Annotated in this window: 57 protein-coding genes and 1 riboswitch (2 of these 58 cut by a window edge); of the genes, 9 read left to right on the forward strand and 48 right to left on the reverse strand. The window is 44.5% G+C overall.

Annotated features, from left to right (window positions below):
• The 4 genes from E2R51_RS09855 to E2R51_RS09870 all read right to left on the reverse strand — a co-directional run.
• A protein-coding gene (locus E2R51_RS09855; RefSeq protein ID WP_133376873.1) for a UDP-N-acetylglucosamine 1-carboxyvinyltransferase crosses the window boundary here: on the reverse strand, nt 1-1,113 show its 5' portion. Its footprint begins 174 nt before the window's first position; only the first 1,113 of its 1,287 coding nucleotides appear in the window; its start codon is at nt 1,111-1,113; its stop codon lies off the left edge, out of view.
• 161 nt (nt 1,114-1,274) lie between these two features.
• Entirely contained in the window at nt 1,275-1,916 is a 642-nt protein-coding gene (fsa, locus tag E2R51_RS09860; RefSeq protein ID WP_133376874.1) for a fructose-6-phosphate aldolase, read from the reverse strand.
• A gap of 214 nt (nt 1,917-2,130) precedes the next feature.
• On the reverse strand, nt 2,131-2,988 hold the full coding sequence (locus tag E2R51_RS09865; RefSeq protein WP_133376875.1) for a class II fructose-bisphosphate aldolase: 858 nt from the start codon (nt 2,986-2,988) through the stop codon (nt 2,131-2,133).
• Nucleotides 2,989-3,171: 183 nt separating this feature from the next.
• Nucleotides 3,172-3,534, reverse strand: coding sequence for a response regulator (locus E2R51_RS09870; protein WP_133376876.1), 363 nt, complete (start codon nt 3,532-3,534; stop codon nt 3,172-3,174).
• 194 nt (nt 3,535-3,728) lie between these two features.
• On the opposite strand from E2R51_RS09870, the gene E2R51_RS09875 reads away from it, so the two are divergent.
• Complete coding sequence (locus E2R51_RS09875; protein ID WP_133376877.1) at nt 3,729-4,247, forward strand: DUF2529 domain-containing protein; 519 nt, start codon at nt 3,729-3,731, stop codon at nt 4,245-4,247.
• Nucleotides 4,248-4,446: 199 nt separating this feature from the next.
• Here the strand turns inward: E2R51_RS09875 and E2R51_RS09880 are convergent, their stop codons facing one another.
• The 10 genes from E2R51_RS09880 to E2R51_RS09925 all read right to left on the reverse strand — a co-directional run bounded on the left by E2R51_RS09880 (nt 4,447) and on the right by E2R51_RS09925 (nt 18,568).
• A complete protein-coding gene (locus tag E2R51_RS09880; RefSeq protein WP_133376878.1) occupies nt 4,447-6,039 on the reverse strand; it encodes a CTP synthase in 1,593 nt (530 codons plus the stop codon).
• Nucleotides 6,040-6,384: 345 nt separating this feature from the next.
• Entirely contained in the window at nt 6,385-6,912 is a 528-nt protein-coding gene (gene rpoE / locus E2R51_RS09885; protein ID WP_133376879.1) for a DNA-directed RNA polymerase subunit delta, read from the reverse strand.
• Between the two features lie 124 nt (nt 6,913-7,036).
• Entirely contained in the window at nt 7,037-7,225 is a 189-nt protein-coding gene (locus tag E2R51_RS09890) for a hypothetical protein (RefSeq protein ID WP_133376880.1), read from the reverse strand.
• Nucleotides 7,226-7,330: 105 nt separating this feature from the next.
• Complete coding sequence (gene icmF / locus E2R51_RS09895; protein ID WP_240733031.1) at nt 7,331-10,600, reverse strand: fused isobutyryl-CoA mutase/GTPase IcmF; 3,270 nt, start codon at nt 10,598-10,600, stop codon at nt 7,331-7,333.
• 14 nt (nt 10,601-10,614) lie between these two features.
• On the reverse strand, nt 10,615-11,250 hold the full coding sequence (locus tag E2R51_RS09900) for a TetR/AcrR family transcriptional regulator (RefSeq protein WP_240733032.1): 636 nt from the start codon (nt 11,248-11,250) through the stop codon (nt 10,615-10,617).
• A gap of 385 nt (nt 11,251-11,635) precedes the next feature.
• Nucleotides 11,636-12,775: an acyl-CoA dehydrogenase gene (locus tag E2R51_RS09905; RefSeq protein WP_133376882.1), complete on the reverse strand. Its 1,140-nt coding sequence runs from the start codon at nt 12,773-12,775 to the stop codon at nt 11,636-11,638.
• A gap of 28 nt (nt 12,776-12,803) precedes the next feature.
• Nucleotides 12,804-13,940 (reverse strand): acyl-CoA dehydrogenase, encoded by a 1,137-nt coding sequence (locus E2R51_RS09910; protein ID WP_133376883.1) that lies wholly within the window; start codon nt 13,938-13,940, stop codon nt 12,804-12,806.
• Nucleotides 13,941-13,958: 18 nt separating this feature from the next.
• Nucleotides 13,959-14,810 (reverse strand): 3-hydroxybutyryl-CoA dehydrogenase, encoded by an 852-nt coding sequence (locus E2R51_RS09915; RefSeq protein WP_133376884.1) that lies wholly within the window; start codon nt 14,808-14,810, stop codon nt 13,959-13,961.
• Between the two features lie 46 nt (nt 14,811-14,856).
• A complete protein-coding gene (locus E2R51_RS09920) occupies nt 14,857-16,041 on the reverse strand; it encodes an acetyl-CoA C-acetyltransferase (protein ID WP_133376885.1) in 1,185 nt (394 codons plus the stop codon).
• A gap of 415 nt (nt 16,042-16,456) precedes the next feature.
• A complete protein-coding gene (locus E2R51_RS09925) occupies nt 16,457-18,568 on the reverse strand; it encodes a heterodisulfide reductase-related iron-sulfur binding cluster (protein ID WP_133376886.1) in 2,112 nt (703 codons plus the stop codon).
• Between the two features lie 166 nt (nt 18,569-18,734).
• Here E2R51_RS09925 and E2R51_RS09930 point away from each other — a divergent pair, with 166 nt between their 5' ends.
• Nucleotides 18,735-19,934 (forward strand): phospholipase D-like domain-containing protein, encoded by a 1,200-nt coding sequence (locus tag E2R51_RS09930; protein ID WP_133376887.1) that lies wholly within the window; start codon nt 18,735-18,737, stop codon nt 19,932-19,934.
• On the opposite strand, the gene E2R51_RS09935 is transcribed toward E2R51_RS09930, so the two are convergent.
• From E2R51_RS09935 to E2R51_RS09995, 13 genes are all read right to left on the reverse strand, one after another.
• Nucleotides 19,931-20,602 carry an ATP-binding protein gene (locus E2R51_RS09935; protein WP_133376888.1) on the reverse strand — a complete coding sequence of 224 codons (672 nt, stop codon included), beginning with the start codon at nt 20,600-20,602 and terminating at the stop codon, nt 19,931-19,933. The two genes, E2R51_RS09930 and E2R51_RS09935, sit on opposite strands and share 4 nt — an antisense overlap.
• The gene (locus tag E2R51_RS09940) at nt 20,599-21,189 is read right to left on the reverse strand and encodes a cob(I)yrinic acid a,c-diamide adenosyltransferase (protein ID WP_133376889.1); all 591 of its coding nucleotides are present in this window, start codon (nt 21,187-21,189) and stop codon (nt 20,599-20,601) included. The genes E2R51_RS09935 and E2R51_RS09940 overlap by 4 nt, the downstream gene beginning before the upstream one ends.
• Nucleotides 21,186-21,638 (reverse strand): bifunctional adenosylcobinamide kinase/adenosylcobinamide-phosphate guanylyltransferase, encoded by a 453-nt coding sequence (locus E2R51_RS09945; RefSeq protein WP_133376890.1) that lies wholly within the window; start codon nt 21,636-21,638, stop codon nt 21,186-21,188. Before E2R51_RS09945 ends, E2R51_RS09940 begins: the two co-directional genes overlap by 4 nt.
• Nucleotides 21,590-22,225 (reverse strand): histidine phosphatase family protein, encoded by a 636-nt coding sequence (locus tag E2R51_RS09950; RefSeq protein ID WP_133376891.1) that lies wholly within the window; start codon nt 22,223-22,225, stop codon nt 21,590-21,592. Before E2R51_RS09950 ends, E2R51_RS09945 begins: the two co-directional genes overlap by 49 nt.
• Nucleotides 22,177-22,983: an adenosylcobinamide-GDP ribazoletransferase gene (gene cobS / locus E2R51_RS09955; protein ID WP_165967193.1), complete on the reverse strand. Its 807-nt coding sequence runs from the start codon at nt 22,981-22,983 to the stop codon at nt 22,177-22,179. Before cobS ends, E2R51_RS09950 begins: the two co-directional genes overlap by 49 nt.
• A gap of 1 nt (nt 22,984) precedes the next feature.
• Nucleotides 22,985-24,484 (reverse strand): cobyric acid synthase, encoded by a 1,500-nt coding sequence (locus E2R51_RS09960; protein ID WP_133376893.1) that lies wholly within the window; start codon nt 24,482-24,484, stop codon nt 22,985-22,987.
• The gene (locus E2R51_RS09965) at nt 24,481-25,056 is read right to left on the reverse strand and encodes a bifunctional adenosylcobinamide kinase/adenosylcobinamide-phosphate guanylyltransferase (RefSeq protein WP_133376894.1); all 576 of its coding nucleotides are present in this window, start codon (nt 25,054-25,056) and stop codon (nt 24,481-24,483) included. The genes E2R51_RS09960 and E2R51_RS09965 overlap by 4 nt, the downstream gene beginning before the upstream one ends.
• Nucleotides 25,029-26,114, reverse strand: coding sequence for a threonine-phosphate decarboxylase CobD (gene cobD, locus E2R51_RS09970; RefSeq protein ID WP_133376895.1), 1,086 nt, complete (start codon nt 26,112-26,114; stop codon nt 25,029-25,031). Before cobD ends, E2R51_RS09965 begins: the two co-directional genes overlap by 28 nt.
• On the reverse strand, nt 26,089-27,057 hold the full coding sequence (gene cbiB / locus E2R51_RS09975; protein ID WP_133376896.1) for an adenosylcobinamide-phosphate synthase CbiB: 969 nt from the start codon (nt 27,055-27,057) through the stop codon (nt 26,089-26,091). The genes cobD and cbiB overlap by 26 nt, the downstream gene beginning before the upstream one ends.
• A 3-nt stretch (nt 27,058-27,060) precedes the next feature.
• Entirely contained in the window at nt 27,061-28,527 is a 1,467-nt protein-coding gene (locus E2R51_RS09980) for an adenosylcobinamide amidohydrolase (RefSeq protein WP_133376897.1), read from the reverse strand.
• 2 nt (nt 28,528-28,529) lie between these two features.
• On the reverse strand, nt 28,530-29,585 hold the full coding sequence (locus tag E2R51_RS09985) for a FecCD family ABC transporter permease (RefSeq protein ID WP_133376898.1): 1,056 nt from the start codon (nt 29,583-29,585) through the stop codon (nt 28,530-28,532).
• A complete protein-coding gene (locus tag E2R51_RS09990) occupies nt 29,548-30,525 on the reverse strand; it encodes an ABC transporter substrate-binding protein (RefSeq protein ID WP_133376899.1) in 978 nt (325 codons plus the stop codon). The genes E2R51_RS09985 and E2R51_RS09990 overlap by 38 nt, the downstream gene beginning before the upstream one ends.
• 264 nt (nt 30,526-30,789) lie before the next feature.
• Nucleotides 30,790-30,972: riboswitch (cobalamin riboswitch) on the reverse strand.
• Nucleotides 30,973-31,095: 123 nt separating this feature from the next.
• Nucleotides 31,096-32,067: a ring-cleaving dioxygenase gene (locus E2R51_RS09995; protein ID WP_133376900.1), complete on the reverse strand. Its 972-nt coding sequence runs from the start codon at nt 32,065-32,067 to the stop codon at nt 31,096-31,098.
• A gap of 91 nt (nt 32,068-32,158) precedes the next feature.
• Here E2R51_RS09995 and E2R51_RS19810 point away from each other — a divergent pair, with 91 nt between their 5' ends.
• The gene (locus tag E2R51_RS19810) at nt 32,159-32,308 is read left to right on the forward strand and encodes a hypothetical protein (RefSeq protein WP_165967194.1); all 150 of its coding nucleotides are present in this window, start codon (nt 32,159-32,161) and stop codon (nt 32,306-32,308) included.
• Between the two features lie 167 nt (nt 32,309-32,475).
• Here the strand turns inward: E2R51_RS19810 and E2R51_RS10000 are convergent, their stop codons facing one another.
• The 9 genes from E2R51_RS10000 to speE form a co-directional block, all read right to left on the reverse strand.
• A complete protein-coding gene (locus E2R51_RS10000) occupies nt 32,476-33,612 on the reverse strand; it encodes a bifunctional cystathionine gamma-lyase/homocysteine desulfhydrase (RefSeq protein ID WP_133376901.1) in 1,137 nt (378 codons plus the stop codon).
• Between the two features lie 2 nt (nt 33,613-33,614).
• Nucleotides 33,615-34,538, reverse strand: a complete 924-nt coding sequence (cysK, locus tag E2R51_RS10005) for a cysteine synthase A (protein WP_133376902.1) — start codon at nt 34,536-34,538, stop codon at nt 33,615-33,617.
• Nucleotides 34,539-35,012 carry an S-ribosylhomocysteine lyase gene (locus E2R51_RS10010; protein ID WP_133376903.1) on the reverse strand — a complete coding sequence of 158 codons (474 nt, stop codon included), beginning with the start codon at nt 35,010-35,012 and terminating at the stop codon, nt 34,539-34,541.
• A 90-nt stretch (nt 35,013-35,102) separates the two neighbouring features.
• Entirely contained in the window at nt 35,103-35,744 is a 642-nt protein-coding gene (locus E2R51_RS10015; RefSeq protein WP_133376904.1) for a class I SAM-dependent methyltransferase, read from the reverse strand.
• A gap of 138 nt (nt 35,745-35,882) precedes the next feature.
• Nucleotides 35,883-36,797, reverse strand: a complete 915-nt coding sequence (locus E2R51_RS10020) for a hypothetical protein (protein ID WP_133376905.1) — start codon at nt 36,795-36,797, stop codon at nt 35,883-35,885.
• 146 nt (nt 36,798-36,943) lie between these two features.
• Nucleotides 36,944-38,614: an arginine--tRNA ligase gene (argS, locus tag E2R51_RS10025; RefSeq protein WP_133376906.1), complete on the reverse strand. Its 1,671-nt coding sequence runs from the start codon at nt 38,612-38,614 to the stop codon at nt 36,944-36,946.
• Entirely contained in the window at nt 38,611-39,045 is a 435-nt protein-coding gene (locus tag E2R51_RS10030; protein ID WP_133376907.1) for a YwiB family protein, read from the reverse strand. The genes argS and E2R51_RS10030 overlap by 4 nt, the downstream gene beginning before the upstream one ends.
• Nucleotides 39,046-39,266: 221 nt before the next feature.
• Nucleotides 39,267-40,139 carry an agmatinase gene (gene speB, locus E2R51_RS10035; RefSeq protein WP_133376908.1) on the reverse strand — a complete coding sequence of 291 codons (873 nt, stop codon included), beginning with the start codon at nt 40,137-40,139 and terminating at the stop codon, nt 39,267-39,269.
• 11 nt (nt 40,140-40,150) lie between these two features.
• Nucleotides 40,151-40,981 carry a spermidine synthase gene (speE, locus tag E2R51_RS10040; protein WP_133376909.1) on the reverse strand — a complete coding sequence of 277 codons (831 nt, stop codon included), beginning with the start codon at nt 40,979-40,981 and terminating at the stop codon, nt 40,151-40,153.
• 292 nt (nt 40,982-41,273) lie between these two features.
• Here speE and E2R51_RS10045 point away from each other — a divergent pair, with 292 nt between their 5' ends.
• Nucleotides 41,274-43,352, forward strand: coding sequence for a transglycosylase domain-containing protein (locus tag E2R51_RS10045; protein WP_133376910.1), 2,079 nt, complete (start codon nt 41,274-41,276; stop codon nt 43,350-43,352).
• Between the two features lie 488 nt (nt 43,353-43,840).
• Here E2R51_RS10045 and E2R51_RS10050 read toward each other — a convergent pair whose 3' ends face one another.
• Together E2R51_RS10050 and E2R51_RS10055 are read right to left on the reverse strand one after the other, a co-directional pair.
• Entirely contained in the window at nt 43,841-44,350 is a 510-nt protein-coding gene (locus tag E2R51_RS10050) for a YwhD family protein (protein ID WP_133376911.1), read from the reverse strand.
• Nucleotides 44,351-44,369: 19 nt separating this feature from the next.
• Nucleotides 44,370-45,020 (reverse strand): site-2 protease family protein, encoded by a 651-nt coding sequence (locus E2R51_RS10055; RefSeq protein ID WP_133376912.1) that lies wholly within the window; start codon nt 45,018-45,020, stop codon nt 44,370-44,372.
• Nucleotides 45,021-45,180: 160 nt separating this feature from the next.
• On the opposite strand from E2R51_RS10055, the gene E2R51_RS10060 reads away from it, so the two are divergent.
• Complete coding sequence (locus E2R51_RS10060) at nt 45,181-45,369, forward strand: 2-hydroxymuconate tautomerase (protein ID WP_133376913.1); 189 nt, start codon at nt 45,181-45,183, stop codon at nt 45,367-45,369.
• A 240-nt stretch (nt 45,370-45,609) separates the two neighbouring features.
• Here the strand turns inward: E2R51_RS10060 and E2R51_RS10065 are convergent, their stop codons facing one another.
• The 6 genes from E2R51_RS10065 to E2R51_RS10090 all read right to left on the reverse strand — a co-directional run bounded on the left by E2R51_RS10065 (nt 45,610) and on the right by E2R51_RS10090 (nt 51,948).
• Nucleotides 45,610-47,532, reverse strand: a complete 1,923-nt coding sequence (locus tag E2R51_RS10065) for a PTS fructose transporter subunit IIABC (RefSeq protein WP_133376914.1) — start codon at nt 47,530-47,532, stop codon at nt 45,610-45,612.
• A 13-nt stretch (nt 47,533-47,545) separates the two neighbouring features.
• Entirely contained in the window at nt 47,546-48,460 is a 915-nt protein-coding gene (gene pfkB / locus E2R51_RS10070; RefSeq protein ID WP_133376915.1) for a 1-phosphofructokinase, read from the reverse strand.
• Nucleotides 48,457-49,209 (reverse strand): DeoR/GlpR family DNA-binding transcription regulator, encoded by a 753-nt coding sequence (locus E2R51_RS10075; protein ID WP_133376916.1) that lies wholly within the window; start codon nt 49,207-49,209, stop codon nt 48,457-48,459. Before E2R51_RS10075 ends, pfkB begins: the two co-directional genes overlap by 4 nt.
• A gap of 397 nt (nt 49,210-49,606) precedes the next feature.
• Nucleotides 49,607-50,110, reverse strand: coding sequence for a YwgA family protein (locus tag E2R51_RS10080; protein WP_133376917.1), 504 nt, complete (start codon nt 50,108-50,110; stop codon nt 49,607-49,609).
• A 36-nt stretch (nt 50,111-50,146) separates the two neighbouring features.
• Nucleotides 50,147-51,448 (reverse strand): HD domain-containing protein, encoded by a 1,302-nt coding sequence (locus tag E2R51_RS10085; RefSeq protein WP_133376918.1) that lies wholly within the window; start codon nt 51,446-51,448, stop codon nt 50,147-50,149.
• 275 nt (nt 51,449-51,723) lie between these two features.
• Nucleotides 51,724-51,948 (reverse strand): YuzB family protein, encoded by a 225-nt coding sequence (locus tag E2R51_RS10090; RefSeq protein WP_133376919.1) that lies wholly within the window; start codon nt 51,946-51,948, stop codon nt 51,724-51,726.
• 207 nt (nt 51,949-52,155) lie between these two features.
• On the opposite strand from E2R51_RS10090, the gene E2R51_RS10095 reads away from it, so the two are divergent.
• Nucleotides 52,156-52,914, forward strand: a complete 759-nt coding sequence (locus E2R51_RS10095) for an RsfA family transcriptional regulator (protein ID WP_133376920.1) — start codon at nt 52,156-52,158, stop codon at nt 52,912-52,914.
• A gap of 50 nt (nt 52,915-52,964) precedes the next feature.
• Here the strand turns inward: E2R51_RS10095 and lipL are convergent, their stop codons facing one another.
• Both lipL and pta read right to left on the reverse strand, forming a co-directional pair.
• Entirely contained in the window at nt 52,965-53,810 is an 846-nt protein-coding gene (lipL, locus tag E2R51_RS10100; RefSeq protein WP_133376921.1) for an octanoyl-[GcvH]:protein N-octanoyltransferase, read from the reverse strand.
• A 121-nt stretch (nt 53,811-53,931) separates the two neighbouring features.
• A complete protein-coding gene (gene pta / locus E2R51_RS10105) occupies nt 53,932-54,903 on the reverse strand; it encodes a phosphate acetyltransferase (RefSeq protein ID WP_133376922.1) in 972 nt (323 codons plus the stop codon).
• A 260-nt stretch (nt 54,904-55,163) separates the two neighbouring features.
• Here pta and hemQ point away from each other — a divergent pair, with 260 nt between their 5' ends.
• The 3 genes from hemQ to gerQ all read left to right on the forward strand — a co-directional run bounded on the left by hemQ (nt 55,164) and on the right by gerQ (nt 57,150).
• On the forward strand, nt 55,164-55,913 hold the full coding sequence (gene hemQ, locus E2R51_RS10110) for a hydrogen peroxide-dependent heme synthase (protein ID WP_133376923.1): 750 nt from the start codon (nt 55,164-55,166) through the stop codon (nt 55,911-55,913).
• Nucleotides 55,914-56,177: 264 nt separating this feature from the next.
• Nucleotides 56,178-56,600: a cell wall hydrolase gene (locus E2R51_RS10115; RefSeq protein ID WP_133376924.1), complete on the forward strand. Its 423-nt coding sequence runs from the start codon at nt 56,178-56,180 to the stop codon at nt 56,598-56,600.
• 46 nt (nt 56,601-56,646) lie between these two features.
• Complete coding sequence (gene gerQ, locus E2R51_RS10120; protein WP_483299927.1) at nt 56,647-57,150, forward strand: spore coat protein GerQ; 504 nt, start codon at nt 56,647-56,649, stop codon at nt 57,148-57,150.
• Nucleotides 57,151-57,208: 58 nt separating this feature from the next.
• On the opposite strand, the gene E2R51_RS10125 is transcribed toward gerQ, so the two are convergent.
• The gene (locus E2R51_RS10125) at nt 57,209-57,580 is read right to left on the reverse strand and encodes a DUF423 domain-containing protein (RefSeq protein WP_133376925.1); all 372 of its coding nucleotides are present in this window, start codon (nt 57,578-57,580) and stop codon (nt 57,209-57,211) included.
• Nucleotides 57,581-57,616: 36 nt separating this feature from the next.
• Nucleotides 57,617-57,671, reverse strand: the 3' portion of a protein-coding gene (locus tag E2R51_RS10130) for a YwdI family protein (protein ID WP_133376926.1). The gene runs 227 nt beyond the window's last position; only the last 55 of its 282 coding nucleotides appear in the window; its start codon lies off the right edge, out of view; it ends in the stop codon at nt 57,617-57,619.

Here is a 57,671-nt window from a genome sequence, read left to right on the forward strand (position 1 = left end):
CGCACGAAGATCGGATGCTTTCACGCGCGCTCCCTGCAAGATAGTAGGCCCGTAGATAATAGCTGAGCTGCCTTCGGTTTTAATATTTGCATTCATTCTTCTTAATTCATCAATATGCTTAAACCGCGCTGAATAAATGGTATCGGTTACAATCGCTGTTCCTTTGGCTTTCGTTAAAAGGCTGGTGAGCGGCTGTTGCAGATCCGTTGGAAAGCCAGGATAAACAAGAGTTTTGATATCTACAGAACGAAGATCATCCGATTTTCCAATGTAAATCTCCTCATCACCGACCTCGATTGGGACGCCCATTTCACGTAGCTTCGAAATCAATGATTCCATGTGAAGCGGTATTACATTTTCAACCGTTACACCGCCTCCTGCAGCTGCGCCAAGTATCATAAATGTACCCGCTTCAATCCGGTCAGGAATAATCGTATGTCGTGTACCCTTTAGTGAGTCCACCCCTGTTATCCGAATCACATTTGTTCCCGCACCCTTGATCTTTGCCCCCATATTGTTCAACAGGGTGGCGACATCAATAATTTCAGGTTCTTTTGCTGCATTTTCAATGATCGTCTGCCCTTTTGCCCGAACCGCAGCAAGCATAATATTGATCGTTGCTCCTACACTCACAACATCGAGGTAAATTCGTGCCCCGATAAGCTCATCTGCACGCAAATAAAGTGCTCCCTGCTCATTGGTTACTTTCGCTCCAAGTGCTTCGAAACCTTTAATATGCTGGTCGATCGGGCGAGGACCTAAATGACAGCCGCCCGGAAGGCCGATTGCAGCCTTTTTAAATCGGCCAAGCATTGCTCCCATCATGTAATAGGAAGCGCGCAGTTTCTTTACCCGGCCATTGGGAAGTGGCATCGCCATCATGCCATCAGGATTGATATGCATCTCACCATTACTGATGGTTACATCCCCTCCAATTTCCTCCAGCAGTTCTTTTAATGTCTGGACATCTGAAATTTCAGGAAGTCCTTCGATCACTGTTGGAGAATCAGCTAAAATGGCTGCGGGAATAAGGGCTACCGCGCTATTTTTGGCTCCACTGACTTTAATTTTGCCTGTTAGAGGGTGGCCCCCTTCAATTTTTAATTTCTCCATCGTTGAAGCTCCTTCCGCTATTCCATTAAGATGCTTTATGTGCCCGCTGTATTAAGTACATGTCAAAGCCATCTTAATCACAAAATTCTGAGGTGACTTTTACGTTAGTGTGCGCACACTTCTTACCAAACATGTGAAAGAAATATGAGAATAGGTAAAATTTATTTCGTTTTGTTCCAATCGTTCAAAAATGCTTCAATTCCTGCATCTGTAAGCGGGTGATGGAACAGCTGTTTTAGAACCTTTATTGGGCATGTTGCAATGTTTGCTCCATTTAACGCAGCTTGAGTAACATGTTGAGGATGACGAATAGATGCCGCGATGATTTCTGTATCAATATCATGGATGGCGAAGATATCAGAGATAGTATTAATTAATTCCATTCCATCATGTCCGATATCATCCAGTCTTCCAAGGAAAGGAGATACATATGAAGCTCCTGCTCTTGCTGCTATCAGGGCTTGGTTCGCGTTAAAAATAAGCGTAACGTTTGTTTTAATTCCCTGCTTGGCAAATGCTGCAGTTGCTTTTAGTCCATCGGGTGTCATGGGGACTTTTACGGTGATATTTGGTGCGATTTTTGCAAGTTCCAAACCTTCTTCAATCATGCCTTCTGCTTCTAACGAAATAACCTCCGCACTGACAGAGCCTTCCACCAGTGTTGTAATTTCTTTTAAACGATCATGAAAAGAGATATTTTCTTTTGCTACAAGCGACGGGTTCGTAGTTACCCCTGACACGATTCCCCAGCTGTGCGCTTCTCTGATTTCTTCCATATTAGCAGTATCAATAAAAAATTTCATGATCCCATCTCCCTTGGTTAGTATGATTGTTCAAATTTTCAAAATTGGATAAGCAAATGAAAAGGCTGACTCGAACCCAGCCAGTTCCATTGAACCAGGATAACACGCTGTGCATGCTTGTCCAAATCCGATGGCATCTGGCTCGTATTCTTGAGTCAGCCTTCGTTATGATATGACTCTTTTCCTTTTTAATTGGAAATTGAGATCGATTAATTTATGCTTGGTTTGAAGAACCAAATTCACGCATTTTACCAGCTACTGTCGCTTTAATTGCTTCACGAGCAGGTCCAAGGTATTTACGTGGATCGTATACATCAGCGTCTGCAGCAAGTACTTCACGTACTGTTTTAGCTGAAGCAAGTTGGTTTTCAGTGTTAACGTTAATTTTTGCTGTACCGTATGAAATTGCTTTTTGAATATCCTTTGTAGGAATTCCAGTTCCGCCGTGAAGTACGATTGGAACACGCGCTTCCTTACCGATTTGCTCCATTTCTTTGAAGCCAAGGTTTGGTTCGCCTTTGTAAGGACCGTGAACTGAACCAAGTGCAGGTGCAAGTGTATCGATGCCAGTACGTTCAACAAGCTCTTTACATTCGATTGGATCTGCATAGATTACGCCATCTGCTACAACATCGTCTTCCTGTCCGCCTACTACTCCAAGCTCAGCCTCAACTGAAACGCCTTTAGAGTGAGCGTACTCAACAACACGTGAAGTAACTTCAATGTTTTCTTCGAAAGGACCATGTGAAGCATCGATCATTACAGAGGTAAATCCTGCATCAATCGCTTCTTTACATTTTTCGAAGCTTGAACCGTGATCCAGGTGAATCGCAACAGGTACTGTGATATTTAAGTCTTCTAAAAGACCTTCTACCATTTTAACAACTGTTTTGAAGCCGCTCATATAACGGGCAGCACCCTCAGAAACTCCAAGGATAACCGGGGATTTTTCTTCCTCAGCAGCTTGAAGAATTGCTTGAGTAAATTCAAGATTATTTAAGTTAAACTGTCCTACAGCATAACCTTTTTCTTTTGCTGTGTTTAGCATGTCTGTCATTGATACTAAAGGCATAATCGTAACTCCTCCTTGTGATTGAAAGCTTCTATGCACGCTGTAGCTCATGAATATAATACCCATATTCAATCCTTACAACAACTATTTTCATTTAGTATCATATCAAAAGAATAATCTTTTGACTACGTTTGTAACTTATTTGTGAAAAGTAACACAATTCATGCTATTTTCGCGACGTTTCTATGCGTGCTGTAAATATTTCCGAACCACCTGACGAATGTCTTCGATGTCAAATGGTTTCGCGATATGTGTAAGCGCACCCAATTTTTTCGCTTCCTGGATCATGTCAAGTTCACCGTAAGCAGTCATAATCACTACACGGATATCTTCCCGCTGCATCTTCATTCTTTTTAAAATTTCAATACCATCCATGCCCGGGATCTTCATATCCAGCAATACAAGATCCGGCTCTTCACTGAGAAAAGCCAGTGCTTCCAATCCATTTGCTGCTTGAAAGGTTTTGTAACCCTCTTTATTCAGCACCTCGTTTAGCAATATCCTGATGCCAAACTGATCGTCTACAATCAATATTTTTTCTTCCATTTTTTCCACCTCATTAGCACGTTTAGACTTTTTTATCTATCAAGTAAAACTTTTACTGTTTTATGGCTTTATTATGGTACATTCTACAGATCTTGTACAGTTCCTTCCTTTGTTGCAAAATAACACGATAAATCGTGTTACACTATTCGACAAAAGGTCTTATAATAACGGTTTTATAGAAAGGATGTTGATTTATGTTGAAAATGTTTACGACTCAGCTAACAGGGCTTTTTTCAAGAGTACATTCTAAAGAAGAGCTGGCTATTGAAGATGCTGCACGTCTGCTTGCACAGGCAGCGGTGGGAGACGGCAAAATCTACATTAAAGGTTTTGATGAAATGCATGGGATTGTTTCGGAGGCGCTTTTTGGTGAAGAAACCATGAAGGATGCACATGAATTGACGGATAGCCAAATGGCGGACAGCGCGGATCGGGTATTGCTTATCACCAGGCGGTCCACAGATGAAGCCGCAATCGCTCTGGCTAAACAGCTAAATGAAAAGGATGTGCCATTCGCTGTTATATGCGGCACAGTAAAAGATGCTGAAGAAGACGTTGTCTCAATGGCTGAAGTAAGCCTGAATACACAGGTTGTGAAAGGCTTGCTGCCTGATGAATCCGGCGCACGATTTGGGTTTCCTTCTTTAATGGCCGCTCTGTATTTATATCATGGCGTGAAATTTACTCTGGACGAAATGGTTGAGGAGTATTAAATAGGAATTAAAAAGGACAAGCCGCGGCTTGTCCTTTTTTTACTTCTGTCGGAACTAAACGCCTGTTTCCGCTTTTACTCTATCCAGCTACAACAGGCAGGGGCTCGAGGTCACAAGTCAAGCGCTGACTGAAGGCAAAGAACAGCCTTCTGTCAGCACTCACCTTGTGCTTGTCGCCCCTAAACGCCTGTTTCCGCTTTTATTTTAAAGTCGCTTTAATAAAGTCTCTAAATAATGGCTGCGGGCGTGTTGGGCGTGATGTGAATTCCGGGTGGAATTGGGATGCTACAAACCATGGGTGATCTGCCAGTTCGATAATTTCAACCAGGCGTCCGTCAGGGCTTGTTCCTGAGAATAGGAATCCTTCCTTCTCCATTTGTTCACGGTATTGATTATTAAATTCAAAACGGTGACGGTGACGTTCATAAACGACCTCTGAACTGTAAGCTTCATTGGCTTTTGTTCCAGGGTTCAGTTTACATGGATACAGGCCTAGACGTAGTGTTCCGCCAAGGTCTTCAATATCTTTTTGTTCAGGCAAAAGGTCAATGATCGGGTGCGGCGTTTCCGGCATAATTTCTGCTGAATGCGCGCCATCAAGGCCTAATACGTTGCGTGCATATTCAATAGAAGCCAGCTGCATGCCAAGGCAGATGCCGAAGAATGGTGTTTTTGTTTCACGTGCATAGCGGATCGCTTCAATTTTACCTTCAATCCCACGATCACCAAAGCCGCCTGGGATTAGAATCCCGTCTACATCACTTAATTCTTCTTCAATGTTTTCGCGGTTTAGAAGTTCTGAATTTAGCCATTTTACTTCTACATCCACATCAAACTGATAACCTGCATGCTTTAGGGATTCAACGACTGAAATATAAGCATCCTGCAGTTCCACATATTTTCCGACAAGAGCAATTCTTGTTTTACCCGAAAGATTGCGAACTCGGTCAACGAGTGCATTCCACTCTGTCATTTCAGGCTCAGGCACATCAAGCTTTAAATGCTCGCATACAATGCTGTCCATTTTTTGTGCTTGAAGAGCAAGCGGAACAGCATACAGCGTATCCGCATCTGTTGCTTCAATAACAGAAGCTTCATTGATATCACAGAAAAGGGCGATTTTGTCCTTCATATCCTGCGAAACTGGCATTTCGGTACGAACAACAATAATATTCGGCTGAATACCCAGGCTGCGCAGTTCTTTCACACTGTGCTGAGTAGGCTTTGTTTTCATTTCTCCTGCTGCTTTAAGGTAAGGGATAAGCGTACAGTGAATATACATGACATTGTCCCGGCCTACATCGCTCTTGATCTGGCGGATGGCTTCAAGGAATGGAAGTGATTCAATATCCCCAACTGTTCCGCCAATTTCAGTGATAACGATATCTGCATTCGTTTCCCGTCCTGCACGGAAAACCCGCTCTTTCAGCTCATTCGTAATATGCGGTATAACTTGAACTGTTCCGCCAAGATAATCTCCGCGACGCTCTTTTTTCAGTACAGTAGAGTAGATTTTTCCTGTCGTCACATTGCTGTATTTATTTAAATTAATATCAATAAAACGCTCATAGTGACCAAGATCCAAATCCGTCTCAGCACCGTCATCTGTTACGAAAACTTCTCCGTGCTGATAAGGACTCATCGTTCCCGGGTCCACGTTAATGTATGGATCAAATTTCTGAATGGTTACGTTAAGACCTCTGTTTTTCAAAAGACGTCCCAATGATGCTGCTGTAATTCCTTTTCCCAGGGACGAAACAACGCCGCCTGTTACGAAAATATACTTTGTCATGCTTTTTCTCCTTTCAATGTTACATCTAGTATGGATATATATAGGCCTCCATAGCCTGTCGTTAATAGAGGGAATTCAATCATTTTTCATTGTATAAAGTGAAAAAACAATGATAAAAATTGACTTTTAAAAAACAAAAAGCGCCCCCTCCTACGTTAAAAAACGCAAGGGAGCGCGAATATATGCGATTGTTCCTTTTTCAAGGAGCCCAAATAAAATACTACCATCTATAAAAAAATAGTCAAGAACAAATCAATTGATGGAAAACTTGAAAAAGTACGAACTTTTCGCATGATTTGTTCATAAAAAAACGGAGGCAATGATTGATCGCCTCCGCAAGAGGATTTATTCTTCCTCTTCCTCTTCTTCTTCATCGTCTTCATCATCAAGATCGAAGTCATCATCGTCGATAAGCTCTTCTTCGAAGTCCTCATCCTCGTCGTCATCAAGATCGTCAACGTCTTCCACGTCGTCATCAAGCTCATCGTATACAAGATCATCTTCTTCGTCATCCAAGTCGTCGAAATCAAGATCTTCTTCAGCAAGCTTTTTCTTTTTCGATTTCTTCGCTTTTTTCTTGGTTTGGATTTCGCTTGTAACATGCTCGTCCTCCACCTGGTCAAGCGGATACCACGTACGAAGACCCCACTGATCATCGCCGATGGAGATGAATCTGCCATCCACGTTTAAATCTGTGTAAAATTGCACCATTCTGGCTTTTGCTTCTTTATCTGTAATACCGAGAAGTTTCTTCCATTCAGTTAACATTTCCTTGAATGTCATCGTAGCATGACGATCGACAAGCATGTAATGTGTCACTTCAATAAAAGAATACTCACGAAGTTCTTCTTTTGAACGATTCTTAAGTTCCATTCCTTGCACTCCTTTTAATCAAATATGTGCGTATACTTCCTATAGTAAAATAAATCTTCATAATCTCTGAAAGCATATTACCCATTATAACCAAAGTGACAAGGAAATTGCCATACCTACCCTATTATTTAACGAATTTATCATTCGGCAGCTTTCTTTTAACTTGTTCTTTTTTCGACTCCAGGTATGCCATGTAGTACAGAATAAAAGACACAAGCAGAAGAGGGATTGCTCCAAGCATTCGATTGTACAGGATAAAGGTGATGACGATAATTAAAATAAGTGTTCCATAAAAAAATAACGTTCTCGCCATCTGCTCACTTCCAGTTCCGATCGGTTTTAGTATACCTTTATTATAACCGAAACAGAAAGACCTGACGCATAAAATTCTGTGCGCCAGGTTGTTATTTACAATAAGTTACATATTTCTCCGGTATTGCCCTCCAACTTCATAAAGAGCATGGGTGATTTGACCTAGACTCGCAACTTTAACCGTTTCCATCAGCTCAGAAAATAGATTGCCTCCGGAAATGGCGGTATCCTTCAAACGCTTAAGCGCTTCCTCCGTTTTTGATTCATGTGTGCTTTGGAAGCTTCTGAGGTTTTTAATTTGTGTTTCCTTTTCTTCTTTTGTCGCTCGTGCAAGCTCCATGCTGTCCATTTGTTCCTCAGAAGGAGGGTTCGGATTTAAATAGGTATTCACTCCAATAATTGGCAGCTCTCCGGTGTGCTTTTTCATTTCATAATACATGGATTCTTCCTGGATTTTACCGCGCTGATACTGCGTCTCCATCGCACCTAAAACGCCCCCGCGGTCATTAATCCGGTCAAATTCCTGCAGCACCATTTCTTCTACAAGATCCGTCAGCTCTTCTGCAATAAATGACCCCTGAAGCGGATTTTCATTTTTGCTTAAGCCGTGCTCCTTGGTAATAATCATTTGAATGGCCATTGCCCGCCGGACTGATTCTTCAGTAGGTGTCGTAATCGCCTCATCATACGCGTTAGTATGAAGGGAATTGCAATTGTCCTGCAGAGCCATTAACGCCTGCAGCGTCGTACGGATATCATTAAAGTCAATTTCCTGCGCATGGAGTGAACGGCCTGACGTCTGTATATGATACTTGAGCTTCTGGCTGCGCTCATTTGCTCCATATTTGTCTCTCATAACCGTAGCCCAGATTCTTCTGGCCACCCTGCCGATTACTGTGTACTCAGGATCCAGTCCGTTTGAGAAAAAGAAAGAAAGGTTTGGAGCGAAGGCATTAATGTCCATGCCCCGGCTCAAATAATATTCTACATAGGTGAAGCCGTTCGCTAATGTGAACGCGAGCTGGGAAATAGGGTTAGCACCCGCCTCGGCAATATGATATCCGGAAATAGACACAGAATAGTAGTTTCTCACTTTATGATCAATGAAATACTGCTGAATATCGCCCATCATGCGCAGAGCAAATTCCGTTGAGAAGATGCACGTATTCTGTCCCTGATCCTCTTTTAAAATATCTGCCTGAACGGTTCCGCGAACCACCTGAAGGGTCGCTTCACGAACCTCTGTGAACTCTTCCATCGACAGCGTGCGGCCAAGCTCTTCCTCTTTTGCCTTAACCTGCTGGTCAATTGCAGCATTCATAAACATGGCGAGAATGATTGGTGCAGGACCATTGATCGTCATTGAAACAGAAGTGCTTGGCGCACAAAGATCAAATCCAGCGTACAGCTTTTTCATGTCCTCAAGTGTACATATGCTGACGCCGCTTTCTCCGACTTTTCCGTAAATATCCGGGCGGTGATCCGGATCTTCCCCATAAAGAGTGACAGAATCAAATGCCGTGCTTAAACGCTTTGCATCATCATCCTTTGACAGATAGTGGAATCGCCGGTTCGTACGCTCCGGCGTACCCTCACCCGCAAATTGGCGTTTTGGATCTTCTCCTTTACGCTTAAAAGGGAATACCCCTGCCGTATAAGGGAAGGAACCAGGCACATTTTCCTTGTAAACCCATCTTAATATCTCACCATAGTCCTCATATTTAGGAAGCGCCACTTTCGGAATGGATAGCCCTGATAAGCTTTTAGTTGTCAGTTCTGTCACAATCTCTTTGTCACGCACTTTCGTTGTAAACTGCTCCTGTGCATACAATTCCTTTTGAGCCTGCCAGCCTTCCAGCACTTTTTTTGACTCCTTGGACAATTGTTCCCACACGTTTTCCTTTAGCGATTCCAGAGTTGCAACTGCGGACTGTTCCTCATTATTCTCCTGCAGCGCTGTAATCGAGCCTTCCAATTGGAAAAAGCGGCGTGCCAGCTTTACCTGCTGCTCTGCTGAATCGTGATAGCGGCGCACTGTTTCAGAGATTTCCCGCAAATAATAACGCCGGTCATTCGGTATAATCACATTTTGTTTTTCAACATTTGCTTTTGTTGAAAAGGCAGTCGCCCATTCAAGCTTTGTTTTATCATTGATCACACCGATCAATGCTGCAAACAAAGCGTTTGTTCCAGCATCATTAAACTGTGACGCAATTGTTCCAAACACCGGCATCGCATCCAGGTCCTGATCAAACAGCATGTGGCTGCGCTGGTATTGCTTTTGAACCTGGCGCTTTGCATCCTCTGAACCTTTACGTTCATATTTGTTGATCACTATCAAATCTGCATAATCAATCATGTCGATTTTTTCAAGCTGGGAAGGTGCGCCAAACTCGCTCGTCATCACGTACATAGATACATCCGAGATTTCAGCAATTTCAGCATCTCCCTGTCCAATCCCGCTCGTTTCAACGATGATCAGGTCAAACTGTGCTGCCTTTGCAACGGCAATGGCATCACGAATAGCAAGTGAAAGCTCACTTTTGGACCCCCGTGTTGCCAAACTTCTCATATACACACGATCAGAAAAAATCGCATTCATCCGGATACGGTCGCCAAGCAGCGCACCGCCCGTTTTTTGCTTGGTCGGATCAATGGATAAGATGGCTATTTTTTTCTCTGGAATTTCATTGATGAAGCGCCGGATCAATTCATCGGTCAGTGAGCTTTTTCCCGCTCCACCGGTACCGGTTATCCCTATAACAGGCGCAGATCCTCCTACAGCCTTTACTTCCTCCATGATCGTCTGCCACTGATCCTTTTGCTCTGTTTCCTCCATGCGGTACTCAGCAAGTGAGATAAACTTTGATACCACTGGCGGCTTCGCTGTTTTGAGCTCATCTATTTGACTGGTCATCGAAGCATCCACCGTTGAGAAGTCACACTCCTTCAGCATTTGGTTGATCATGCCCTGAAGTCCGTGCTGACGCCCATCCTCTGGAGAAAAAATGCGTGCGATACCATATTCGTGCAGCTCTTTTATTTCACGTGGAATGATTACCCCACCGCCGCCTCCATATAATCGAATATGAGGTGCGCCGCGTTCAGCCAGCAGGTCGTACATGTATTTAAAATACTCAACATGCCCTCCCTGATAAGAAGATATAGCAATCCCCTGAACATCCTCCTGTATCGCTGCATTCACCACTTCTTCAACCGAGCGGTTATGGCCCAGATGAATTACCTCTGCTCCGCTTGCCTGCAGAATTCTCCGCATAATATTAATCGATGCATCGTGCCCGTCAAACAGGCTTGATGCGGTCACAAATCGAACCGGATTTGCCGGCTTGTAAATTACTGGTTCGTTGATCGCCATGCTTATTCCCCCTTTTATTTCACTGTTTTATACCCCGTTACCCCGCGTAAAAGCAGATCTGTTTGCCGTTCAATGTACTCATCAATCGTATAGGCATGATGCAGCGCCCATCTTCTGAAGCCCCACATCTGTCCCTGCACAAAAATGTTTTGAGCCAGCAAATGCACCTGCTCCGGATCCATATGCAGTTCGCCTTTCTCAACACATTGCTGGATCAGGGTTTCAAACATCTGGACCATTTCAAGTTCTTTTTTTAATACATAAGGCAGCGCATCTTTTGACAGCGACTTTGCCTCCTGATACATCACCAGCACTTCATCCTGCATCTCATCCACTACTTTAAAATAATGCGCGATTCCAATGGATAAGTTGCTGATGGTTCCCGCGTTCAAATCCATTGCCAAAAGCTGGGCGCGCACCTCATCGTAGATCCGGTCACAAACAAGATACAGCACATCTTCCTTTGCCCGAATATATTCATACAGTGTCCCGATGCTAAAGCCGGACGCCCGCGCAATTTCCCGTGTGGTCGTCCGGTGAAATCCCTTTTGCTTAAAAAGCGATACGGCTCCTTTAATCATCTGATCGCGACGCATTTCCACTAATCGTTCATCCTTGACAGACGACTGCACTTCACGTCGTTTATCCAAGCACATCAGCCACCTTTCTATACATAAATGATCTTATTTCGTTGGTCAGAAAGCGGTTGCGGCAGCATTTTGGTCAGCTAACCGGGTGGACGGTCATCGGTGGGCGGCGGGTGGTCAGAACGATATATGTGGAATGTTGATCGATATCCCGCTAAAGATGTTCGATAAATCTTCAAATGTGATCGATATATTCACCTCAGCCCCCGCATTGACCGATATATTAAGGATGTTGATCGATATCCTTCAAGAAGTGATCGATAAAACGGAAAACTTGATCGATATATGCGTTTTCCCGATTGATATATCCACCTGCACCTGCACCAGCGCGAGACACTTCTCCCCTCTTGCAAACTGTCAAACAGTTACCGGTCGCTCCTCTAATCCTTTACTTCGTGACCGTACGCCCGATAACCAAACGCTGTATTTCCTGTGTTCCTTCATAGATTTGAGTGATTTTAGCATCACGCATGAAGCGCTCAACCGGATAATCCTTCGTGTAGCCGTAGCCGCCAAAGACTTGGACGGCTTCAACTGTTACTTTCATTGCTGTGTCTCCGGCAAATAATTTGGACATGGCGGATTCTTTGCCATATGGCAGTCCCTCGGACTCAAGCCATGCCGCCTGATAGGTTAGCAGACGGGAAGCCTCGATGCCTGTAGCCATATCGGCGATCTTGAATGATATTCCCTGGTTGGCAAGGATCGTTTTGCCGAATTGTTCGCGTCCCTTGGCGTATTCAATCGCTGCATCCATCGCTCCCTGGGCAATGCCCACTGCCTGAGCGGCGATTCCATTCCGTCCGCCATCGAGTGTCATCATCGCAATCTTAAACCCTTCTCCTTCTTTTCCAAGAAGATTGGCAGCTGGAACTTTTACATTATCGAAAATAAGTTCAGTCGTTGGCGAAGAACGAATTCCGAGTTTCTTTTCTTTTTTCCCTACCGAGAAGCCTTCAAAGCCCGCTTCAACGATGAATGCGCTCATGCCGCGCGTGCCCTGCGATTGATCTGTTACAGCAAAAATAATATACAGATCTGCGACTCCGCCATTGGTGATCCATACCTTTGAGCCATTTAAGATATAATGATCTCCATCTTTTATAGCTCTTGTTTTCATCGAGGACACATCGGAACCTGCTCCCGGTTCTGACAATCCGTATGCGCCAAGCATTTCTCCCTGAGCAAGTGCACTTAGATAATGTTTCTTCTGCTCCTCTGTTCCAAATTTAAAGATGGGCCAGCTTGCAAGAGAAAGATGGGCTGACAGCGTTACGCCTGTGGAAGCACATACGCGGGATAGTTCTTCAACCGCAATGACATACGCTAAATAGTCGCTTCCGATGCCTCCGTATTCCTCCGGCCATGGTATGCCAGTCAAGCCAAGCTCAGCCATCTTGTTGAATATGCTGCGGTCAAAGCGTTCTTCTTCATCACGTTCTGCAGCGGTCGGTGCGACCTCTTTTTCTGCAAAATCACGAACCATTTTGCGAATCATTTTATGTTCTTCGGTTAATGTAAAGTTCATTTTATTTCCTCCTTAGCCTGATGCCGGGTTATTTTGTGACGTGTTTACTGATAACGATTCGTTGAATTTCACTGGTGCCTTCATAGATTTCACTAATCTTGGCATCGCGGAAATAGCGCTCAACCGGATAATCTTCTGTATAGCCGTAGCCTCCAAATACCTGCACTGCTTCAATGGCATTGTTCATCGCCGTGGTGGATGCGAACAATTTCGCCATAGAGGCTTCTTTTCCACAAGGCTTTCCTTCTGCTCTCAGGGATGCTGCCTGGTAAACAAGCAGACGGGACGCTTCTGTTGCAGTTGCCATATCAGCAAGCTTAAAACCGATTCCCTGCTGCTGTGCGATCGGTTTACCGAATTGCACCCGTTCCTTGGCATACCCTACTGCCGCTTCATAAGCAGCTTCTGCAATTCCAAGTGATTTAGCCGCAATGCCGATACGTCCTGTATCAAGGTTGCCAAGAGCAATTTTAAAGCCCTCCCCTTCTTTTCCAAGAAGATTTTCTGCCGGCACTTTCATATCTTCAAAGGTCAGCTGCACCGTTCTTGAGCCATGCAGACCCATCTTTTCTTCATCTTTTCCTACGATAAATCCTGGCGTTTTCTTTTCTACGATGAAAGCAGAGATGCCGCTTTTTCCTGCAGCAGAATCCGTAATCGCAAATACAATATAGGTATCAGCCTCTCCGCCATTTGTAATAAAAATTTTCGAGCCGTTAATGACGTAGTGATCCCCATTTTTAACAGCCTTCGTTTTTAAGCTGGCTGCATCCGACCCTGCCCCGGGCTCGGTTAAACAAAACGCACCCAGATGTTCCCCGGAAGCAAGCTTGGGAACGTACTTTTGTTTTTGTTCTTCTGTTCCGTAATAAAGAATTGGATTGGTTCCAACTGAGGTATGAACAGACAGGATCACGCCTAAGACAGCGCTTACTTTAGACAGCTCATGAACCGCAATAATATAAGAAATAAAGTCCATTTCAGAGCCGCCATATTTTTCAGGAACAGTAATTCCCATTAATCCAAGTTCGCCCATTTTTTTAACGATTTCCCTCGGAAATTCTCCCTGTTCCATTCGGTCGATAAATGGTGTGATTTCTTCACGTGCAAAATCCCGAACCATTTTCCTCATCATTGTTTGTTCTTCTGTAAAGCGCAGCTCCATGTCCGTTCCCCCTTGATGTTATTCGTACACATAAAAACCGCGTCCGGTCTTTTTACCAAGCCATCCTGCCTTCACGTACTTTCTAAGCAGCGGGCATGGGCGGTATTTGCTGTCCCCAAAGCCCTCATGAAGAATTTCCATAATATAAAGACAGGTGTCCAATCCAATGAAATCAGCCAGTTGAAGCGGGCCCATGGGATGATTCATCCCCATTTTCATTACATCATCGATTGCTTCCTTTGTAGCGACGCCTTCAAATAATGTATAGATGGCTTCATTGATCATGGGCATGAGGATTCGGTTGGATACAAACCCCGGAAAATCATTTACTTCAACCGGTGATTTTTTTAATGTCTCCGTCATCGATTCAACTGCCTGATACACTTCATCCGTTGTAGCAAGGCCGCGGATAATCTCGACCAGCTTCATCACAGGAACAGGGTTCATAAAATGCATACCGATTACCTTGTCTGGTCGCTTTGTTGCTGCTGCGATTTCTGTAATAGGAAGTGATGATGTATTGGTAGCCAAAATGGTATGGGCTGGCACGATTTGGTCCAGTTTTTTAAATATCTCTGTTTTGATCGTCATATTTTCAACCGCTGCTTCGATGACGATGTCTGCATGAGCAGCATCCAGAAGGTCCGTTGAGCGTATAATCCTGGATAAAGCTGCATTCTTCTCCTCTTCCGTCATACGTCCTTTATCAACGGAGCGTGAGAGATTTTTAGTGATATTAACGATTCCGCGCTCAAGAAACTCATCTTTTAGATCATTTAAGTAAACGTCGTAGCCTGCCTGAGCACACACCTGAGCGATTCCTCCGCCCATTTGTCCAGCTCCGATTACCATTACTTTTTGTATGTTCATCGTATCTTCTCCTTTAGTTGAAAATCTGATTGTTTACCAGTTTGACTTATCCCTTTACTTCAATCAGTACAGCATCTCCCTGACCGCCGCCGCTGCAAATCGAAGCAATGCCAAGTCCGCCGCCGCGACGTTTCAATTCATAAGCCAGTGTTAAAATGATGCGCGCACCGCTTGCTCCAATTGGATGGCCAAGCGCGACTGCACCACCGTTTACGTTCACTTTTTCCGGATCTAAGCTGGCAATTTTCGAGCTTGCCAGTGCAACTGCCGAGAACGCTTCATTAATCTCAAATAAATCAATGTCCTCCAGCTTATAACCTGTTTTCTCCAGTAAACGATTGATAACAAGACCAGGAGTTTGCGGGAAATCTTTTGCTTCAACTGCTACCTCGGCATGTCCAAGGATTGCTGCAAGCGGTGTTTTTCCTTCCTTCGCTGCACGCTCCTCGCTCATTAAGACCATTGCACATGCACCGTCATTGATTCCAGGGGCATTACCAGCAGTGATTGTGCCATCCTTATCAAAAGCCGGACGAAGTCCCGCTAATTTTTCAATTGATGTATCCTTGCGCGGTGATTCATCATGCTGGACTTTAATCGGATCTTTTTTGCGCTGCGGCACTTCCAAAGCCACAATTTCCTCTGCAAAAATTCCCTTTTCAATGGCGCCGCCAGCTAACTGATGACTTCTTAATGCCCATTCGTCCTGCTGTTGCCGCGACAGCTCAAATTCCGCTGCAGTTGAATTTCCGTAGGTTCCCATGTGCACGCCGTTAAATGAACAGGTGAGGCCGTCATGCACCATCATGTCCTTAACTGCCGCATCGCCCATTCGGAATCCGCTTCTAGCTTTATCCATAAAATAAGGAGCATTTGTCATCGATTCCATTCCGCCGGCAACGATGACGGATTCATCCCCTAAACGAATCAGCTGATCGCCAAGCGTTACGCTTCTCATGCCTGAGGCACATACTTTATTAATTGTTTCGGTTTTCACTTCCCAAGGAATTCCTGCCTTTTGTGCCGCCTGTCTTGAAGGAATCTGACCCTGCCCGCCTTGCAACACAGTACCCATAATTACTTCATCGATTTCTTCAGGCTTTACTCCCGAGCGATTCAAGGCTTCTTTAATCGCAGTTCCCCCTAAATCAGATGCTGAAAAAGATGCAAGACTCCCGCCAAATTTACCAAATGGTGTCCGTGCTCCGTCTAAAATAACCGTTTTCCCCATGTTTGTTCTCCCCTTTTTCATATGTTAAATTGCTGTTTTGCATTGAATTGTTGACTGAGCGTTCGCTCAAGGTAATGCCAAAAGAAAAAGGACATGGTCCGTCCTTTTTGACTGGTTTGTGAAAATGATAAAGGAACATGTTTAATCGATATATCAGCCATTGCCCGCTTGCCCGATGCGTCTTATGCTCTTCGCAGTTGAACGAGCGCCTTTCGCTTTTCTTTGGCCAGCTGCAGGCGCTAGCTGCTTGCGTCATAAGCCTCGACGGACCTGCGGGCAAATTACGCCCGCCTGCCCGACGCGTCTTATGCTCTTCGCAGCTGAACGAGCGCCTTCCGCTTTTCTTTATTGTAAGCGATTTCATAGTTTCATAACAAGTAGGTTAAGTGAAGGAAATTCACTTAACCTGCTTTTTTTAGGCAATATCAGCTTCTTTTGGTGAACCGATGACGCTGCGTTCTAGGAGTTCGGCTACATCATACGTGCCGACTTCTTCTTCAACTTCTTTCGCTTTTGTTCCATCGGACAGCATGGTCAGGCAGTATGGACAGCCGGATGAGATCACAGAAGGCTCGACCTCCAGTGCCTGCTCTGTACGTGCTACGTTCACGCGATGTCCTTTGTCTTCTTCCATCCACATCAATCCGCCGCCCGCACCGCAGCACATGCCGTTTTCGCGGTTGCGTTTCATTTCGATGAGCGTGACGCCCGGGATTGTTTTCAGGATTTCACGAGGAGGATCGTACACTTCATTGTATCTTCCCAGGTAACAGGAATCGTGGAACGTAATTTTCTCTTCCACAGCATGAATTGGCTTCAGACGTCCCTTTTTCACAAGTTCTGCCAGAATCTCGGTATGGTGATATACTTCCGCTTTTAGGCCAAAGTCAGGGTATTCGTTTTTAAAAATATTGTATGCATGAGGGTCAATCGTGATAATTTTTTTGACCTCATTTTTTTCAAACTCCGCGATATTCGCAGTGGCAAGCTCCTGGAATAAAAATTCATTGCCAAGACGTCTTGGCGTGTCGCCTGAATTTTTTTCTTTGTTGCCAAGGATAGCAAACTTCACGCCAGCCTCGTTCATTAATTTAGCAAAAGAGAGGGCGATTTTTTGGCTTCGGTTGTCAAATGACCCCATCGAACCAACCCAGAAAAGATATTCAAACTCTTCGCCTGACTTTTTCATTTCTTTGATCGTCGGCACGACTACATCCTCACGTGCTTCACGCCAGTTTTCACGCTCTTTGCGGTTTAAGCCCCATGGATTCCCCTGGCGCTCAATATTTTGCATGGCACGCTGTGCATCCGGCTCCATTTTACCTTCTGTCAGAACAAGGTAACGTCTTAAATCGATAATTTTATCCACATGCTCGTTCATAACCGGGCACTGGTCTTCACAGTTTCGGCAGGTCGTGCAGGCCCAAATTTCTTCTTCTGTGATGACGTCCCCGATTAAGCTCGGGTGGTACATATCAAACGCTGCTTCCTGTCCGCCTTCCTGAGCTGCGGCTGCGAGCTGGTTGCCCTTCGCATTTGCAAATGCAGGCACAGGCACCCACGGGGACTGCGAGGTAACTGCCGCCCCCGTAAAAGTCAGGTTATCACGAATTTTTGTGATGAGGTCCATCGGCGACAGCATTTTCCCGGTACCGGTCGCAGGACACATATTTGTGCAGCGGCCGCACTCCACACAGGCATATAAATCAATTAATTGCAGCTGATTAAAATCAGTTACTTTTCCAACGCCATATGTTTCTTGTGTTTCGTCTTCAAAATCAATTTTTTTGAGCTTTCCAGGGTTGTCAATGCGGTTAAAATACACATTAGCAGGTCCTGCAATTAAATGGGCGTGCTTGGATTGCGGCACATACACTAAAAATCCCAGAAGGAATAGCAGGTGGGCCCACCATGCAATATAAAACAGGACAACCGCCACGCCTTCACCCATCCAGCCGGTTGCTGCCGCAATAGCTGATGCTACCGGTTCAGTCCAGACAAGATCATGATTTAACCAGACAATTCCCGCTCCGTTCCCGATTAATACGGAAAGCATTAATCCGCCAATAAAAATCAGCACAAGACCTGATTTAAATCCCCTTTTCAGGCGAACCAATTTTTCCATGTATCTGCGGTAAAACGCCCATGCAACAGCTACCAGAATCATAAGTGTTACAAGTTCCTGGAAGAAAGTAAATCCAGGATAAAAAATTCCCAGCGGCAGATGCGCTCCCGGCACCAGTCCTTTATAGATAAAGTCAATTGCACCAACTTGTACCAGTAAAAATCCATAAAAAAACATCACATGAATAATACCGCTTTTCTTATCCTTTAACAGTTTTTTCTGCCCAAACACCTGGACAATAAATTTTTTCATCCGCACTTTGACGTTATTATCAAATTCCGTTTTCTTGCCGAGCTTAATAAATTCATACCGTGTCTTCACTAAATAACCAAACAAATAAATTGCGTAAGCGGTTACAAAAATGAACGCAATCCAATTGATAATCAGCAATGTACTCCCCATGATCGATGCACTCCTCCCCTTTGCTGTCGAATTATAAAAATTCTGTCTATCTCCATTATATTATGAATGAGCATTCAGTCAATGACTTTTATTTCAAATAATAAATTTATTGCTTTCAATTTTAAAGGTCTGGGCATGCTAAATGGTATGAATAGGAGGTTTTGTGATGAAGTCGGTAAAATTTTTAGGTATTATTTTTTTCATTTGTGTCTGGCTTAGACTGGACTGGATCTTTGGTATGCGTTCCTTAAAACGTCAGCGCAATTCCTCTGTTTATCCATGGAGAAAAGGAAATTTTGAATTTTATGATGATGGGGTCGCCTGGATGAAGGCGTTGGAGCTTGATATTATGGAGGCAAAAAATTCGATATGTCTTCTATTTTATATTATTGAACCGGATGAAGTAGGACGAAGAATTTTTACCATGTTAAAAGAACGTGCCCAGGAAGGTGTTCATATTCGAATCCTTGCAGATGCTCTGGGCAGCAAAAAAATGAAACAATGGCTCAAGCCTCTTCAGCGTGAAGGAATTGAAATCGGGCTTAGCAGGCCGCTTGTATACAAAGGATCCTTCTTCTCGCTTCAACGGAGAAATCACCGTAAAATTGCCGTTATAGACGGGGAAATCGCTCATATTGGCGGATTTAATATCGGCCGGGAGTATGTCAATCTTGACCCTGTTCTTTCTCCTTGGCGGGATTATCATTTGCGGTTCACTGGAGAAGGTGTTCAGGATGCATTAAATGAGTTTGAAATTGACTGGAAAAGAGAGTTCCCTGACTCAGTGGATGGATTGGTAGCTGCTGTTGAAAGCCAAAATAAAAAAAATACGGTCAAGCATCAAATTGTCCCTTCGGAGCCTGTCAATATGGAAGGATTTATGCTTGGTTTGTTTAAACAGGCAGAGCAATCCATTTTTATCGGGACACCTTATTTTATTCCGACAAGCAAGTTGTTTGAGGATTTAAAAACCCGTATTAAATCAGGAATCAATGTGACGATCCTCGTTCCCGCTAATCCCGATCATGTGCTGGTGCAGCCGGCCTCTTATCATTATTTCCGAGAACTGTTGGATGCAGGTGCTGCCATTTATCAATACCAAAATGGTTTTTACCATGCGAAAGTCGTGCTGATTGATAAAAAAATATGCGATATCGGAACCACGAATTTCGACCGGCGCAGCTTGCTGATTAACGATGAAATTAACGTCGTCACGCATGACCATACAATTATCAACAGGGTCGTTACCAGCATTGAAAAGGACTTGCAGCAATCAACCATTCTGACAAAAGAACACCTGAAACCAGATGGAATAGGTGCATCGGCAAAAGAATGGATTTCACGCACCATATCCCACCTGCTTTAATTCTTCACTTTTTTCCCAACGATGACGCAGGTGGAAGGGCCAGCTGATTTGTAAAGATCCTGCTCAAAAGGTACGCTGATTTTTGGGAGCTTAAACTGTTCACATAACCTGATCCATTCATACTCTATCCCTCCTGAACCGACCGGCCAAAAAACGGCGGTTTCACTGTCATAAAATAGATCCATAAGCTGGTTCAAGGGGGCTATGCATTGTTTTCGATTCAGCACTTCCATGCCTACTAATGGCTCTCCTATTAAAGACCATACAATTTCGTCTTCACTGCTAAGCGAAAATAAACGCTTTTGATGGCCAATGATCGTTACAGCAATTGCAGATTGATTCATGGTCATATTGGATTCTGTTGATCCCGTTACAGAAATTCCTTTTAAACCAAGCTCGTGAATTCCCTGTTGAACACCTTCTTCAAGCAGTTTCCATGCCTCATGTCCGCAGAAATTATGAATTAAAACGGCTGCGGGAACTGCTCCTGCAGACAGGCTGTCGAGTACAGCGGAGCGAAACGAAAAATAGGATGCTACAGGATAAGGAACCTGAACCTCATCCGCCTCCTTTTCTCCTATTGCTCCGCTGTTATCTGTCGTCACAACCAAAGCCGCCTCGCCAAATGACCATTCCAGCGCATTTCTTCCTGTGTCAGAAGGTTTCATTCTTCTGCTTTTGGTGCGCGTTTGCCTGTCCGGAACACCTTGGCGCTTCGAACATATTCCACATCTGCAATTCCTTCGCGGGCATTGACTGCACGTGCACAAGCGAAAAAGTAATCGGATAGTCGGTTTAGATATTGCTGTGGGGCAGCAGGAAGATTCGGGTCAAGCTTAGCAAGTGATACCACTTGTCTTTCTGCTCTTCTTGTAATCGTGCGGGCAATATGAAGAGATGCCGAGGCACTTGAACCTCCAGGCAGCACGAAGCGCTCCAGGTCAGGTGCTTCCTCCATTAATTGATCAATCCGGGTTTCAAGCTGTTCAATTGCTTTTGGATCAAGCTTCCATTCACGACGCGATGATACATTCGCAAGGTCACCGCCTGCATCAAATAATTCATGCTGAATCGATTCCAGATCCTCCAATACATCGGGAAACAGACCTGCATCCAATTCTGTTACCGCCCGGCCTACGAAGCTGTTGACTTCATCAATTGTTCCATATGCCTCCACTCTGACATCATCTTTATCCACCCGTCCGCCTATTAAGCTCGTTTGACCTTTATCCCCTGTTCGTGTGTAAATTCTCATCTCGATTCCTCCTTCTGTTTTAACTCCTCTGCAATACCATACCAGACCCGTGTAACGCGTTCCGCTTTCAGTGCGGTGTATTGATAACACCATCCTGTGACATCGCGTGCAGCTCTCGCCGTTTTATCCATCGGCACGACCCCTTTAGATTGGTCTGTTCCGATGATCAGCAGTTTTCTTCCTTCTTCCCCCTGCTCCCACTCAAGCAATCTTGTTACTTCATTTTTCCAATGCTCCACAATCGCTTCCTTATTAGCCGTCCCTTTCATTCCCGCTTCAATCCAGCTCTCTGTCCTGCTCCAGACGACCACATGATAACTGGCTAACTCTTTCTCTGAAGCCCTGCCTGATAAAACAATGATCTTATCATCAGAAATGTCATCCTGTTCGAGGAGTTCATCTACCCATTTTCTCTTGCCGTTATAGGCACCGCCGATAATGAAGTGCATCTCTCACCCCTCCTGAACGCATCCTTATCTGCCCAATAGAGCGTCAGGCCTTGACCATGAAGCGGTTTCCAGTCCCAAAAGGACTTTGATTCCGGAGCAAGCGCAACCAGCAGCTGTCTGATGGGACCACCGTGCGAAACAATCGCAATCTGGTCAACGCCGTCCTGATAGCACCATTCCCGAATCCACTCCCAGGCACTGTGAACACGTGCTGAAAAAACCTGAAATGATTCACCATTTTCGGGCTGCATGTTTTCAGGGTCCTTCAGCCACCCTGAAAAGTCCTCCCTGTTCATTAATGCCTCTGCCGCCTGTCCTTCCCATTCTCCAAAATGAATTTCTCTTAAATCCTTGTTGTAGATCTTTTTTTGATCAGGGAATAAATAGTCAGCTGATTCCACACAGCGTTTTAAATCTGAGACAATAATTCTTTCTGCCTCCGGACGAAAATGTTTCGTCTGCTGAAGCAATTCAATTCCTTCAGCAGCTACCGGCACATCCGTCCAGCCAATATAAATCTTCTGCTGATTTTCCGCAGTTACCCCATGACGATAGAGAGATAAAACCACACCATGATCAGACTCCATAATTCTCCTCCTTCCAAACAAGCCCCCAGCAGATCTCCTGATATCCCGCCAAATTCATTTTGTGCAAAACGAATAAATAGAGCAGCCCAAGCGACTGAGCCAATCAAAAGCAAACCGGCCAGCTGCCAGTCGAAGGGATAAAAAAGAAGCGGTACAAGAAGCGAGACAACTGCTAATAGCAGGGGTATAAATACTTGTTCTTTTTTTACAGATTTTTTAAGAAAAAAAGCCATGCCGTCCTGTTTTGCCAGCGGCATCCTGATTAGCAGCAGCGCCATCACTGTTCTCGATAACACCGGAATCCATACCAGCCAAAACCCGGCTGCCCCAAATTGAGAGGCTATATCATACAACAGAATTCCTTTTACAGCCAGCAGCACAATGAGAGATAACACCCCAAAGGCTCCTACCCTGGGATCTTTTAAAATAGTGTGCCGCTTGTCATGATCACTGTAGGAAAAATATGCATCACTGACATCAGTCCAGCCGTCCAGATGCAATCCGCCTGTCCATAGGATAGAGGCAACCCAGATCCACAAAGCAATGATCACTGGACTTGGAGATAAAAACGGCTGGGCAAGTCCCATAACTGCCAGTATGGATGCCCCCATTAGGAGTCCGATAACCGGTAAAAATCCAACCATCCATGGAACGGTGCGATCATTCATGTCGATTTGTTTTCGCACAGGCATGATGGTGAAAAATTGTATGGCCAGCAAAAAGCCCTCTGCGAAATGGATTGGTCTTTTCATTTTCATGCTACAGCCCTGCAATTTCCCTGATTTTATCCCATTTAAGGTGGGGCTTAAGGTTTTTCGCCAGCTCGTCAAATACATCAGCTTCTGATCGTGCTGCAGCTGCTTCTGACAAACCAGCCGACTTTCTGATCGCATTTAATATATATTCTCTTGCTTCAGGCTCCCTGAAAACATCATGGAGATAGGTTCCAATCAAACGTCTGTTTGACGACCAGCACCCATCGGTCTCCCCATTTTCCAGCTTTAAAAATGGCCGCAGCTCAGGCTGCTCCTTCATGACCGTTTTCCCTAAATGAATTTCATATCCTTTGATATTCACCGCAGGCTCACTTTTTTCAGACAGGATAAATCCTGTTCGAACGGTTACTTCCTTTTCTTCATGAAAAACAGTGCAGGAGGGCACCAGTCCAAATCCTCTTTCACTCGAGTGCCTGATGCCAGTGTCTATTCCATGCGGATCAGATAGTTCCTCCCCCATCATTTGAAAGCCGCCGCAGATCCCCATAATCCAGATTCCCGCTGAATGAAGCCCGGTAATGCAGTCATGCCAGCCAAGTCTTTTCAACTCAAGCAGGCTGTGAATGGAGCTTTTTGTTCCTGGGATAATGAGCAAATCCAGTTTTTCAGGCAGATCTTCGGGTTTTCTGACCCATTTTACGATTACGTCGGTCTCGTTTCTTAAACACTCTATATCTGTGAAATTAGATAAATAAGGAAGTTGTATGACCGCAACGGATAACGAAGCATTCCCGGTTTGTTGTTTAACCGCTGCAGCAGCCGCTGTTCCAAGTGAATCCTCCTGCTCAATTCCGTGGTCATCCACATGAGGAAGCACACCTAAAACGGGAAGTGCGGTATGCTGTTCTATCCACTTTACTCCATCTTCAAAAAGAGCACGGTCTCCGCGGAATTTATTTATGATAATGCCTTTGACACGTGCACGATCATTTTCAGAAAGAAGTGAAAGCGTCCCCGAAATACTGGCAAATACGCCACCTCTTTCGATATCAGCAATTAAGATAACAGGCACATCAGCCATATGAGCAACCGTCATATTCACCAGCTCTCTTGATTGAAGATTCATTTCAACCGGACTTCCCGCGCCTTCAATTACGACTGCTTCATATTCTTGGTGTAAAGAATCGAGGGCGGTTTGAATGGCTGTTCTGCCAATTTCATAAAACTCTCTGCGATAGTCCATTCCCTCAAAAGAAGCGTAGCGCTTTCCAAATAACACTACCTCTGCTGAACGATCATTCTGCGGCTTTAATAGAATCGGATTCATCATCGAGGTCGCTTGAATAGAAGCAGCTTCCGCCTGAATTCCCTGGGCTCTTCCTATCTCCAGTCCATCTGAGGTGACATAAGAGTTATTGGACATATTCTGTGATTTAAATGGAGCTACTTTCACTCCCTCCTGAGCCAGCAATCTGCAAAAAAGGGTGGCGATCAGGCTTTTCCCAACATCTGAAGACGTTCCCTGAAGCATTACTCCTTTCATACTTGCCACTCTCCTTTTCGAATCAATGGGATGCCCGCTTCCATTTCCACCGCCACATCAGAGACCGTCACCAGCCATTGATGGAGCTCTCCGATCTGCTTTTGATAGTGTGCTGTCATTCCATCTTTGAAAACCGGTTCGTGCAGCACCTCATTGGAAACGATGATGCAGGTTGAAAGATTTTGTTTTGCCCAGTGGATAAAGGCTGATAATTCAGTATGTATATAGGTTTGAAAAGCAGCCTCTTCAAGCTCAGTCGCAGGTTCGCAATGCATGCGCTCATTTGTCAGCCAGGTTGTCAGGCAGTCCCAGAGAACCACATCGTTTGCATGCAGCTTTTTTGTTCCTGCTGAAAGTCCAACCGGCTGTTCGACGGTATGCCACCTGCCTGTTCGATCTGCCCGGTGGCGCTCGATCCGTTCTATCATTTCCTTATCAAACGCTACACCGGAAGCAAGATAAACCAGCCTGCTATTTTCTTTTTCAGCCAAAAAAGCCGCTTCCTGCTCACTCCAGCTTGTTTTCCCGCTTCTTACGCCGCCTATTACGGTGATGATTCTTCCTGCTGCCATTTTGTCACCGCCTGGATTAATCGGTCATTTTGCTGTGCTGTTTTAATTCCTGCCCGAAGCCACCTGCCATCGAGCCCTTTATAATTATAAGTATGCCGTAATGTGAGGCCTTCTTTCAACAGCTGCTTAAACAGCTGGGGTGTTTTTGCTGCGTCCGCCGGCTGCAGTAAAAAGTAATTCGCTTCACTTTGAGAGGTTTTCACGCCCGCTTTTTCCAGTGCTTGAACCATCCGGATGCGTTCTTTTTTTATATAGGACCTGGTCATCTGTTGAAATGATACATCTTCCAAAACTGCCTGCCCAGAAAGAAGGGCCAGCGCGTTCACATTCCAGTGTGGGAGCCACTGCTTTATTTTATCAAGGGTCTCATCGCTTCCCAGCATGTAGCCGAGGCGCAAACCGGCAATGGCAAACATTTTTGTCATAGATCGAAAGATTACCAGGTGATCGCTCCCAATATATCCGCTCATTGAATGCTCTTCCCCCATCATATCAACAAATGCTTCATCCAGTAAGATCGTGGCACCGGTTTGTGCTGCATGAGAAATCCACTTTGATAAAACATCAGCAGAAACCGCCATTCCTGTAGGGTTTGATGGATTACAAATAAACAACGCACGATCCTTTGTAAGAAATTCCATTACTTCCTGGTCATTTACTTCCCAGTTGTCATGCTCAGAGGTATAAAAGTGGTGAACAATCCCTTTATTCGCTTTGATTACACGCTCGTATTCACTAAAGGCAGGATGAATGATACCCACCTGTTTGCCTTCAAACAGTCTCGCCGTCACCATCATTAATTCTGCTGCTCCGTTTCCAAGAAGAACCTGACTTGGCTCCACTTGATGAAAGACAGCGATCTTATGCCGCAAATCCTCTCCATCGGGATCCGGATAGGACGAAACTGCCGAATGCCACTCCATCCACTTTTCATTAATCACAGAAGGAGGTCCAAGCGGATTCGTATTTTCACTAAAATCAATGATGGACTCAGGTACAGGGATTCCCATGGCCTTGTATAATGAATGCGGGTTAGCTCCATGAGCCGGTAAATACATAGATAATTCCTCCCAGCCAGCAGACTGCCATAAACAATAAAACAGACCGATTCATCATTTGAACCGCTTGATGCACGTGCATTGGAAGCAGCCGTTCGCTCCCCACCCCCATTACTGGACGATCGGACACAATGCCTTGATACGTGTTTCGGCCGCCAAGTTTAATATTTAGCATGAGCGCAACCGCTGCCTCTCCCCATCCGCTGTTCGGACTTGGATGTTTTTTTGCTTCACCAGGAAGCAGACGGGCCAGTTTTTTTCTCGTCAAAGATGAGGCGGGGCGGCGTGTGATCAGCATGATCCAGCCAGTGATCCTGCTTGGAATCCAGTTGGCTGCATCATCAAGTTTTGCAGTAGCCCAGCCGTACTCTTCAAAACGTTTATTTCGGTAGCCGATGATGGAATCGCCCGTATTGATGGCTTTGTACACCCATATAGCAGGTGCTCCGCCGATAAACGCCCAGAAAAGAGGGGCTGTAATGCCGTCACTGGTATTTTCCGCCACCGTTTCGATCGTCCCGCGCACAATCTGTGATTCCGTTAAATGTTCCGTATCACGACCGACAATCCATGATAACCTCTTCCTGGCAAGCGCTATATCTTGACGTTCAAGGGGCTGCACAACCTCCAGCGCTGCTGTCTTTAAGCTTTTCTGCGCGATGGCTGAAGTGATGAGGAGCACTTCAATCACAAATCCCGCAGCCCAATGCAGTTGATAAGCAAAATAAACGATTGCCATCGTACTGAAACCGACAGTCAGCAGAGTAACAAGCAGATGAATGACACCCTTTAACCGCCGGTGCCTTCCTCTGTTCAGGCGTTTTTCCAAAATAGAGATCAATGAACCGGTCCATCTGACAGGATGAGGCCAGTTTGGCGGATCACCGACAACACGGTCAATCATAACTGCTGCGGTCATCGCCGCTACATGCATAAGCAGCATAGGCTATTGACTCTTCTTTCGATGCCAATAGGACTCGATCGCACTGGCCGTGCATTCAAATATCCCACGGCCAATCAGCTTCCCTAAAGCAGTAACGGTGCCGGAATATTGTACAAAAGGACCTGATTGGGTCGAGGCAACCAGCAGGCTGTCCGTTGAAGTACCTGTTGCAAGGGTATCAGTAATAGGGTCTTTTACTTTTGCATGCTGCAGCGCCTTCACCTTGGCTTCTGTTGCGGTCATCATCGCCTGAATGAATGCCTCATCCGATAATTTCCCATTGATAAATACCCAGCTGTTAATGGTACCTATCGCCTCTTTTTGCTTTCTTTTATGCGCTAATGAAACATCCACAGCGTTGCCTACGCCGGCTGTCACTGCAATCACAATTGATAAATCATCGTCATGGTATTCTCGTATCACCACATCCTCCACCATCACAGCTGTCATCATTCCAACTGTGTCAGAGGAATTCCAGCCATGTTGATCGGCATAGTCGCACATATCTCTATAGCTGTCATCGCAGCTGTAATCCATCGGCACATGACGGTTGACAAAATGGCGGTGCCATCCGAGACCCGCTCCAATCACAGCCGAGGATAAAGATTTTAAGGGCTGTTCAGCTGTAAAATGCACATGTGCGGCTGACACATGAAACTGCTCTTTTCTAATCAAATCCTGTTTGTGACGGCCATGGTTCGGCAGCAACGTGATTTGCGGCTTTGGCAGCTCCGGGTGGGCCTGTGTATGGACACGCGCCTGATAAACCCGCTCAACGATGTCTTTTTTCAGCACGTCCCCCGGTGAAGACAGACCTACTGTTTTCCCTTCATGAAGCAGCAGCAGCCGGTCACAATAAAGTGAAGCAACATTTAAGTCATGGAAGATGGATATGACTGTTAACTGATGAGTAGTCGTCCAGTCTTTTAATAGATCCAGCAGCTGCTTTTGATAGGACAAATCCAGGTGGTTGGTCGGTTCATCAAGCAGCAGCAGTTTCGGCTCCTGGGCTAAAGCCTGCGCCAAAAACACCCGCTGTCTTTCTCCCCCGGAAAGCTCCTGAATGGACTGATGTTCAAAGGACAGCACACCTGTCTGCACCATCGCCTCCACTACAGCTTTTTCATCTTTTTCCGTCCACAGGGCGAACATTCCTTTTTGATGAGGATACCTTCCCATCGATACAGTTTCACGGACCGTATAATCAAATGCATGGCTGTGTAGCTGCGGAAGAACCGCCATTTCCTTGGCCAGCTGCTTTGAAGAATAGTCGCTGAGCGGTCGTCCTTTAAATGAAATCGCTCCTCCGCTTAAAGGATGCAGCCCGCTGATCATTTTCATCAGGGTGGTTTTCCCGCTGCCATTTGGACCTAATATGCCCAGGATTTCCTGCTGTTGTAATTGGAAGGATACATCATGTACAACATTGTGCTCTCCATATCCCCCGCTCACCTCTTTCACGTTCAGCATGTTTATCCTCTTCTTTCTCTGCGTTGTCTAATCAAAATCAATCCAAATACCGGCGCACCAAGCAGCGCTGTAATAACACCAATCGGCAGCTCTGTAGGGGCAACGATGGTTCTAGCCACTAAATCGCATAAAATAAGCAGGCTGGCGCCATTTAAAACAGACAGCGGCAGGACGTGACGGTGATCCGCTCCCCATGCCATTCTGACCATATGCGGCACCACTAGCCCCACAAATCCGATGGTGCCTGAAACGGCAACTGCAGCACCCGTAAGCATTGAGCCTGAAGCCAGCACAAAATACTTTCTAACCTGGACATTTACCCCTAAATGATGCGCACGCTCCTCGCCAAACGCCATGGCATTTAACTCGCGAGCATTCCACATAAGGAGAAAGGAGCCCAGTATAAAAAATGGTGCAATGAGGCGGATGTACTCCCAGCCTCTCATCGATACACTGCCGAGCAGCCACGAAATAATCTGACGGAGCTCTTCTCCAGTTAACGCAATCATAAGCGAAAGAATAGAACCTAAAAATGAACTGAAAATGATGCCTGTTAAAATAATCGTTTCCATTTTCATCGACCGTTCCACAAAACGCGCAAAACCAAGTACGGCTATCAGGGTTAAAAGTGCTGCTAAAATACTGACAACCGGCAAAGTAAAGTTTCCAAGACCAGGAATCGTGAACCCTAAGAAGATCGTCATAACAGCCCCAACAGAGGCCCCTGAAGAAACACCAAGTGTGTAGGGGTCTGCTAATGGATTTTTCAGCAAGCCTTGAAAGGATGCACCCGCAATCGCCAAGGATGCACCAACTAAAGCTGCCAGCACTACACGGGGAAACCGTATATCAATTACAATCGTTTTCATCATTTCATTTGTTTCCCCATGAGTACCAAAAAGAGTGCCCCAAAAAATCTGGAGCATCTCCTTTAAAGGCACTTGCACCGATCCGAGTGTAATCGCTAAACAAAAAGCGACGAACAGAAAAATCGATGAAAGTAAATATCCAAACCAAATCCTATTCGCCGAATATGTCCGGGTAGATGGCTTTTGCAAGCTCTTGTGTTCCTTCTACTAATCTTGGACCAGAGCGATTAACTGGATCTGATGGCACGACATGAAGATCTTCATTTTTTACAGCTTCCACTTCACTAAAGCCGCCGTGGCTGCTCCATTGAGCGATTGGATCTTCAACAAATTCTCCATATGTTAAAACAACTGTTTCAGGGTTGCGGCTGACAATTTCTTCTTCTGACAGCATGACAAAGCCTTCCTGATCTTTGGCAACATTATCAGCCTGAATCAAATCAAGCATTTCCTGCATAAAAGTATTATTTCCAGCCACATACACTTCAGGAAGACCGGACACATCAACCATTACTTTTTTGCGGTCGCCCTCTTCAATTGAAGCTGCCTTTTCCTCAATTTCTGCAAAGTCTTCCTGCATATCTGTCACGATTTGTTCTGCTTCCTCTGCTTTCCCTGTGACCTTTCCAATCATGCCAATGGTTTCGTATACCTGATTAAAATCCGTGGCATTTTCAATCATCACAACCTTAATGCCCGCATCCTTAAGCTGCTGAAGTCCTGCATCCTGGTTTGCATTGGAATCATGAGCCAGCACTAAGTCCGGCTGCAGGGATATGATCTTTTCCACATTAAATTCGAGACCGCCAATTTTCTCTACATCATTGACTTCTTCCGGATAGTTGTCGTAATCCGATGCACCCACAATCGCCTCATCAAGGCCGAGTGCGTAGGCGATTTCCGTGTTGCTTGGAATCATCGAAACAATCGCTTCAGGCTGTTCCTCTATCGTAATCTCTTCGCCTGTTGCATCCTTTACAGTTACAGGAAAAGCTTCTCCCTGAACATCGGTTTCTTCACTTGCCTGCTCTGTATTGTTGTCCTGATCATTTGCTGTGTCTGAGTCACTGCAGGCTCCAAGGAGCCCCAGCACTGCCACTAAACTGATCAGCCATTTCCAATTATTCATTTTTTCTTCCTCCTAAGCTTTCGATCTACCTTTTTGGTTGAAGCAGCAGTGATTGACGTGCCCGTTTGTAAACCGCCACGCCAACCTTTATGTAATTGGGGGGAACATAAAGCTGCTCACTCCACGGTACAGGTTTCATACCGCTTTCGTTTTTGGAACACAAAAAAACATCTCACCAGCAGGAGATGTTGGGTTGCAACGTAATCGCACAAGCAATCGCTTATATGACGAAGTCTGCAACACCGACCTATCCTCGTAGGCTTTTTGGTGTGGTGAATGCAGGCAGGTTTCCTGGCTCATGGTTATGCGTGGCTGCCCCTTCCCATAGCAATCGCTACAGTGGTTTGGCAGTTCACTCCCATATACAGTGGCGGGACCGCGCTGGATTTTCACCAGCTTCCCTTTTAACTCTTTGCAAAAAAGAGCACCTTCATCCGTCCGTATTAAATGTTTTTTCATTCCCATTATATCGAAAGTTCGACTATCCCGCACGAAAATATTTAAAAATATTAATAAATGGAAAAAAACCAGCCTGAAGGACGTGTTCCCCTTCAGGCTGGCTGAATCCATTTATTTTTTTATCTCAAGCGGGCGCAAAGACGCTTCAATTTCTTTCCGTCTCGGCTCCAAGAATGGCGGCAGTGCCAGAGATTCACCTAACTGATCCATGTCCTCATCCGTTGCAAATCCCGGCTGGTCGGTCGCCAGTTCAAACAATATGCCGTTCGCTTCTCTAAAATAAATCGAACGGAAATAAAAACGATCCACCTCACCAGATGTTTGGAGCCCAAAGCTCCGCAGGCGGTCATCCCATTTATCATAATCCTCATACGTTGGAATCCGGAATGCCACATGATGAACACTGCCTCGTCCAGGCCGCTCAGGCGGAAGATCCGGACGTTCCTCAATATGCACCTCAGCACCCGTTCCTCCCTCTGCTACTGTCATCACTTGAATAGCTGGAAAATCGCCCGCATTAGAAGGATATTCACCAGCTTTTCTAAATCCAAGCACCTTTTCAAGCACTTCAATCGTACGGTCAGCGTAACGTACTGTCAGCGTCACAGGACCCAGCCCCACAATCGCATGCTCTTCTGGAATCTCAGCACCTGTCCACGGAATACCCGGCGCAACTCCCGCCTCCCCATTATCAGCCACAAGCATTAAACGGGATCCTTCGTTATCTTCAAAATACAGCGTATCCCTGCCAGCACGTTTTTGGATCTCTTCATGTTTTACGTTAAGTTCCTGGAATCGTTCTTTCCAATAATGAAGCGAATCAGTCGTCGGAACACGAAATGCTGTATTTGAAATACTGGAAACGCCGGGATACGTACGCCCAGCCATCGGAATATCAAAGTAGGTCATATCCGTACCGGCACTCCCGACAGCATCGGCATAAAATAAATGATAGGACGATGTATTATCCTGATTTACCGTTCTTTTAACCAAACGCATGCCTAAAACCCGTGTGAAAAAATCATAATTTTCCTCAGCCTGACCCGTAATGGCCGAAACGTGGTGAATTCCTGTTACGTTCATTGTGAACACTCCTCTATTTTTATCTTGAATTCGAGATATTTGATTTTATTATAATTGATGTGAGATTGGATTGCAAGCGGGTGATTTCGTGATGAGTTATGGGAACGCTTGGGTGCAGCAGCTCTGGACGCTGACGACGATGAACGTCAGGGCCGGCCGGGATATTGATCACATCTACATGTTTATCTACTATCATCTCCACATCCGTCCGCTTATCAATCATCTTTCTGCTTTTATCTAACATCTTTTTTCACTTATCAAACATGTTTTGAATATATCGGTCTGGGTTGCTATTTGTCTGCCAAGCCTCACAAGCCACATGCCCACACCCCACACCCATCCTCAAAAACCGCACAACAGAAAAAAAAGCCGCCCCCATGGCGACTTTTTTCATAAAACCCAGCGTGCTTAAGCTAAAGCTTGCTCTAAATCTTCCAATAAATCCTCGATGTCTTCAATACCTACTGAGATGCGTACCAGGCCGTCTGTAATGCCAAGCTCTGCACGGCGCTCTGCTGGAATTGAAGCGTGAGTCATGCGTGCAGGCAAGGAAATCAGGCTTTCTACTGCACCTAAGCTTTCCGCCAGGGTGAAATAGCGTACTTTTTCCAGTACTTGAGCTGCCTTTTCTGCACTTCCAACGTCAAATGAAATCATTCCTCCGAAGCCACGTGATTGCTTTTTAGCGGTCTCATGGCCAGGATGAGACTTGATTCCCGGATAATGGATTTTTGAAACTCCTTCATGCTTTTCCAGGAAGGCAACGATTTCCTTGGCATTGATCTCATGCTCTTCCATGCGGATGCCAAGCGTTTTTAATCCCCGAATCAGCAGCCATGAATCCTGCGGTCCAAGAATGGCGCCGACTGAGTTTTGTACGAAATGCACCTGTTCTGCAAGCTCCGTCGAATTGACAACGACAAGTCCTGCTACTACGTCACTGTGGCCGCCAATGTATTTAGTCGCACTGTGAATCACGATGTCTGCACCGTGATCAATTGGTGTCTGCCAGTATGGTGTTGTGAATGTGTTATCTACTATTGTCAGCAGTCCATGTTCTTTTGCGATTGCAGAAACCGCTGAAATATCGGTTACTTTTAACAAAGGATTGGTCGGAGTTTCGATAAAGACTGCTTTGGTATTTTCCTGAATGGCTGCTGTAACATTTGCCGGGTTGCTTGTGTCTACAAATGTAGAGGTGATGCCCAGACGGTTTAACACCTTAGTCATGACACGGTATGAACCGCCATATACATCATCTGTCAGCACGATATGCGAGCCGGTTTCAAACATCATCATCACCGAGCTCATTGCCGCCATTCCAGAGCCAAAGGCAAAGCCTGCTACTCCGTTTTCAAGATCTTTGATCAGTTCTTCCAATGCATGGCGAGTCGGATTGCCTGTGCGGGAATATTCATATCCCCCACGCAGATTGCCTACTCCGTCCTGTTTATACGTACTAACCTGATAAATCGGTGTGGATACAGCGCCAGTTGCTTCATCGCCGAAAATCCCACCATGAATAAGTTTCGTTTTTGGTTTCATATTTACTTTCCACCTTCATAGATATTCTGACTTAAGTAACGTTCGCTGCTGTCTGCAAAAACGGTGACAATATGGGTGCCGGGAGCACTCACTTCCGCTTCTTTGAGAGCGGCATGAAACGCTGCACCGGATGAGCTGCCTACAAGGAGCCCCTCTTTTGCAGCAAGTTCTTTTACCCATTTAAATGCGTCTGTATCGTAAACCATGTGAACGGCATCAAAATAGCTTCGATCCATGTAATCCGGAAGAAACTCCATGCCGATGCCTTCTGTTTTATGCGGTCCTGATTCACCACCGTTTATGGTTGATCCTTCGGGTTCCACAATGACTGTTTTTACATCGCTTTTTTGATCCTTTAAATAACGGGCTGTGCCCATAAAGGTTCCTCCGGTTCCGGCTCCAGCGACGAATACATCCACTTTTCCGTCCATATCACGCCAAATTTCAGGTCCCATTGTTTTATAATACGTCATGGGATTTGCGGGGTTGCCGAATTGGGCAGGGGAAAAAGATCCTTCCGTTTCCAGGACGAGCTCTTCCGCTTTGGCAATAGCACCCTTCATCCCCTTTTCAGTTGGCGTATTGACTACTTTTGCTCCCAGCGCGCGCATTAATGTTTGTTTTTCAACACTGAATTTCTCCGGTACAACAAAGATTACTTTGAAGCCGCGCCCTGCTGCAGCAAGGGCTAAACCAATACCGGTATTGCCTGCGGTCGGTTCAATAATCGTGCCCCCGGGCTGCAGTTTTCCGCGCTTGATTGCATCTTCGATTAACTCTACCCCCAGGCGGTCTTTGACACTCCCGCCCGGGTTAAAAAACTCCAGTTTCGCAAAAATGCGGACATTATTTGGAATTTCTATATGGGTTATTTCAACGATCGGTGTGTTTCCGATCAATTCTTGAACATTTTTTGCTACATTCATTTACGCTTCCTCACCAAAAACGTCCTTCCACTCATCACGCTTGGCAAGCATATCACGGGCGATTTCTTTTGCTCCTTCAAGGCTGTGATTTGCAGCCCAGCCGCATTGAACTTCGTTGCATGCCGGTACTTCAGTTGCTACAAGGACATCATTTAATGTTTTTTCCAAAACATCCAGTACTTCATCATAGTTATCGTGATTGATGACAGATAAATAAAATCCTGTTTGGCAGCCCATTGGACCGATGTCGATTACATTGGTCATATGGTTGCGGATATTTTCTGCCATCAGATGCTCGATGGAATGAAGTCCATCCATTTTCATATGCTCCTTGTTTGGCTGTTTAAAACGAACATCGTATTTATGGATTTCGTCCCCATTGTGTCCTGATGTTACGCCTACCAGTCTTACATATGGAGCTGCTACTTTCGTGTGGTCTAAGTTAAAGCTTTCAACGTTCATTTTCTTTGTCATAATCGATTCTCTCCTTTAAGCAAATTTAGTATTATCTTTATCTTAATGCTTCATCTATTCGCTGTACAGAGATAGCGGTTCTGCTTCAATCTAGTTTTGTTTTCTTGCGTGAATCAGCCAGACATAGTCATTAAGCGGTGTAAATGAAATCGCAAAGCCAGCTTCTTCAAATATCTTTTTCATAATCGGCAGCGTTGTATAGTATTCCCGCTGCAGGTCTTCAAGAAGATTTTTGTATCCTTGCTTACCGACTTTCTCCCACTGATTGATACGTGCCTCGTCATCTTTAAACATCGTATCTGCAAAAACAACCTGCCCGTTTGAGGCGAGAATGCTCGCATAGTGCGCAGCTGCCTCCGCTTTTTCTTCATCAGTCAAATGATGAAATGCATAGGTGCTGACAAATGTATCGATTGGCTGTTCAGGTAAAGGGAAGCTCGTAAAATCTCCATCTACGATTTTACTGGCAGGAAAACGCGCTTGTGTACGGTCTCTCATGGCTTTATTTGGCTCAACACCTAAAACGGTTAATCCTTTTGCCAAAAGCTTTTCAGTCAGATTGCCTGTGCCAACGCCAAACTCTACAGTAAGCCCGCGGGCTTCATCGGCTACCTTTTGTAATATATCATCGTATCCGGCAAAAACTTCTCGATACTCCTCATCCTTACCGTTTACGGAATCATCATACGTATCTACCCATTCATCAAAAATATCTACAAATTCACGACCCATTTTGGCACGCTCCATTCATTATAAAGTATTCTTACCAATATACTCGGAATAAGAAGGGTCGGTGCTAATTTTATCAAAAAAGAACGCATCTGTCACGTTTTTTGACAGACACGTTCTATCGTTATAAATGGTGATAATTCAATATTTTGGAGGGTGGCATGCCATGACTGTTAAATAGCTGCACCACTCTTTTTTTGCTTGTGCCCATTCGGCGGGATATTGTCCCCATTCCCAGGATGGCTCCCAGAACCCGCCTTTAGTCAGCTTTTCAGCATACCAATTTGCGTTTTCTTCTACTACTTCTTCAAGCTCTTTATAAAGCGGGCACTGCGTTTGTTTAATTACTGCGATCGGCTGCAGCCCGTAGCCTTCCCACTGCTGCCTTGACAGCATGAAGATATCCTCGCTGTGGTCTTTTATTTTTGTGTAGATTCGCTGTTTGATTTCTTCATTATCCGTAAGTTCTGCCAGCATGTAGTAGCATTGAACCTCATGCATTTCCCATACAGTAATTTCATCCCAACGTTTCATGACGATCGCTTCTGTTTTTTCGATTATATCAGACGGCACTGCCTCCCGGAAATAATGAAAGTAGCCAAGAATTTCAGCAGCTGGATTGCCTGGTGTTTTTTCAAATCCGGTTTCCCCTGTTTCTTCATTTACCTGCCACCACGGCGCTCTCGGAACGTTATTAATGGCTGCAGGCACAATCGGCCAGCGTCCGCTTGCAGGATCAAATTGATGAATTAAATAATCCAGTGCTTTTTTTACCATGGGATGGTCTCTTTGGACCGGCAATTGCGCTAAAAATTGAAGTGCCACGGTTGTATTTAACACGGATGAATCAATTAGCCGGCTGTCCGGCTCTAATGCATGTCCAAATCCACCATCGGGATTCTGATAGGCATGCAAAGCAAGAATTACGTCCTCATGGCTGCCTTCACCCTGGCGGAATAAATGAAACGCACGATCCACCGGCCGGGCTTCCCGTTGAATAAATAAATTAATCGCTATCTTTTGCCCTCTCGTTAAGTGTTTCGATAATACGTTCATGCCTTCCCCTCCTGTAACTACTACTTCGATAATGTCAGGTAAAAATCCTCTTTAATGGTGGTCATACCCCTTCATTACCCTCTTACTCTTAAAATTAATACATAAAAAACCCACAGCATTTTTCATTTGCTGTGGGCGTAAAAGTTTTACATTTTTTCGGGTGCTTCAACGCCTATCAACTGAAGGGCGTTTTGAATGGTTTGACGGACTGCCTCAATCAGCTTCAGACGGGCTTTTGTTCGTTCAGGAGATTCTGCATCCAATACTTTATTGGCATTATAAAAGCTATGAAACGCTGAAGCCGTTTCATTAATATAAGTAGAAATTCGATGCGGTGTGCGGTTTTGAGCTGAATCCGCTACAATCTGCGGAAAATCGCCCAGCTTTTTCAGCAAATCCACTTCTTTTTCTGTCCCAATCAGGGATAGATCAGCATCAACTGCAAGGTTTATGCCCTGCTCCTCGGCCTGACGCAGGATACTGCAGATACGCGCATGGGCATATTGTGCATAATAAACTGGGTTTTCGTTGGATTGTGAAACCGCCAGATCAAGGTCAAAGTCCATATGTGAATCGCCGCTGCGCATGGCAAAAAAGTAGCGTACGGCATCCAGGCCAACTTCGTCCACTAATTCACGCATGGTTACTGCCTTACCTGTCCGTTTGCTCATTTTCATTTTTTCGCCGTCTTTATATAGCTGAACCATTTGAATCACAGCTACTTCCAGATCATCACGATTATAGCCCAATGCCTCAACGGCAGCTTTCATGCGGGGAATATAGCCATGGTGGTCTGCGCCCCAAATATTGATTACTTTATTATAGCCCCGCTCAAATTTATCACGGTGGTAAGCTAAATCGGGAGTCAGATAGGTGTATGAACCGTCATTTTTGATCAGCACACGGTCCTTATCGTCGCCAAGCTCCGTTGAACGGAACCATGTTGCGCCATCTTCTTCATAGACATGTCCACGCTCTTTCAATACGTTAAGCGCATCTTCGATTTTTCCGCTTTTATAAAGAGAGGTTTCAGAGAACCACACATCAAATGGAACACGGAAGGCTTCAAGATCATCTTGCAGCTTTTTAAGCTCATACTTTAATCCGTACGACCGGAAAAATTCATAGCGCTCTTCTTCTGAAGCATTTAAATAGCGGTCGCCAAACTCTTCCGCAAGGGTATTGGCAATGCCGATAATATCTGCTCCCTGGTAACCGTCTTCCGGCATCTCTTTTTCTTTTCCAAGCGCCTGAAAATAACGTGCTTCTACTGAGAGGGCCAGATTGTGAATTTGATTGCCAGCGTCATTAATATAGTACTCACGCGACACTTCATATCCGGCTTTATCCAGCACATTGCAAAGCGAGTCACCTACAGCTGCACCGCGCGCATGGCCAAGATGCAAATCGCCGGTAGGATTCGCTGATACGAACTCGACCTGCACTTTTTGTCCTGCTCCCACCAGGGATTCCCCATACGTTTCTCCAGCTTGTAAAATGGCCGGGATAAGGTTATTTAAGTAGGTATTATCCATGTAAAAGTTAATAAATCCGGGTCCTGCAATATCAATTTTTTCGATGGATGCTTTTGAAGAATCAAAGTTTTCTACAATTCCCTCTGCTATGGCACGGGGTGCTTTTTTAGCAATACGGGCCAGCTGCATGGCCATATTGGTAGAAAAATCTCCGTTTACTTTATCTTTCGGTGTTTCCAAGATCACTTCCGGCAGCTGCTCTTCCGTTGCGAGCCCTGCTTTTACCACGGCTGCTCTAATTTCATGCTTTACCGCATCTTGTACTGTAGAAACAATTGTCATGATTGTCCCGCCTCCTTGTATTCGATCGTCATCGCATAATTACCAACCGGACTGCCTGCCATTTCAAGGTTGTAATTAACATGAAATTCACCCGTTTTCTTTGATGGGATGCGATGGGTATATTTTTTTGTATCAGTCAGCAAAGAAAGAGTGCCATATTCACTGTCATACGTGCTCATCATATGCTCGCCCGGTCTGAAGGCAAGACGCATTTTTAAAGCCCCGCTTCGTAAAATAACAGCCTGACTTTCTTCCATCTTAACAATCGTGCGGACCGTGCCTTCTTCTTGTGACTCTTCATATTTTAAATAGTCTATATTATTTTTCGTCATCCATTCGCCGGTCGAAGTCAGTGTAAACTCTTCCTTCGAACCATCTGTCTGGGTAATGACGGTTGTCAGTTTGATTGTTACTGGAATTGAGTTTTCCACTTTCCCACTCCTTTAACCAGCCTTATGTGTCCATAAGCCGCTCGTAATTTCTAACCTTTCCATTATAAAAAGGTTTTGTCTGAAAAGCAATGCACGATTCGACAGGAGCAGCTTTCTTTTCAGTACTGCCCTTTTTCAGGAAAATTATTACTTTCAGATCCGGGAAATCCCGGCAGGATATTGAAAAAGCCGCCGGATAATCATCCGGCAGCAGAATTTTTTTATTTCACCCATCCCAGGATCATTTCACGCAGCAGCTTGCTTGCTGTGTTTGCTGTCTGTTCGGAAGAATCATAAACGGGAGCTACTTCTACAAGATCTGCTCCGACTACTTGAATATCCGATCCAGCAATGGCATGAATCGAAGCAAGCAGTTCACGGGAGGTAATGCCCCCGGCATCGACTGTCCCGGTGCCAGGTGCATGTGCCGGATCGAGAACATCGATATCGATCGTCACATAAACAGGACGGCCTGCAAGTGACGGCAATATCTCTTTTAACGGCTCAAGCACTTCAAACTTGGATATATGCATACCGTTTTCTTTCGCCCAGTCAAACTCTTCTTTCATCCCTGAACGAATGCCAAACGAATAGACATTTTCCGGTCCGATATGCTCCGCGATTTTACGGATCGGCGTTGAGTGGGAAAGCGGCTCTCCCTCGTAATCTGTACGGAGGTCTGTGTGCGCGTCCATATGGATAATCGCAAGATTCGGGTGCTTTTTGGCAACTGCCTTCATGACCGGCCAGGATACCAAATGCTCGCCGCCCATTCCAAGCGGAAATTTCCCGTCTTCCATTAATCCATCAATATACTCTTCAATTAAGTCGATGCTCTTGTATGGATTTCCGAAAGGCAGCGGAATATCCCCGGCATCAAAATATTTTACGTCTTCCAGTTCACGGTCTAAATACGGGCTGTATTCTTCCAGACCGATTGAAACCTCGCGAATACGGGAAGGACCGAAACGTGATCCCGGACGGTAGCTGACTGTCCAGTCCATCGGCATGCCGTAAATGACAGCTTGAGCATCCTCATATGACGGATGGCTTTTAATAAATACATTTCCTGAATATGCTTCATCAAAACGCATGGAATGACCTCCTATTCCGTTAAATCTTTCACGAATTTAGGAAGCACGAAGGAAGCATTGTGAAGCTCTTTCGTATAATATTTCGTGTCGATTTCATGGAAGCGTTCTTCTGCCACCTGTAGCGGATCATGTTTTTTAGAACCCATTGTAAAAGCCCACAGGCCGCTTGGATACGTTGGGATATTCGCTGTATAAAGGCGGGTGATCGGGAAAATTTCTTTTACATCGCCCATCACTTGTTTGATCAGGTCCGCTTTAAACCAAGGGTTGTCTGACTGTGCAACAAAGATTCCATCTTCTTTCAGCGCGTTTGAAATTCCTGAGTAGAATCCCTTTGTGAAAAGATTGACCGCCGGGCCAACCGGCTCTGTAGAATCGACCATGATGACATCAAACTCATTTTCGCTTTCCGCGATATGCATGAAGCCGTCGCCTACGATTACCTCCACGCGTTCATCTTCAAGATCTCCTGCAATTTCAGGAAGATATTTCTTTGAGTATTCGATTACTTTGCCATCAATTTCAACCAGCGTAGCCTTCTTCACAGATGGGTGCTTTAGCACCTCACGGATCACGCCTCCGTCTCCTCCTCCTACTACCAGTACATTTTCAGGATTCGGGTGAGTAAATAGCGGTACATGGGCAACCATTTCGTGATAAACAAATTCGTCACGCTGAGAAGTCATTACCATGCCGTCTAAAAACAGCATATTGCCCCACTCTTCTGTTTCTGCCATTTCCAGATGCTGAAAATCTGTTTTTTCTGTGTGAAGCGTTTTATTTACCTTCATTGTAATTCCAAAGTTTTCTGTCTGTTTTTCTGTAAACCAAAAACCTGCCATTTTTTATTCTCCTTTTTAACCTATATTTAAAAGACCATCATTGTTCGAAAGTTAGCAATGTGTTTATCATTAGTTATGCACTGTTTTCCACATTTAAAAAATAAAAAACACACATGACAAAATTATAGAGATAAACAGTAAAATTACAAGAGATTTGTCGAAAATATAATGGTTTTTCGGACGGAATTAAAAATAAGGATGCCTGCAATCCATGCTCTTGAAAAAGTGGCGTTTAAAATCTTGTCATTGCGCTCATACTAACGAATAAAAGACAATCGGGAGTGGGGAAATTATGGGAAGATTGGAAAGGAGAAAACGACAGAGATGGAAACGGCCGGTAAGATATGGACTCCTGTCCATTATCATTTTTACCGGGATCTGGAGCCTTGCCACAATCAGTCTCTATATCTATGCCAAAACAACTGGTCCTCCTTCGATCGCAGTCAGCCAGTCTACACTTATTTATTCCATTGATGATAAACCAATGGGCGAACATCATACGGGTGAAAAGCGGTATTGGCAGCCTCTTGATAAGATTGCGCCCGATTTAATTAATGCCACGCTGGCTATTGAAGATCGCAAGTTTTATGACCATAAAGGCTTTGATTATAAACGGATTGCAGGTGCTGTGGTTGCGGATGTGAAAGCTATGGCTAAAGTGCAGGGGGCCAGTACAATTTCGCAGCAATATGCGAGGAATCTTTATCTGACACATGATAAAACCTGGAGCAGAAAACTGAATGAAGCGCTCTATACAGTTCGTTTAGAATGGAACTATGATAAAGAAAAAATATTAGAAGGCTATCTTAATACTATTTACTATGGTCACGGCTCCTATGGCATTGAAGCCGCAAGTCAATTCTACTTCGGCGTGCCTGCTAAGGATTTATCACTTGCTCAGGCAGCAATGATTGCCGGCATTCCAAAATCACCATCCGGCTATTCACCGGTTGACCATTTTGCCGATGCAAAGGAACGTCAGGAGCTCATTTTATCCTCGATGGTAACAAACGGATCCATTACAGAAGGTGAGGCGGATCTTGCTAAGGATGAAAAGCTTGATATTAAAGCGAATCACCCGCATTCCACAGCAGATATTGCCCCTTATTTCCAGGATGCAGTATGGGCAGAGCTTGAAGGCAAACTTGGGCTCGAGCCTCACTATTTAAAATACGGCGGCCTGAAAATCTACACAACACTGGATCCTGTTAAACAGCAAATTGCAGAAGATGTGGTCAAAGAGGTTGTGCCAGAGAAATCGCAAATTGAAGTTGGGTTTGCGGCCCTAAATCCAGATAACGGCTATGTGGAGGCGCTGATAGGCGGTCGTGATTATGAAAAGAGTCCCTTTAACCGCATGACACAAGCAATGCGTCAGCCGGGCTCCACAATAAAGCCAATCCTATATACCGCCGCTCTGGAGCACGGTTTCACACCTGCAACTACGATGGCGAGTGAACCGACAACCTTCACTTATGATGATGGAAGAAGTGAATATACTCCGGAAAACTTTAATCATAAATTTGCGAACGGAGCGATTACACTGGCTCAGGCAATCGCCATTTCTGATAATATCTTTGCGGTCAAAACCCATCAATTTTTAGGTAATAATGCGCTTGAAGAAATGGGAAAACGCTTCGGTCTTCATTCAAAAATAGACAGCCGTCCAGCAGCAGCTCTTGGTTCCTCCGAGGTCATGCCTCTTGAAATGGTGAATTCCTATAATTTGTTTGCCAATGGAGGAAAACGGACAAAACCCGTATTTGTCAGACGGGTGGAAACAGCTGATGGAGAAGTCATCTATGAGCATAAAGAAAAACCGAAAAAAGCAGTCGACAGCAAGGTAGCATTTGTCATGGCACATATGCTGACAGGAACATTCGACCCTGCCTTAAACGATTATTCAACCGTAACGGGCATTACGCTGTTAAATGAGAAATCAAGAGAATACGGGGCAAAATCAGGGACAACCAATACAGATCAATGGATGATCGGCTTCTCCCCTTCTCTTACGGCGGGTATCTGGACCGGCTACGATGATTCACAGGAAATAACCCTGAATGAGGATAAGGCTATTTCAAAGCTGGTCTGGATCCGTTTTATGGAAAGAGCACTTGAAGGCACAAAAGAAGAATACCTCGTTCCCCCAGATGGCGTTGTGGCTGTCAGCATGGACCCGCACTCAGGAATGCTTGCAGGTGACGCCTGTGAAGGTGAACGAAAAGCATATTTTCTAAAGAAAACAGAACCGCTTGAAGCCTGTTCCGATAACCCTGACATCGAGCCTCCTGGAGAGCCGGTTATGACCCCGCCTGAAGAACCTGAAGAAATAGACGAAGCAGATGCAAACTGGCTGGAAAGATGGTTTTAAAGCATAAAACCTCCGTTAAAAGGGATTTCCCTTAACGGAGGTTTTTTGTTCGTGAGTTTTTTTAATTTAGTTGGCGCTCTCCTCGGAGGCGGAATGGTCGGGATATCTAACCTGTTATTGTGTATATCGATCACTTCCAGGCATTTATCTTATGTCTTTACTGTTTTATCGATCAACATGACTCATTTATCGGTCATCTTCTTATTTATCGGCAATATATCGATCAGCTATTCCTTTATATCGATCACTTTTTACAAAATATCACTCAACCTTTTGATTATATCGGTCGGTCGGAAAACAAACACATTTACTTATTTGTTAAAAGATAAAATAAAAAACCCCGGGGTGTGCGGCCTCGGGGTTTTTTTGTCCTAGTTACACATTTATGCAACTGTATTAGTAGTGTACTCCGTTTCGACAATTTGGGCAATAAAGGATGCCAATTTTGAGTAAAACGTCACAATTTGTTCACGCGTTTCCTGCTGTTATTAATTTGTTTCGAGTGCCTTCTGAAGAACAGGGTCCGAGTTCGTCCACATATCCTGATTGTGAGCCTGTAAAAATTCGGCAAGTACCCTCTTCGACTTTTCATCCATTTTCTCCACTACGATCTTTCGTTTCATGGATTTGTCCATTAAATTCACATGCTCCGGCAGCAGCTTATAGCCGCGGCGTTTTTCACGATTCACAACCATTTCACAGGCGGTAACCCCCGCATAATAAGGGCCCTCCTGCTTGCGATCGATGGTTACCCACACAAGCCAAAACTGCTTACCGCCTTCAGAGTCCTCACGATTTTGGGTAAATTTAACACCCTTTTCTGCTTTTGAACGCGCGTGCATTGCACCCACATCTATTTCAGCGTGCCCCTCTTCTACATCTATAATAACGGGTGAAACATTATCTAAACTGAGCGCACCAATACCAAAACCGCCATGTCCGTCAGTTGGGTCGTTTTTAATAATATTGAAACCGATACTTTTCTTTTTTTCGCTCATCCTGATTCACTCCTCAATCTTATAATCCCAGCATTGCTGCAATGATCATTCCAAAAAACTGCTGTATTGCAGGAATGGTCGTATTAAATAAGGGGGTAATTGTATAATTGCTCAGCGGCGTAATGGCTATGATTAAAAATAGCAGTCCGCCATATTGTTCATACTGCGTTAATTTGGGTCTGATTCGATTAGGTACCAAATCTGAAATAATCCGATATCCATCAAGCGGCGGAAGCGGAATTAAATTAAACACAAACAGCAAAATGTTCAAACTGATCATGGTCATCAATAAACCTGTCACAAATAAAGGAACTTGAACCCCAGCTGTCACCAGTGCAATATAAGCAGTCTGAGCCGCAAAAGCAAGGACCAGGTTCGTCAGCGGGCCGGCAATTGAAACGAGCACACCCGCGAGCCGGGGCCGTTTAAAATAAAATCGATTAACCGGAACAGGTTTGGCCCACCCAAATCCTATAATAAAGATCAGAATCGTACCGATCGGATCCAGATGTTTGATGGGATTCAGGGTTAATCTTCCCTGATTTTTGGCTGTAGGATCACCAAATTTATAAGCTGTATAGGCATGAGCCAATTCATGCAGCGTGAAGGCAATTAACAGTGTAATAATAATATACACGAGCTGCTCGGGGTTATTAAATAATGTAAACACGCTTCAACTTCCTTTCATACGACCAATTTTGCGCGCATCTTACTTGTGTTATTATGTCGGTCGTTTACACTTAAAGAAGCAGCGGCTGATTGATTCGATTGTATCACATTTTGAATCGTACATACGACGCTGAAAGTTTATTAGAAAGGAGAATACACATATGCCTTATGTAACAGTAAAAATGATCGAGGGACGCTCTGAGGATCAAAAAAAAGCACTGGTAGAGAAAGTAACGGCTGCAGTTGTTGAAACAACAGGCGCTCCGGCTGAAAAAGTAGCAGTATTCATTGAAGAAATGAGCAAAAATCATTACGGTGTTGGCGGCAAACGGTTAAGCGACGAAGAATAAAAAAGAGGTTGGGACAAATGTGTCTCAACCTCTACAAACCGGTTCACTGCGCTTCAGGCGGACGCTTTCCGCAGGGACGGCGCTGAGCCCTCCTCAGGCTTCGCCTTGCGGGGTCTCAGCTTGCCGTCAAATCCTGCAGGAGTCGCCACCTTCCGCTCCGTTCACCTCATGTTTTCTTTAAAATTAACTCAATTTATATATCTATTGTTTATGTCCCATGCTCTTTTGGTTACTGATCACTTATTTCGTCACTACCGGTTTCTTTAACAAACCAACCATAACTGCTGTCACAATGGATCCAATCGCAATGGCAAGTGTGTAAAGCAAGACGCTTATCAGTCCGTCTTCAAGTGTTAGGAAAACAAAGATTCCGCCATGCGGAGCCCGCAATGCAAGATCAAACCATAGTGTAAGACCACCAGCAATAGCTGAACCTACCGCCGCTGATGGGATCACACGCAGTGGATCTGCGGCCGCAAAAGGAATGGCTCCCTCGGTAATAAAGAATGCGCCAAGGAAGTAAGCAGATACACCTGTTTTACGCTCCTGGTCATTGAATTTGCGTTTAAATAATGTTGTAGCAAGTGCCATTCCAAGCGGCGGCACCATACCTCCAGCCATTACCGCAGCCTGAGGCCCAAATTGTCCATCCGCTGCCACTGCAAGGGCGAAAGCGTAGGCTGCTTTATTGATTGGTCCACCCATATCAATGGCCATCATTCCGCCAAGTAAAATTCCTAAAAGAGCCAGGTTTCCAGTTCCAAGTCCTCCAAGCCAATTTGTAATGCCGGTGTTGATGGCACTAAGCGGCTGAACACCCCAATACATTATTAAACCTGTAGCTAAAATACCAAGTAAAGGATAAATCAACACCGGCTTTAAGCCATTAAACACAGCCGGCAGGTTTTTAAATAATGCTTTCAATCCCACTACAATGTAACCTGCAAGGAAACCGGCGATAATACCGCCAAGGAAGCCTCCGCCGCCTGTAGCAGCCATTAAACCGCCCACCATACCCGGTGCAAAACCAGGACGGTCAGCAATACTCATCGCAATAAATGCAGCCAATACCGGCACAATTAAGAAGAACGCATTGTCTCCGCCAATATAGCTTAAAATATCACCAAAAGGAGATCTTTCTCCTGTAAGCTGATCCTCAAAAGCAAAGGATGCAGCGATTAAAATTCCTCCACCAACGATAAATGGAAGCATATTGGAAACACCATTCATCAAGTGTTTGTACACACCTGAACGGCCTTTTCCACCGCCGCCTTCTTCTCCTTCCTCATTTGAAGAAGATCCTGATCCACGGTAAATTGGCGCATCCTGATTTACAGCGCGCGTTATCAGCTGCTCTGTCTTTCTAATCCCATCGGTTACCGGCACTTCAATTACATGTTTGCCTTTAAACCGGTCCATGTCTACTTTTGTATCAGCAGCCACTATAATAGCAACAGCTTTTTCAATATCTGAAGCAGTCAAAATATTTTTTGCTCCATCTGAACCATTTGTTTCAACTTTAATATCGACATTCATTTCTTTTGCTTTGTTTTTCAGTGCATCAGCTGCCATATACGTATGGGCAATTCCTGTAGGACAGCCTGTTACAGCAAGAACCTTTCCGCTTGGTACCGGCGCCTCGTTTGTTTCACTTTCTTTTTCTGCAGCTTCGTTCGCTTCATTTTCAGCTGCATCCTGTCTTTCTTTTTCTTCCTCATGATAAGAAAGAAGCGCAATAACTTCATCTGAATTTTTCGCATCCAGCAGCCCCTGCTTAACTTCTTCTTTTAATAACAGCACAGATAAACGGCTCAACGCCTGTAGATGTGTATCATTTGCTCCGGCAGATGCTGCGATCATAAAGATCAAATGAGCGGGCTGACCGTCCAGTGATTCATAATCCAGGCCTTCTGTTGAACGGCCAAATGCAATGGCAGGTTCTTTTACTGCTTCCGTCTTTGCATGAGGAATGGCTATGCCTTCTCCAATTCCGGTAGTTGTTTGATCTTCTCTTGCCTGAATGGCTTTTTGATAGGCAGTTTTATCATTCAATTTCCCCGCACGGTCTAAAACGGATACCATTTCTTCAATGGTGCCGGCTTTTTCTTTTGACTGCAGATTCAGCTCGATCGTATCTTTTGTTAATAAATCGGTAATCTTCAACGTAAACCCTCCTTTAGTTCAGTGTTTGAATGGAAACCTGTGAAACCAATTTTTGTATCTTATCAGCCGTGGCAAGCCCTTCTGAAAATGCTGTAGCAGAACCAGTTGCAACGCTCAGGCGAAATGCTTCTTCAATGGATAAACCTTTTTCTCTTCCGGCTAAAAACCCGGCTACCGATGAATCGCCGGCGCCTACGCTGTTTTTCACCACACCCTTTGGCACCTGGGCACGGTAGCTGGCTTCTTTGGTCAATAAGACCGCACCATCGCCAGCCATGGAAATCATAATATTTTCTATATCGTAGCTTAATAGCTTTTTGCCATAGGTGATGGCCTCTTCAACCGTGGTAATGTCAACGCCAAAATATTCGCCCAGTTCATGATGATTTGGTTTTATAAAATAAAGCGGCGATGAAAGAGCCGGCTCCAGCAATGCTTTTTCTGCATCAATCACGACTTTCAATCCTCTTTCAGCCGCTTTCATGGTGAGCGTTCCATACAATGAAGAAGGCAGCGAAGAAGGAATGCTTCCAGCTAATACAAGGGTGTCGCCTGCTCCATATTGATCCAGCAAATCAATCAGTGCACGATGGCTTTCAGGAGAAATCTCAGGACCGGCTCCGTTGATTTCCGTTTCTTCTCCGGTTTTAAGTTTTACATTAATTCTTGTTGGCTCCTGCACATGAATAAAATTTGTTTTAATGCCTTTTTCAGCCAGGGAATCTGTAATAAAGCTTCCGCTGAAGCCGCCGACAAAGCCAGTAGCTACACTGGAAACTTTCAGTTCATGAAGCACCTGTGAAACATTGATGCCTTTCCCGCCGGCAAAATAAGCGGTATCCTTCGTGCGGTTTAATGAACCAATATTTAATTCATTAATGCGGACAACATAATCCACTGAAGGATTAAGCGTAACCGTTATAATCATGAACCCACCACCTTAACTTTCGTTTGTTTTCTATAAAGAGACTGAACATCATCGTCCAATTCATTCGTAATCAGCGTGCCGTCTTTCATTTCTGCGAACTTTGAAAATGCAATTTCCCCCAGCTTCCCTTCGTCCGCCAAAATAAATGTTTCACGGGAAAGAGTCATAGCCAGCTGCTTCACCTGAGCTTCTTCCGGATCAGGAGTTGTATACCCAAACTCATGATGGACCCCGTTTGCCCCCATAAAAGCTTTATCAAAGCGATAAGCGTTCATTGATTCAAGGGCCCCCCGTCCAATCACTGCGTTGGTACGCGGCTTTATGACACCGCCGATTACATATGTCTTAATTTCTTTTAAAAGCAATCCCTCCAGATGCATTAAACCGTTCGTTACGACAACAATCTCTTTATCTGGCAGAAACTCGATCATTTGCTGGGTAGTCGTCCCGGCATCTATGAAAATGCAATCTCCCTCTTCCACTTGGGATGCAGCATATTGAGCGATTTTTTTCTTTTCTTGAAGGCTTTTGGATGATTTTTCAGGAACACTTGCTTCCTGAAGCTTCCCTTTTAACAGCTTTGCCCCGCCGTGTACACGTTTAATGAATTTCTTTTTTTCCAACTCAGTTAAATCTCTGCGAATCGTTGATTCAGAAGCGCCCGTTAAATGAACAAGCTCTTGGATCTTCACGATATCATGATGTTTTACAAGCTCTAAAATGAGGGAAAACCGTTCATCTGTCAGCACTATTTCTGCCTCCAATACCCGTTTATATTTTCATTATAAAGAGAACGCTTTCAAAAATCAATCATAAAGTATCAAAAACGATCAAAAACATTCATGGAAATTTTTGTGGCTTGTGGAAATCCCTTGAATTAAGCTTTCGCGATGCGGGTTAAACGGACGCGAATCGGGGCAGGTCTTTGGACCCGAGGCTTGGATTAGCTGAGCGAAGGCTTCGATTGATGGCGGAAAGGGGCGGATTGCCGGGCGCAAGGCTTCGATTCAGCCTCCATACCAGCGGATTCGAGACGTCCAGGCTTCGATTGATGGCACTCACGCCACAACCTCTGCCGCCACTGCCCCTGCAAATCGTCAAGCAAAAAAAAAACGATCATCGCCTGGCATGCGATGATCGTTTGAATCAAGAAACAGTAGAAAGATGCTTTATATACGCTAAAGCCTCGCTGATTTCTTCTTCCGTATAGTTTTGTTTACTTTTGACCTTTTGGACTTTCTGGATCAATTCTTTCTCCTGCAATCCGTCAAAGTACAGCATGGTTGAAACGAGCTCCAGAAATCTTGAAGACTGGTCATTTAAGTCGCGCAAACAAGCTTCAACACTGGGCATTGGGTTGGTGCTCTGGGCGTCCAGAAAAGCTTGTCCTTCTTCTGTAATTCCGTAACGGTATTGAGTATATCCGCTCTTTTTTTCTTTTTGCTCTGTGATAAAACCCATATTGCAAAGCTCCTCCACCCGCAGTGTCAGTTCCTCTGAATAGGGCCCAAAAAAATGAAATTGGTATTTTTCATGAAAAGGGAATGATAGTTTTTTGGCTATATATATCATCTTCTGCAGCTTTTTTCGTCCGACAATCTCCCCTGAGACGAAAAAGGCCTGCATCAGTTTTGCATGATCCTTCATCATAGATTTTACATCTCCTTTGTACTGCCATCACCTGATTTACTCAATGCCAAGAATGGTCTTAATTTTCGCTTTTACTTCCTTATGTGTTGAATCATCTGTCACACAGTCCTTTGGATAGTAAAGCTTGTGATCGGTTCTTCTTTTGCCTGAAATCGCATCTACGATATCGGACTGTCTTGATAACTCTCTCAGCTCTCCGCTTGGCATCATCAGATGAATCGGAACACGTTCTTCTTCTTCCCCCGGACGATAAAAGTCGTATGGCAGATCAGACGATGAATCCACTACCAAATAATAATCAGGATTTAATTCTGCCTGCTGGAAGAGTTTTTCGAGTTCGTTTAGCTTCTTGTATTCTTTTGACGGGTCGAATTCAACATATTTAAACAGATTACGATTCATAAAACGGCTGCATAAATCTCGCAGAATAGGATCTTTCTCTTCTTCCCACATTTGGAAGTAATACATAATGACAGACTCATCAAGCTTTAAATAATCCTTGAGTGTCACGATTCCATTAAACATTGATACAAAATGGTAAGGCTCATAAGCAAATTTGTAATTCATTTCACTTAATTCTTTTGCCCTGTGAAGAATTTTTGTCAGTATAACCTCTGAGCTTCTTGTTACTGGATGAAAATACACTTGCCAGTACATTTGGTAACGGCTCATTATGTAATCTTCAACAGCATGCATTCCGCTGGATTTAATCACTACCTGATCTTCCCTCGGGCGAAGAACCCGCAAAATTCGTTCCATGTCAAAATGGCCGTAGCTTACCCCTGTAAAATATGCATCCCGCTGAAGGTAATCCATGCGGTCAGCGTCAATCTGGCTTGAAATAAGGCTGATGACCTGTTTGTTCTCGTATGTTTTGGCTATGACATCAGATACATTCTGAGGAAATTCGGACGAAACTCTTTTCAGTACTTGATTTACCTCTGTATCACCCAGAATGATAGCTTGTGTGAATGCTTCATGATCGAGATCAAAGACTTTTTCAAACGAATGTGAAAATGGTCCGTGGCCAAGATCATGCAGCAGTGCAGCGCAAAGAGAGACAAGCCGTTCACTTTCGTCCCATTCCGGTCTTTGTGCAAAAACATCATCCACAATACGCCGAATAATCTCATAAACGCCAAGTGAATGATTAAAGCGGCTGTGCTCTGCTCCATGAAACGTCAAGTAGGTGGTTCCGAGCTGGCGAATTCGGCGTAAACGCTGGAATTCTTTTGTGCCGATTAAATCCCAGACAACCTGATCTCGAACGTGAATATAGCGATGAACGGGATCTTTAAATACTTTTTCCTCTTGCAGCTTTTTCGTGGAGTACGCCATACGTTTCCCTCTTTTCGAGCGTCATAATCTTATTATAACGGCTATTTTTTTCGATACACTACTTGACAATTTCAAACTATTTTTAAACACTGGCATCTCAATTTTTGAGATGATATATTATTTTTTTCATCATTATTAACTTACTGTATTTTTATTTTAACGCTATTGCCTTCATACAAAAAACCAGCTCCGGCAGCAGCGATCTATTTTGTGTTGGACCGAATTGGCCAGGCAGTGATCACCGCTTATGGGATGCTGGAATCATTTAGATGTATTTATTTTTTTAACTTTGTGCGGACTTTGTTCATAAGTTCTTCTTCTGTCAATGCCGCGACAGGGCGATTATTGACAAAGGTAAACGTCTTTTTACGGCCTGGACCACAATAAGATTGGCACCTTATATCAACGGAAGCATCAGGATCAATTTCCTTAAGCTTTGGAATCAATGTCTTAAGATCAACGGCTTGACAATCGTCGCAAACACGGAATTCGTTTGCCATTTGTCTGCAACCCTTTCCTCGTGAGTCTCGTTTATTCACTACCAGTCATTGTACCGATTTGACGTATTTATTTCAAGATAAATACCAAAATGGACAATCGTTTTACTTTTCTATTAACCACTGATGTATGAAATTCTTTTAATTCGGAGAAAATATCGATATGGATAGATGTCCAAATGAAAGATTCATGGAACAGGAGTGAATAGAATGAAACAACGACAAGATGCTTGGATGGAAGAAGACGATTTGGTACTGGCAGACACTGTGTTACGTCACGTGCGTGAAGGCAGCACTCAACTAAATGCATTTGAAGAAGTAGGCGACAAACTAAATCGCACCTCAGCGGCTTGCGGATTTCGCTGGAATGCTGTTGTTCGCCAGCAATATGAGAAAGCACTTGATTTAGCAAAAAAACAGCGCAAGCAGCGTCATCGATTACTGGGCAAGGAGCAAAGCGGCAAGAAAAAAGTACTTTATCAGCCACAGATGCCATCAATCGAAGAATTCCAGTCCATCGATTTACCATTTTCAGAGGGACCTGCAAACGAACCTGCGGAAACAGAATATCACAACGAGTTTTCCCAGGAAGAAACATATGTGCCTTACCGTGAAAGAGAAAGAGAGGTGCAGCCAGCAAGGCAGACACCTGTATCTTCCCTTTCGCTTGAGGTAGTCATTGCTTACCTGCAGCAGATGGGGCAAAATCGCGGACAGGATGCTCAGGCAAAACGTCAGCTTGAGCGTGCTTTAAACGAAAATCGCATCCTGCGGGATCAATGCAGAGAGCTTGAGCTTCAGGTTCAAAGACTCGAAGATCAAGAAACAACCATGCAGGAAGACTATGAAACATTGATGAAGATCATGAACCGTGCCAGAAAGCTAATCTTATTTGACGAAGAAGAAATGCCAAGCAACTCCTTTAAAATGGACCGCAATGGCAATCTTGAAAAAGTAGTAGAAAACTAATTAAAAAAATCTGTCCAGCTGGCTGAAAATTCCCAGTTGGACAGATTTTTTTATTTAGCTAATGATCGATGGTTTCTTTCAATTACTCTTGAAAAATAGCCATCATAAAGCAAGGCTTCTTTTTCATTCAGCTGTCCTGCAGAGATGGTGCCGCTAATCTTCTTGAGAGATTGCAAGAAGCGAAGCATTCCATCCCCGATGGTTAACGGCGTATTCAGCAGCTCCGATAAGGAGGCCATTACCTCTGGTTTAATAGAAGGGTATTTGTGCTTTGTGGATTCACCCTGAACAGCCTGCTCATAGAACTGTTTAATTAATTCGGCTCGGGCACTGCCGCTGCCTGATAGGCACAGATAAATCTGCACAGCTACACCGCCTCTGATGCGGCGCTGTGAGATACCTGCAAACTTCAGTCCATTAATACTCAAGTCATAGCTTCCGGGACAATACGAACCTTCTACTTCGTAGGCTTCAATCTCTGCATCAAAATCCGAAAACATGATTCGCACGAGCTCCACCATTGCTTCATATCCTCTATTAATATCAATTCCTTTTTCATCTTCACTAAAAATTAACGAAATATTTAAGACCCCATCATCAAGGACAACCGCGAGTCCTCCGGAATTTCGTACAATAGAACGAAATCCAGCTTGCCCGAGCACATCTAATCCTTTCTGCAAATAGGGTGTTCTCGTATCCTGAATACCGAGCACCACTGTATCATGGTGTACCCAGGCACGCGCTGTTGCTGGTGCTTCTCCCGCTCCCACCGATGTACATAATGTATCATCCATAGCAAAAGACTGGAGGCCTTCAAACATCGGTCCCAGGCTTGACTGGTCAATGACCCGCCATACAGGCTGATGCAGCAGTTTCAGTGAGTTACCCTGTTCCATCTTTCATCGATCTCCTCTGCCATACAAACTGATCAGATTATACCATAAAACCCTTCCACTTTGAGCAAATCAGCAGCAAAACCCCAGCCAATTAATGATGGCAGGGGTTTTGTTGGATTTATTATAGTGCTTGCCCCGCTGTAATAAGTGCAAGCTTGTAAACATCCTCTTCATTACAACCGCGGGAAAGGTCGTTCACCGGCGCATTCAAACCTTGTAAAATAGGTCCTACTGCTTCCAAATTGCCTAAACGCTGAGCAATTTTGTATCCGATATTACCAGCTTCAAGACTTGGAAAAACGAATACATTGGCATCCCCTTTTATTTCTGAATCCGGCGCTTTGCTTTTGGCAACAGAGGGAACGAATGCTGCATCAAATTGGAATTCCCCATCCAAAGCTAAATCAGGAGCCTGTTCTTTGGCAATATGAACGGCATCTGCCACTTTTTCTGTTTCTGGAGACTTAGCTGAACCTTTGGTCGAAAAGCTCAGCATGGCAACACGAGGTTCAATATCAAACATTTGAGCTGTTTTCGCGCTTTCTAATGCGATTTCTGCCAAGTCCTGGCTGTCCGGTGAAATATTAATTGCACAATCGGCAAATACATATTTCTCATCTCCGCGCACCATAATGAACACGCCGGATGTTTTTTTGATGCCCGGCTTTGTTTTAATAATTTGAAGAGCTGGACGAACGGTATCCGCTGTAGAATGTGCGGCTCCGCTTACAAGGCCGTGTGCACGGTCCGTATAGACCAGCATGGTACCAAAGTAATTTTCATCCAAAAGAATTTTGCGTGCATCTTCTTCTGTTGCTTTTCCTTTACGGCGTTCCACAAAGGATTGAACAAGCTCTTCCATATGCTCGTATGATGCCGGATCTAAAATATCAGTTCCGTTAAGCGTCACATTCATTTCCTTCGCTTTCGCTTCTACTTCATCCTTATTTCCGATTAAGACCGGTGTTAATATACCTTCTGCTGCTAAACGGCTCGCAGCGCGAAGAATTCGCTCGTCCAGTCCCTCAGGAAATACAATCCGTGTATCTTGTCCTTTAATTTTTTCCGTTAGTGTTGTAAATAAATCGCTCATTTTGCGACCTCCTTAAAACGTCTTTACCGCTAGCATACCCCATCTCTGTTAGAATTCAAGGATAAGCCATCATGTCAGCGTTTACAGATGAGATGTTTGTTTTTTCGGATAATTTATACCAATGTCATCCCCTTGCCTCAATGCATTCTCCATTTAATAAATGGCTAAATATTGAACTGTAATCATGGCGGGAGTGCGTAAAAAGGAATTATGATATGATGGCAATGGGTATTTAAGTAATTCTCAAGGAGTGACGATAAATGAATGAAGCAGCAACAACGCTTGATGGCTGGTATGGCCTTCATGATTTTCGTAAAATGGATTGGACCTCTTGGAAACGCCTGACAAGTGATGAACGCACGCAGGCCATTGCTGAATTTCAGCATTTCCTCCAAAAGCTTGATGTGGTTCAAAACGAAGAGCAAGGCAGTCATTCTTTTTATTCTATTGTGGGGCAAAAAGCGGATTTCATGCTTTTTATTTTACGACCTACTATGGAAGAATTGAATCATTTGGAAAACGAATTCAACAAGCTGACAATCGCTGAATTTACAGTTCCAACTTATTCTTATGTATCAGTGGTTGAACTCGGAAGCTATGGCTCGAAAGATTCAGATGAGGATCCATATGAAAATCCATATGTACGTTCCCGTTTGTATCCCCAACTGCCTAAATCAAAGCATATTTGCTTTTATCCAATGGATAAAAAGCGTGAAGGCGATGACAACTGGTATATGCTGCCAATGGAAAAACGAAAGCAGCTTATGTACGACCATGGAATGATCGGCCGCGGCTACGCAGGTAAAATTAAGCAAATTATTTCCGGCTCGGTTGGTTTTGATGACTGGGAATGGGGCGTCACGCTTTATGCAGATGATGTTCTTCAATTCAAAAAAATCGTGTATGAAATGCGTTTTGATGAAGTAAGTGCACGCTATGGCGAATTCGGTTCGTTCTACGTGGGCAATTTACTTGAAAATGAAGACCTTCCTCAATTTTTACACGTATAAAAAAAATTTTTGCCCATACATTAAGTCGTGTCCCATTTATATAAGGGGCACGGCTTTTTTCTTTTAAGTTCTGTTAAACTCGGCTGTTGTTATTTGCAGATGATTGTTTGGAACTGAAGGCGTGAGACTCCTGCTCAGATGCGGCTTGTTGCTGAACACCTTCACAGAAAATCAATATCCACTTTTAACAAAGCCTGTTTCTAAGTGAATATCTTGTCTCCGTCAGGCATATAGTGATTAGCGATGGGGGAGGAGTGAGGATATGTGGCGGTAATTGCACATAACGAGAAGGAGGTTGACTTGCTGGCTAGGCTGATGCGTGCTGAAGCTGAAGGTGATGGAGAACTCGGAATGCTGATGGTAGGAAATGTGGGGGTTAACCGGGCCCGTGTAGACTGCATGGACTTTACCGATGTTCGTACCATTGAACAAATGGTTTTTCAGCGGCCTGGAGGTTTTGAAGCTACTCTCAAAGGTTATTTTTATCAGCGGGCAAGAGAAAGAGATAAGCAGCTTGCCAGACGAGTGTTAAAAGGCGAGCGTTTCCACCCGGCTACAAACGGACTTTGGTTTTACCGTCCAGAGGGTGATTGTCCAGCCCAGTGGTATGGACAGTGGAATACAGGACGTTTTAAATCGCATTGCTTTTTCGCTCCCACCCAGCAGGATTGCCCAGACGTCTTTTAATGCATTTTTCATTATTTGACTTGAAACATCAAGGAGGCGAACATTGATGAATAATCCTTCATCAAACAGTGGTCAAAAACCACAGCAAGGTCAATCAACACAACAGGGGCAGCCCATGCAATCAAACCCCTCATCTCATTCTGGCCAGTCTGGATCCAACTTTTCCTACCCATATTATCAGCCAACGCAGCAGCAAAGCTACCCAAGCTACTCCTATCCCACTCAAAGCTACCAACAAACACCAACCTTCACTCAGGGTCAGGGTTCAGGAGGCCAGCTTCCAAACGAGGAGTCGTATATTGAAAATATCCTGCGTTTAAATCGCGGCAAACCGGCAACAGTATACATGACGTTTGAAAATAACCGCGAGTGGAATGCAAAGATTTTCAAAGGAATTGTGGAAGCCGCCGGCCGTGATCATATTATCTTAAGCGACCCAAAAAGCGGATTACGCTACATTTTACCGATGATTTACCTGGATTACATTACATTTGAAGGCGAAATTCAGTACTCATATCCATTAGCAAATGCGCAATACTCCCCACGTTAATTTATACGAATAAGACCGCTCCCCATTAATGGAGAGCGGTCTATTTGTCTTGTTTTTCTTAAAGAACCTTCATTGCAGCAATAATCAAGCACACCCATGCAGCCAAAAAGGCTACGCCGCCGATCGGTGTGATGGCACCGAGGACACTGATCCCTGTCAGGCTTAAGATATACAGACTGCCTGAGAAAAAGATGATGCCGACTAACATAAGCCAGCCTGCCCAACTGAGAAGACCGGTCGCCGGGAGGTTCCCCATCAGAATGCCAATAATAAGAATACCTGTGGCATGGAACATTTGATATTGAACAGCAGTATTCCATGTATCGAGGTACTTCGCTTCCACACGGCCTTCCAGCGCATGTGCCCCAAATGCTCCCAGACCTACTGACAGCAAGGCGTTTATTGCCCCGATAATTATAAATAATTTCATTTGTAAACAACTTCCCTTCTTTTCAATTAGTTAACCCTAAAAATCGAATAATGAATCTCCATTCGAACCATCTTCCATTCGTATAGGCTTG

The sequence above is a fragment of the Jeotgalibacillus sp. S-D1 genome (assembly GCF_004358665.1).
Lineage (GTDB): Bacteria > Bacillota > Bacilli > Bacillales > Jeotgalibacillaceae > Jeotgalibacillus.

What these genes read in the sequence shown, in the direction of transcription:
- E2R51_RS10085 (WP_133376918.1), bottom strand. Translation starts at nt 51,448, where the DNA reads ATGGCGTACTCCACGAAAAAGCTGCAAGAGGAAAAAGTATTTAAAGAT.
- cobS (WP_165967193.1), bottom strand. Translation starts at nt 22,983, where the DNA reads ATGAAAATGAAAAGACCAATCCATTTCGCAGAGGGCTTTTTGCTGGCC.
- E2R51_RS09990 (WP_133376899.1), bottom strand. Translation starts at nt 30,525, where the DNA reads ATGAATAATTGGAAATGGCTGATCAGTTTAGTGGCAGTGCTGGGGCTC.
- argS (WP_133376906.1), bottom strand. Translation starts at nt 38,614, where the DNA reads ATGACAATTGTTTCTACAGTACAAGATGCGGTAAAGCATGAAATTAGA.
- E2R51_RS09960 (WP_133376893.1), bottom strand. Translation starts at nt 24,484, where the DNA reads ATGAAAGGAGTAATGCTTCAGGGAACGTCTTCAGATGTTGGGAAAAGC.
- E2R51_RS09890 (WP_133376880.1), bottom strand. Translation starts at nt 7,225, where the DNA reads ATGGCGAGAACGTTATTTTTTTATGGAACACTTATTTTAATTATCGTC.
- E2R51_RS10050 (WP_133376911.1), bottom strand. Translation starts at nt 44,350, where the DNA reads ATGAGCGAAAAAAAGAAAAGTATCGGTTTCAATATTATTAAAAACGAC.
- hemQ (WP_133376923.1), top strand. Translation starts at nt 55,164, where the DNA reads ATGAATGAAGCAGCAACAACGCTTGATGGCTGGTATGGCCTTCATGAT.
- E2R51_RS09865 (WP_133376875.1), bottom strand. Translation starts at nt 2,988, where the DNA reads ATGCCTTTAGTATCAATGACAGACATGCTAAACACAGCAAAAGAAAAA.
- E2R51_RS09920 (WP_133376885.1), bottom strand. Translation starts at nt 16,041, where the DNA reads ATGGGGAAAACGGTTATTTTAGACGGAGCACGGACACCATTTGGTAAA.
- E2R51_RS09925 (WP_133376886.1), bottom strand. Translation starts at nt 18,568, where the DNA reads ATGGGGAGTACATTGCTGATTATCAATTGGATTGCGTTCATTTTTGTA.
- E2R51_RS09945 (WP_133376890.1), bottom strand. Translation starts at nt 21,638, where the DNA reads ATGCACTTCATTATCGGCGGTGCCTATAACGGCAAGAGAAAATGGGTA.
- rpoE (WP_133376879.1), bottom strand. Translation starts at nt 6,912, where the DNA reads ATGGAACTTAAGAATCGTTCAAAAGAAGAACTTCGTGAGTATTCTTTT.
- E2R51_RS09935 (WP_133376888.1), bottom strand. Translation starts at nt 20,602, where the DNA reads ATGAAACCTTCTGACACAGGAAGAAATGCGCTGGAATGGTCATTTGGC.
- speE (WP_133376909.1), bottom strand. Translation starts at nt 40,981, where the DNA reads ATGGCAGGTTTTTGGTTTACAGAAAAACAGACAGAAAACTTTGGAATT.
- E2R51_RS10015 (WP_133376904.1), bottom strand. Translation starts at nt 35,744, where the DNA reads ATGGGTCGTGAATTTGTAGATATTTTTGATGAATGGGTAGATACGTAT.
- cysK (WP_133376902.1), bottom strand. Translation starts at nt 34,538, where the DNA reads ATGAATGTAGCAAAAAATGTTCAAGAATTGATCGGAAACACACCGATC.
- pfkB (WP_133376915.1), bottom strand. Translation starts at nt 48,460, where the DNA reads ATGATTATAACGGTTACGCTTAATCCTTCAGTGGATTATGTTGTCCGC.
- E2R51_RS10045 (WP_133376910.1), top strand. Translation starts at nt 41,274, where the DNA reads ATGGGAAGATTGGAAAGGAGAAAACGACAGAGATGGAAACGGCCGGTA.
- E2R51_RS09880 (WP_133376878.1), bottom strand. Translation starts at nt 6,039, where the DNA reads ATGACAAAGTATATTTTCGTAACAGGCGGCGTTGTTTCGTCCCTGGGA.
- E2R51_RS10020 (WP_133376905.1), bottom strand. Translation starts at nt 36,797, where the DNA reads ATGAACGTATTATCGAAACACTTAACGAGAGGGCAAAAGATAGCGATT.
- cbiB (WP_133376896.1), bottom strand. Translation starts at nt 27,057, where the DNA reads ATGCTGCTTATGCATGTAGCGGCGATGACCGCAGCAGTTATGATTGAC.
- E2R51_RS10060 (WP_133376913.1), top strand. Translation starts at nt 45,181, where the DNA reads ATGCCTTATGTAACAGTAAAAATGATCGAGGGACGCTCTGAGGATCAA.
- speB (WP_133376908.1), bottom strand. Translation starts at nt 40,139, where the DNA reads ATGCGTTTTGATGAAGCATATTCAGGAAATGTATTTATTAAAAGCCAT.
- E2R51_RS09940 (WP_133376889.1), bottom strand. Translation starts at nt 21,189, where the DNA reads ATGAGAATTTACACACGAACAGGGGATAAAGGTCAAACGAGCTTAATA.
- pta (WP_133376922.1), bottom strand. Translation starts at nt 54,903, where the DNA reads ATGAGCGATTTATTTACAACACTAACGGAAAAAATTAAAGGACAAGAT.
- E2R51_RS09995 (WP_133376900.1), bottom strand. Translation starts at nt 32,067, where the DNA reads ATGAACGTAACAGGAATTCACCACGTTTCGGCCATTACGGGTCAGGCT.
- gerQ (WP_483299927.1), top strand. Translation starts at nt 56,647, where the DNA reads ATGAATAATCCTTCATCAAACAGTGGTCAAAAACCACAGCAAGGTCAA.
- E2R51_RS10080 (WP_133376917.1), bottom strand. Translation starts at nt 50,110, where the DNA reads ATGATGAAGGATCATGCAAAACTGATGCAGGCCTTTTTCGTCTCAGGG.
- E2R51_RS09915 (WP_133376884.1), bottom strand. Translation starts at nt 14,810, where the DNA reads ATGAACATACAAAAAGTAATGGTAATCGGAGCTGGACAAATGGGCGGA.
- E2R51_RS19810 (WP_165967194.1), top strand. Translation starts at nt 32,159, where the DNA reads ATGAGTTATGGGAACGCTTGGGTGCAGCAGCTCTGGACGCTGACGACG.
- E2R51_RS10010 (WP_133376903.1), bottom strand. Translation starts at nt 35,012, where the DNA reads ATGACAAAGAAAATGAACGTTGAAAGCTTTAACTTAGACCACACGAAA.
- E2R51_RS10095 (WP_133376920.1), top strand. Translation starts at nt 52,156, where the DNA reads ATGAAACAACGACAAGATGCTTGGATGGAAGAAGACGATTTGGTACTG.
- E2R51_RS10125 (WP_133376925.1), bottom strand. Translation starts at nt 57,580, where the DNA reads ATGAAATTATTTATAATTATCGGGGCAATAAACGCCTTGCTGTCAGTA.
- E2R51_RS09980 (WP_133376897.1), bottom strand. Translation starts at nt 28,527, where the DNA reads ATGCTGAACGTGAAAGAGGTGAGCGGGGGATATGGAGAGCACAATGTT.
- fsa (WP_133376874.1), bottom strand. Translation starts at nt 1,916, where the DNA reads ATGAAATTTTTTATTGATACTGCTAATATGGAAGAAATCAGAGAAGCG.
- E2R51_RS09875 (WP_133376877.1), top strand. Translation starts at nt 3,729, where the DNA reads ATGTTGAAAATGTTTACGACTCAGCTAACAGGGCTTTTTTCAAGAGTA.
- E2R51_RS09965 (WP_133376894.1), bottom strand. Translation starts at nt 25,056, where the DNA reads ATGGCAGCAGGAAGAATCATCACCGTAATAGGCGGCGTAAGAAGCGGG.
- E2R51_RS10090 (WP_133376919.1), bottom strand. Translation starts at nt 51,948, where the DNA reads ATGGCAAACGAATTCCGTGTTTGCGACGATTGTCAAGCCGTTGATCTT.
- E2R51_RS09870 (WP_133376876.1), bottom strand. Translation starts at nt 3,534, where the DNA reads ATGGAAGAAAAAATATTGATTGTAGACGATCAGTTTGGCATCAGGATA.
- E2R51_RS09910 (WP_133376883.1), bottom strand. Translation starts at nt 13,940, where the DNA reads ATGGAGCTGCGCTTTACAGAAGAACAAACAATGATGAGGAAAATGGTT.
- E2R51_RS09950 (WP_133376891.1), bottom strand. Translation starts at nt 22,225, where the DNA reads ATGGAGTCTGATCATGGTGTGGTTTTATCTCTCTATCGTCATGGGGTA.
- E2R51_RS09905 (WP_133376882.1), bottom strand. Translation starts at nt 12,775, where the DNA reads ATGAACTTTACATTAACCGAAGAACATAAAATGATTCGCAAAATGGTT.
- lipL (WP_133376921.1), bottom strand. Translation starts at nt 53,810, where the DNA reads ATGGAACAGGGTAACTCACTGAAACTGCTGCATCAGCCTGTATGGCGG.
- E2R51_RS10000 (WP_133376901.1), bottom strand. Translation starts at nt 33,612, where the DNA reads ATGAAACCAAAAACGAAACTTATTCATGGTGGGATTTTCGGCGATGAA.
- E2R51_RS09930 (WP_133376887.1), top strand. Translation starts at nt 18,735, where the DNA reads ATGAAGTCGGTAAAATTTTTAGGTATTATTTTTTTCATTTGTGTCTGG.
- icmF (WP_240733031.1), bottom strand. Translation starts at nt 10,600, where the DNA reads ATGGCGATCAACGAACCAGTAATTTACAAGCCGGCAAATCCGGTTCGA.
- cobD (WP_133376895.1), bottom strand. Translation starts at nt 26,114, where the DNA reads ATGTATTTACCGGCTCATGGAGCTAACCCGCATTCATTATACAAGGCC.